This is a genomic window from Bacillus mojavensis, assembly GCF_012648005.1.
Taxonomy (GTDB): Bacteria; Bacillota; Bacilli; order Bacillales; family Bacillaceae; genus Bacillus; species Bacillus mojavensis.
Genome location: NZ_CP051464.1, coordinates 1,113,796 through 1,171,466 on the forward strand (window position 1 = coordinate 1,113,796; position 57,671 = coordinate 1,171,466).

Consider the following 57,671-nt stretch of genomic DNA (forward strand, 5'->3'; position numbering starts at 1 on the left):
GAGCTGGTGTCAAACACAGGCTTTGCACGAGAAATGATTGCTTCCATCGGCCGTCTTTTCAAGAAAGCTTCATCTGTTTCCAACTCCCCGAGAGGAACAATCTCTTCACGGTACAATCCTTCGGTATGAGCACTCCAGCTGCGGTGATAGCTGAGAAGCGCGTATTCGTCCTGCATGCTTCTTGGGATGGCATAGCGTGCTGCTGTATATTCGGCCGCCATACCCATATCGGGATCACCAACAGTGTCCGGTGAAAAGCGGGCTCTTTCTGAAAAAGGAGATCGGCTGCTGCTTTCTGAGCCGCCTGCGATATAAATGTTTCCGGCATCCGCCTTGATAAGATTGCATGCGGAACGCACTGCTTCAAGCCCTGAGCCGCATTGTCTGTCAATTGTCATACCGGGAACAGATAAAGGAAGTCCGGCTTGAAGTGCTGACAGCCGGGCGAGGTTGCCGCCTCTGCCAGTGGCGTTTCCCAAAATCACTTCATCGATTTGATCCTCTAACTTTCGGCCGAGACAGCTGATGAGAGGAGCGGCCAAATCCTCCGGCAGAAACTGCTTCAGCAGTCCGTTTTCTTTTCCGAAAATCGTTCGTTTTGCATCTGCAATCACCGCGTTCAATCCACCATACCCCGCAGCCATTTTTTTACGCTGGAACGGGCAATTTTGCCGCTGTTAGTTTCCGGAATACAGTCTGTAAACACCCATTTTTTCGGGATTTTGTAGGATGCCAGTTTGTGTCTGCACCAGGCTTTCAGTTTTTTGGCGTCTGTATTCCCGCAAATGACGGCCGCGGCGATTTCTCCCCAATACTCGTCCGGAATGCCCGCCACAGCTGCTTTTTCAACCTCTGGGCAGGAGAGAAGCACACGCTCAACTTCTTCAGGGAATATATTTAATCCGCCATATACGATCATTCCGTTTTCTCGTCCTGCAATGTACAGAAATCCCTCTTCATCAACATAGCCCATGTCATCTACTGTCATCCATTCCGATTGATCTGGTGTGCGGCTGTTTACATAGCCTGAGAACTTCATCGGGCTTTTGACGAATATTTTCCCGATTTCCCCTGGCTGACAGAGGTCCCCGGCGGCGCTGCGAATCTCTATGCGGACATTATGAAAAGGGCGGCCCGCTGAATGAGGTTTTCGTTTGCTGTCTTCCGGTGATAGATATGCCACAAAACTAAGCTCAGATGTGCCGTAAAAATCGTACAGCTTCAAATGAGGCCATTTGGCTGCGAGCTTCTCCTTGGATGCTGCCGGCCAGTCCGCTCCCGATGAAATGATTGTAACGGAGCTGTCAGGAAAAGCGTGAATATTGGCGAGGGCATCTGTCATTGTCGGTACGGTATAGAGTACGCTGATGGATTTCTGTGTGAACCACTCCTTCGTTTGAGCGGGAATGAATTTTTTAAGCAAACAAACGGTTCCCCCGAGGTACAGAGTGCTGACAGCACCGTATAAAAAGTGAGAAGACATTAACGTTCCCGGAATCAGAACTTTGTCATTTGAGGAGACCGAAAAATCTGTTTCTGTACACTGAAAGCTTTCAACCCAAGAGCGATGAGAGCGCGTAAATGCTTTCGGCTTGCCTGTTGAGCCGGACGTAAAGCCCATATAAAAGGGAAGCTCAGGGTCAACGGCTGGAGCCGGATCAGCGGATGCCTCAGCGATATGCGCCATACAGTCTTCCAGCCAAACAACGGGTGTCAGACTATCTGTCAGTTTGTTTTTAAAAAGAGATGAAGCCACTACAAAATCAGCACCGCTTACTGCCAGCCGCTCCCCGCATTCAGCCGCACTCCAGCGTGTATCAATGGGAACCGCCGTACACCCGGCCGCGGCAGCTCCGGCAAACAGCTGTAAAAATGCAAGGCTGTTTGGGAGCAGGATGGCTACACGTTTTGGAACGTTTGGCTGTGTCCGCAGCCAATTGGCAGTTTGGGTGACGAGCCGATTCCAATCCCGATATGTAATATGTTCAGATTCAGTCTGGATTGCAATCCGGCTTGGATTTTTATCGGCAAAGGATCTATATGTATGTGTAATGGTCACAGAATGTCAGCCTCCTTTTGTATACATCGTATCAGAAAGAGACAAGGCTTGGGTGATTTTAATGGCAAGCAGCGCAGATGCTGCCGCTTTTAATAAATCGCCGGGCACAAATGAAAGACTTATAAAACCCGCCTGTAACAGATCCATATGCATGATAAAAGCCTGTACAGGAATCCCAAGCAGGTAAATAAAGGCGATGCCGAATACAATATGAATGAAAAAGAGACGGAACACCGTTACCTTACGCAGTCTGTGAACGGTTAGGCTGATCAGCCATGAGGCGAACGGATAAGCCATCAGAAAACCCGCGCTCGGTCCGAAAAAAACGCCAAACCCGCCACGGCCGCCGGGCAATAACGGTGCTCCAAAGGCAACGAGCAGCAAAAAGACAAGCTGGCTTAAAAAAGCGGCTTTAGGTCTGAGGATGCTGCCGGCCAGCATGACACCGAGCGTCTGCATGGTAATGGGTACAGGTGTAAAGGATAAGAAAAGAGGGGGAATAAAACCAAGCACTGCCATCAGCGCAGTAAAGATTGCAATGTGCATCATGTCTATTAATTTCATATGAAACCCTCCACTAACGAATAAAATATGGTTCTACAATAAATGCAGACAGCTTCTATGTCAACTTAATATTAATAGAGGTTTACATAAGAAGCGTAAATAAACCGGCCCTGCGTTCGGCCGGTTTTTGATGATTATTCTTCTGTAAGTATGACAAGCGAATCAACAGAGGCAGCCACATGAGAAACGGCGCGGCTGACTTCCTGGAGCCCTCCGAGAAAGGCTTGCAGATCGACGTCAATTTTTCCGGTTTGTTCTTTGCTTACTTTCATGCTGTGAACGATTTCATCGAATAAACGGTTAATTTGCGTCATTTTTTCTTTGCTTTCGCTGACAAGCCCGTTCACGTCTTTAATATGCTTCGACACGATGTTGATTTGTGTATTGGTGTTGTTCACAAGCTCGGACACTGTAGAAACGGTTTTTTTCGTATCTTCAGACAGCTTCCGCACTTCATTGGCCACAACAGCAAAGCCTTTGCCATGTTCGCCTGCACGGGCTGATTCAATAGATGCGTTTAGCGACAGAAGATTCGTTTGTTCGGCAATGCCTGTGACGATGCCAAAGATTTTTTCAATTTGCTGTGCGATTTCATCCAGCTTGACCATTTCTTTTTCGATTTGGACGAGGCTCGTATCGATTCGATTCATCTGTTTTTGCTGGATTTCAAGCTCTTTTTTCCCGCCGATCGACTTTTCTTCAACGGTGCTGGATGTGACTGTGCCGGCTTTGGATGCTTCGGAAATGCCTTCAGATTTGTCAACAAGCTCTTGAACAGATCTGCTCGTTTCTGAAAACAGATTTGCGATCGACCCGGAGGTTTCTTGGATTTTCTGATGCAGAAGATTTTTCTTTTCCTCTTGTTCATCGCGAGTTTGGTTGTACTCAGCTTGAAACGCTTCAAGAACAAGCTGCTGTTCCAAGTTTAAAATTTTAGTTGTCGCTTTGATTGCTTTCAGCAGTTCATGGTGATCTGAAATTGATTTTTCATAAATATCAATCATTGATAGAAGCAATTCCTGAAACGCCCCCATGTACCATTTTGGCAGAAGGCCGATTCGTAAATGGATAGAAGCAATTTTATTTCGTTTTTCAATGAATTCATCATCAATGACACCGGCAAACATTTCCTGAATATGCCGTTTTAACGTTTGTTTTAAGCGGTCAACTGAGCTGTGGTCGTTAATGATATCCATTAATGAGCTTTCATGGTCGAGGTTTTTATAGAAAGCGTCAACGATGTAAACAATGTTTTCTTGGATTAAGGGCTGAAGCTCCTGCAACACGTGCAGCTCTGGGTCTCCCAGTCTGACCATTTTGAGCTGTTTTTTCACATCTGAGAACTTGCTTGTGAGCTGAATGCGATTTTTTTGCTGGGCGTTTGAATCTGAAAAATATGCTGTTTCTTTTTTTCTATCTTTTTTAAATAACAATACAGTGATCCCCCTTGGGAAATAATTTTATCTTTTGGTTTTTTAAGCCTTTTTCTTTTTTATCGGTCAAGGGGAGCACGAATGAAGACGCCAGATAGAAATTATTTATAAAAAAACCGTTCAGTTCACTGAACGGTTTAATCAAGGTCAATTTGTTTTAATGGTTTGATGGCCGGCCCTTCAACTACCTCGCCGTTTGGTTTAAAGCGTGATCCGTGGCACGGACAATCCCATGTGTGCTCTCCATCGTTCCATTCCACTTCACAGCCTAAATGGGTGCAGGTTGTATCAACAAGATGCAGGCACCCTGTTTCATCTCTGAATGCCCCCGCGCGTCTCCCGTTAATGGTGACGGCTTTTCCTTCACCTGGCGCGATCTCTTCAAACCCGACGTCGGGTTTTTCAAGCTTTCCTTTAATGAAATGCTTGGCCACATCTGCATTATAGGAAATCACCTTTTGCAAGCCGGGATTCAGATGAAAACGCGACGGTGTAAAAATGCTCTCATATGGATTGTCTTTTTTCTCCACAAGGTCTGACAAAAGCTGAGCTGCGACAGCTGATGATGTCATGCCCCATTTTTTGAAGCCGGTCGCAACGAGAATATTGTCTTCGTTTTCAGACATAGGCCCGATGAATGGGATTTTGTCGATAGTCACGAGATCCTGTGTGGACCAGTAATAGGGAATGCTTTCAATTCCAATTGTGCTTTCTGCCAATTGTCTCAGCGTTTCGTAATGGGTCGACATGTCTTTTCCTTGGCCTGTTTTATGGCTTACTCCGCTGAATAGAATCAGCTTTTCTCCGTTGGCAATGGTGTAGCGAAGCGCAACTGACGGCTGGTCTATACTTACATACATGCCCTCAGGATAGTCGATCTTCGGCTTGACGGCGAGGACATAGGATCTGTCAGAATACATTCTTGCTGCATATAATCCGCCCCCGTCATAAAAAGGGAAATGGGAGCAGCATACGATAAATCGGCTTTTAATGGCGTGCCGGCTTTTTGTAACAACTTCAGGCATTTCCCCTTTTTTAATATCAAGCGCAACAGTCTCTTCAAAAATCCGTCCGCCTTTTTGCACGATCTGATCAAGAAGCGCCGTTAAAAAGTGAAGCGGGTGAAATTGGGCTTGATTCTTCATTACAAGCGCCAGCTTAGAGCCGACGGGAAGGGGAAGATCTTTTACGAGGTCTCTCTCAATCCCTAGTTTTGTATATGCCTCATGCTCAGTGCGGATTTTTTGTACAGCATCTTCACTTGTTGTGTAAAGATAAGCATCTTGTTTGGTCCATTCGCAATCGATCTGATGTTCATCAATAATCCCTTTTATGTAATCAATAGCATTTTGGTTCGCTTCATAATAAAGCCTTGCGTGGTTCAACCCGAAGTTGCGGATAAATTCATCATAGATCATATCGTGCTGAGCTGTCACTTTTGCCGTTGTGTGGGCCGTTGTGCCATTGAGAACTTGATTCGCTTCAATCAGTACGACTCGGAAGCCTCTTTTGGACAGCTCATAGGCCGTCGTGATTCCTGTAATGCCTCCTCCAATAATGGTGACATCACATTCCGTATCCTCTTGCAGCGCCGGAAAAGAAGGCAAGTCCGCCGATGTTCTCCAATATGTTTCAGGAGCTTCTTTTGAAAAATGTTGATTAGCCAAGCCATTGTACCTCCAATATCATTTATTCTTAATTTTTCCACTTTCTATCTTTTCATACATAGGAAGCAGGCTTTATTCATAACATAATAGGGTTGAAAAGGAGTGATTGCATTGGCGAATGAGAAAAAGAAAACATTGCCGCCGCAGCATCAGGACCAGCAGCCGGGATTTGAATATCTGATGGATCCTCGTCCGGTATTTGATAAGCCGAAGAAGGCAAAAAAACTAGCGGGCAAAACAGCCATTATTACAGGTGGAGACAGCGGGATCGGACGCGCTGTATCGGTGTTATTCGCAAAAGAAGGGGCGAATGTGGTCATTGTGTATTTTAATGAACATCAGGACGCCGAAGAAACAAAGGAGTATGTAGAGAAAGAAGGGGTGAAGTGCCTGCTAATTGCAGGAGATGTCGGAGATGAAGCCTTTTGTAACGAGGTGGTAAGACAGGCCAGCCAGGCTTTTTCATCCATTGATATTTTGGTCAATAATGCCGCTGAGCAGCATGTGCAGCCGAGCATTGAAAAAATCACTAGCCACCAGCTGATCAGAACCTTCCAGACAAACATTTTCTCTATGTTTTATTTAACGAAGGCTGTGTTGCCTCACTTGAAAAAAGGAAGCAGTATTATCAATACAGCATCGATCACCGCGTACAAAGGCAATAAAACACTGATCGATTACTCAGCGACAAAAGGAGCCATTGTCACTTTTACAAGATCCCTTTCCCAATCGCTTGTCCAGCAGGGCATTCGAGTCAATGCGGTTGCGCCGGGGCCAATCTGGACACCGCTCATTCCGGCCAGCTTTGCCGCAAAAGATGTGGAAGTGTTTGGTTCGGATGTGCCGATGGAACGGCCAGGCCAGCCGGTGGAAGTGGCGCCGAGCTATTTATACCTTGCCAGCGATGATTCTACTTACGTCACTGGGCAGACAATTCATGTCAACGGGGGAACGATTGTAAATGGATAATTAAAAAAGCCAATCCTTAAGGATTGGCTTATTCGCTCTGTTTGAGCGCTGCATATTCTTTAGAGAGCGTAAGAAACGCATCTTTATCTTTTTCGTCCAAGGCTTTGTTGATTTGGTCAGTCAGCATGGTCAACCGACGCTTAAACAAGGATTCATCGAGCACCATTTGAATGTAAATATCCATCATTGTTACATCAAATTCTTTTGTTTTTTGCGTGTTGCGGGACTTCATGAGCTCAGTGTACGACTTTTTCTCTTTCATAAAGAATCCCCCCAATGCCTTTTTTATAGTATATGGATAACGGTCGAAAAAATCAATAAATTTTTATAATTTTTAGACAACTAATACTTGGCAATCTATCGACATATCCTGCGAAGTACTGTGTTATGAGATCATATAGTAAAGTAAAATCGGTTTATTACTAGTAAAATAGAACTAAAAAATATAAATAAAAGATGATTTTAGTTCATTTGTTAAAAAATCCTGTCGTTTTATAAACACAGATGATAGATTATTAGTATAAAATTTGCAGAAAAAGGATGGAGGCCATAACATGAGTCAGAAAACTGACGCACCATTAGAATCGTATGAAGTAAACAGCGCAACAATTGCCGTGCTGCCAGAAGAAATCGACGGCAAAATCTGTTCAAAAATCATTGAAAAAGACTGTATGTTTTACGTCAGCATGAAGCCGCTGCAAATTGTCGACCGAAGCTGCCGATTTTTCGGATCAAGCTACGCGGGAAGAAAAGCGGGAACTTATGAAGTGACAAAAATTTCTCACAAACCGCCAATCATGGTGGACCCTTCGAACCAAATCTTTTTATTCCCTACACTTTCTTCGACTAGACCCCAATGCGGCTGGATTTCCCATGTGCATGTAAAAGAATTCAAACCGACTGAATTCGACGATACGGAAGTGACGTTTTCAAACGGAAAAACGTTGGAGCTGCCGGTCTCATGCAATTCGTTCGAGAATCAGGTATACCGGACAGCCTGGCTCAGAACCAAATTTCAGGACAGAATCGAACACCGTGTCCCGAAACGGCAGGAATTTATGCTGTATCCGAAGGAAGAGCGGACGAAGATGATTTATGATTTTATTTTGCGTGAGCTTGGGGAGCGGTATTAGAAAATAGAAAGGAGCTGACCAAACAGGGCAGCTCCTTCTAAAACGCTAGGCCGTCGGAATTCCGCCGGTGATGCCGTATATTTGAGATGTCACATAGCTTGAATTCTCTGAAGCTAAGAATACATAAACATCTGCCAGCTCCACCGGCTGGCCGGCGCGGTTTAATGGTGACGGCGGTGTTCCTTTGCCGAATTTCGGAATGTTTTCAGTCGGCTGTCCGCCTGAAATTTGCAGCGGAGTCCAGATTGGTCCTGGCGCAACAGAGTTCACTCTGATGCCTTTGGGTGCAAGCTGTTTTCCGAGCGCAACGGTAAAGCCGATAATGGCGTTTTTCGTCGCCGCATAATCTAACAGCATCGGACTTGGATTGTAGCCTTCAACTGAAGTTGTGGTAATAATAGACGCGCCCTCCGGCAAATACGGAAGCGCCGCTTTAACCACCCAATATAGGGAGAAGACGTTCACTTCAAACGTTTTATAGATTTGTTCGGTAGGAAGGTCTTCAATGTTTTGCACTGCTTGCTGTTTACCGGCAACGAGCGCTAACACATCCAGCCCGCCGAGTTCGTTATGCGCTTGTTTGACTAAATCCTGACAAAACGATTCGTCACTCAGATCACCTGGAATCAGGACTGCCTTGCGTCCTTCTGCTTCAATCAGTTCTTTTACTTCTTCTGCATCAGGCTGTTCCGCGGGCAAATAGTTGATTGCCACATCGGCGCCTTCCCGGGCATAAGCGATGGCGGCAGCGCGGCCAATACCGGAATCACCGCCGGTGACAAGAGCTTTTCGGCCATTTAGTTTGCCAGCTCCTTTGTAGCTTTTTTCTCCGCAGTCCGGCACCGGCTTCATTTTTTGCTGCAAGCCGGGCGGTTCTTGGTATTGTTCAGGAAATTCATCGTGAAAAAATGCTGTTAAAGGATTGTTTCGTTTTGTATCAGACATCATCAACGCTCCTTTTTGTGTGTGGTGTACATTCGTATGTGTACCCTTGAGCAAAGTGAGGAAAACATGTTTTGGCAGTTTGCATCTCTGCAAGACAAAGATAGCCGAAAAAAATGCCGCTCCTTCCATATTTATCTTGTAAAATAGGATGAATTGAATTATGATAAAATCGCTATAAAACAACTAAATATTGGGTATGGGGGGAGTATATTGTCATGAAAAAAGCCGCGGCGCTTTTGCTGTCACTCGGTCTCGTTTTCGGTTTTTCATACGGAGCTGACCATGTGGCGGAAGCCAAAACGAAGGTCAAGACGTATAAGAACTGCAAGGAATTAAACAAAGTGTACAAAGGCGGGGTAGCCCGTACGTCCAAAGTGAAAAATAAAGGCGGAAAAACGAAGTACAAGCCTTACGTATCAAAGGCGCTTTATGACGCCAATAAAAAGAGCGACCGTGATAAAGATTTTATCGCCTGCGAACGCTAAAGAAAAAAAGCAATCTGTTGTCCAGATTGCTTTTTTCTTGTTTAAGCGGCTTGATCAGCAGCAGCGTTTTTTGTTTTTCTTGTCATGAGACTGACCGCCATCATGACCGTAACATTCAGCAGCAAAGCGACAATGCCGACGTTTAAGTCTTTCGCCGCTTGTGGCAGCGCCGGAAATAACGTGCCGATTGTTGTTTCCGTAACCGTAATATAAGAAACGGCTCCGACACCGGTTATAATGCCGGCGAATGCTCCTTGTTTGGTCACGATATGATGCTTGAACAGGCTGAACAGCAGGGCCGGAAATAGCTGTGTGACAAGGCTGTAGCCCATCAGGAGAAGCGTAACGATTGTGTTCCCGCCTTTGAATGTAAAGTACACAGCAATCAGCGCAATCACAGGCACTAAACATTTAGCCAATAATGACACTTGCTGTTCCGTCGTGCGGGGAGCAAACACTTGATAAACATTTTTGGCAAACAAAGTGGAGGCCGACATTAAAATCATAGACCCCGGCACAAGCGCCGTCAGCAGTCCGGCTGCTCCGATGATTCCGACAAACCAAGGATCGAAGGTTTGAAGAGACAGTCTCAAAAGTGATAAATCCGCGTCTGCGCCTTTCAGACCGGGAACTTGCAGGATAGCCGCAAAGCCGACAAAAAGGACGAATAGAAGGACCAGCTGATATAAGGGCATAATAATGGCGTTTTTCCGAAAGACTTTTGGGTTTTCTGCTGAATAGGAAGCGGAAAACGTATGGGGCCACATGTAAAAGCCCAGCGCCGTCAGCAGCACGGTTGAACTGAACCATGCAGCACTTTGCCCTGTTTCGGGCAGGGTAATAAAACCGGGATTTGCGTTTTCAATCTGCTGAAACATGTCTTGAAATCCGCCGTAGTAATGAATCGGCAAATATACGCCTAAGAATAAAACGACAGCCAAAATCATGATGTCTTTGACAACGGATATCCAGGCGGACCCGTGGATGCCGGATACCATAACGTAAACTGTGATTGAAATGACGCCGATCCAAATGGCAGCAGTGGGAGAAATTTTTCCGTAAGATGTTTCCGATACAATCAATCCAAGCCCTTTCAGTTGCAGCACAAGATAAGGAATAAGAGCGGCGATGCCGACCAGTGAGACGAGCACGCCAAGCAGCGGGCTGTTGTACTTTTTGATGAAAAAATCGGACTGCGACATCAGCTTATGCTGTTTCGCATAGGACCATATCGCAGGCAGGAGCCAATAAGAAAGGATGTAAGCCAGACAGCCATAGGCGATGATGTAAAAGGCCGGTCCGCCTTTCCCGTAGGCCCAGCCGCTTCCGCCGAGAAACGTAAATGTGGTATAAATTTCGCCTGCCATCAATAAGAACACGAACAAGGTTCCGAAGCCGCGGCCTCCGACCGTCCACTGCTCAAGATTCATGTCTTTCCCTTTTTGGGCGCGTACGCCGAGAAACATGCTGAATAGCAAGACGCCGAAAATGATGATGAGAGCTGCGTTCATTCTGCTTCCTCCCTTTTATTTTCTTTGTCAAGGACATACACGATCGCCATCAGGACAGAGGTCAGCAAAGCCCACATGACGACATAGGCGAGAATGAATGGCATGCCAAACAGATAGGGTGTTACTTTGTTTGCAAAAGGGATGCCAAGCAAAAGTCCGATGAAGGGCAGAGCAGCAAGAATGTGAATCAGTTTCATAGAGTCCTCCTTTGAATAAAAGTTGGGCGGTGCGTGTCATGTGCAGGCTGCAAATCATGTCGTTAATTTGGCGGCACATGTCACTTTTTGGGGAGTAAAAGGCTGTGGTACGAATTATAAATAAATTTATTTTGTTTGTATAGTGTGAATTGTCAGAAATTTATTGGTGAGGCGCCCGGAGAGTGGACGGGCGCAAGGAGGAGAGATCAGAATGATCCGAAAGACTCATGGCGCGTCCGGCGCAAATAAATAGAATGTTAACAAACTGCTTACTTGCTCACGGATTCGCGGGTTAAAATAGCGGTGTTTTTCTTCGTAGCCATCAATGACAAATAAATAAAGTGTAAAGGCTTCATCACGCTCAGCCTCGTGGATGGCAATTTTATTTTTCCTCAGCTCTTTTCTGACCTCAATCAGATCCTTTTGTGCTATTTTTAATGATTCGTTGATAAGTTGTATATAAGGGTGTTTTAATTTTAATGTGCTTTTTTCAATTCCGTTGAGATCACGGTTTAAAATGGTAATGACCATAGGCAAAAAAAGAGCCCGCTCTATCAATTCGTATCCTTCTGGCTGCAAATGAGGCATGGTAACTCCTTCTTTCTTAAGGGAACGTTTGTTCTAATCGTATTCTATATCGGCTGGTGAAATATTTCAAGACAGAAAAAATCGCCAAAACTTTTTAGTTTTTCGCCGAGAATGTGTAGAATAAGGATAGACAAACCCGGTGAGGAGTATAAACGTTGGAGCAATTTTTATCCTATTTGACAGAGGATCGTTTAACTGAATTATTTCAAAGCTATAGGGCTTTCGGTCCGCTTATTGCTGTGCTGCTGCCTTTAGTTGAAGCATTTCTCCCGTTTTTGCCGCTTATCGTTTTTGTGGTGGCGAATACCAATTCGTTTGGATTGTGGGAAGGCTTCATCCTGTCATGGGCCGGATCAACAGCGGGGTCCATTCTCGTGTTTTTCATTGTCCGTCATTATGGACAAAGAAGAGCTCTTGGATTCATCCGCAGGCATCCGTCTGTCAGAAAGCTTATGTTATGGGTGGAAAGACACGGTTTTGGCCCGATGTTTCTTCTGCTTTGTTTTCCATTTACACCGTCTGCCGCGGTGAATGTTGTCGCCGGTTTGTCAAGGATCGGGACGCGGCCGTTTGTTTTGGCGGCAGCCTCGGGAAAGCTCGTCATGATTTTTATGATCAGCTTCATCGGATATGATCTTCACGCGCTGATCACGCAGCCGATTCGCACAGTTATTGCCGTTGTGGTGATTGCTGTCTTATGGTATGTCGGCAAAAGGGTGGAACGGCATCTGCATGTGAGAGCCAGCCAGCGTGAGCATGATGGAGGGAGACAGTAACATGAAAAAACGGTTTTGGTTTCTTGCCGGTGTTGTTTCCGTCGTTCTCGCCATTCAAGTCAAAAATGCCGTCTTTATTGATTACAAAGTAGAAGGCATAAGCATGAACCCGACTTTTCAGGAAGGGAACGAACTGTTGGTCAATAAATTTTCACATCGATTCAAAACCATTCATCGTTTTGATATTGTTTTGTTTAAAGGCCCTGATCAAAAAGTACTGATAAAGCGAGTCATTGGGCTGCCCGGTGAATCGATCAAATATAAGGACGATCAGCTGTATGTGAACGGAAAACAGGTGGCTGAACCATTTTTGAAACCATTGAAATCTGTATCTGCCGGAAGCCATGTAACGGGAGATTTTTCTCTGAAAGAGACGACAGGGAAAAAGACGTTATCGAAGAGGCAATATTTTGTGATCGGAGATAACCGTATATATAGCTTTGACAGCCGGCATTTCGGTCCGATCAGGGAAAAAGACATTGTCGGAGTCATTTCGGATTAGGAAGCTGTACACTGAGAAAAAGGCGCCATTTGCTAGGCGTCTTTTTTGTGCTGATTGGAAAAATGTGTTGCAAGATCATTTGTCAGCCGATATAATCATTTTTGTTACGTATGTAACGAAAATAAAAAATATGTTCTTTCTCGTCACTGTTTATAAGGGTTTTTATTAAGTTGCAAGTGAAACAAAAGGAGTGGAGCTTATGATGGATTACGAAACAGTCATTATCGGAGGCGGACCGGTTGGATTGATGCTGGCTTCTGAGCTGGCATTGGCAGGGGTAAAAACATGCGTGCTTGAGCGGCTTGAACAGCCAATGCCGTATTCGAAGGCGTTGACGCTGCATCCACGTACGCTTGAACTTTTTGAAATGAGAGGGGTGCTTGAGCGTTTTGCGTCTCGTGGGAAAAAGACATCTTCTGGACATTTTTCAATGCTCGATACCCGTCTTGATTTTTCCAGCCTAGATACGAGTTGTCCTTATACGCTATTGCTTCCTCAGACCGAGACTGAACAGCTGCTTGAGGAACGTGCGCGAAGCCTGGGGGCAGAGGTGTTACGAGGGGCAGAGGCGCTAACGGTAACGCAAAACGAAGAGGGGGTGCAAACCATTTTCAAGGATCGGGAAGGCAGTGTGCGGACGTTGAGCAGCCTGTTTGCCGTTGGCGCTGACGGAGCAGGGAGCGTTGTTCGGAAACAGGCGGGAATTGCGTTTCCTGGAACAGACAGCACCGTCACCGCAGCTCTTGGTGATGTGAAGCTGCTTTCTCCGCCGCCATCAGGAGTCTTGTCGCTTTGTACGAAAGAGGGGGGAGTCATGATTGTTCCGCTTTCTCCTGACCGATACCGCGTTGTGTTGATCAGCCCTTACCGCACGCAGACGCCGAAAGATGCTCCTGTCACAGAAGAGGAGCTGAAAACAGATCTCATCCGGATGTGCGGAACTGATTTTGGCTTAAACGAGCCTACGTGGATGTCCCGATTCGGGAATGCCTCCCGTCAAGCGAAGCAGTATCGGAGCGGCAGACTCTTTCTTGCGGGCGATGCAGCACATATTCATTTTCCTGCTGGCGGCCAAGGGCTGAATGTCGGTCTTCAGGATGCCATGAACCTTGGATGGAAGCTTGCGGCGACTGTCGGCGGCTCTGCACCTTCATGGCTTTTGGACAGCTATCACGCTGAGCGGCATCGGGTGGCGGAAGGTCTTCTTCGGAACACAGAGGCGCAGACGAGGCTGATGGATTTCACGAAGGCCGGTCTTCATTTGCGAAGCATGGTGTCCGATATGCTTGCTTTTCCCGATGTGAATCGCTTTGTAGCGGGCCAAATTTCTGCAATCGATGTCGGGTATGAAGCTGACCAAAACATGCCGCCGCATCGGTTGAACGGCAAAAGACTTCCGGATGTGGAACTGCGGCTTCCTGATGGCAGTATGGAACGCCTCTATAACTGCCTGCATAACGGGGCATACGTTTTGCTGTCACTGAAACAAGGAGCTGATAATGACCATATCCCATTTAATGGCTTACACACAGTGTGTGCTTCTCTTGCAGAGCCGCGTGAAGAGTGGAGAGACGTGCATACTGTATTGGTTCGGCCTGATGGTCATGCCGCCTGGGCAGTCGATGCCGCCGGGCCAGATGCGGCAGAAGTGATTCAATCGGGTATCAGACGCTGGCTCCCGATTGCCAGCCGTGTGTAACACAAATCGATTGTTTCATCTGTAACAAAACGTTATGATATAAGAAACAATTGATTAATAAAGGATGGAAGAGCCGTATGGATACAGAACATACTAAGCGATCACTTTTTGAATTATATACGGAACTCATTCATCAGCAGGAGAAATGGGAGGGGCTCATAAAAGCCTTTTTGGCTGATGAAATGAAGAAGCTGGATCAGGAGCACGGACAAAAATCTCAATTGACGATGACAGAAATTCATGTTCTTTCCTGTGTGGGGGAGGGTGAGCCGATCAATGTCACTTCGATTGCCGCCAAAATGAATACGACGAAAGCGACGGTGTCACGCATCAGCACAAAATTGCTTGGCGCCGGCTTCCTCCACAGAACACAGCTCAGCGATAATAAGAAGGAGGTCTACTTCCGTTTGACGCCGGCAGGGAAGAAGCTGCACAGCTTGCATCAATACTATCATCAAAAGGTCGAGCAGCGTTTTCTTTCCTTTTTTGACCGTTATACAGAGGAAGAGATTCTGTTTGCGGAAAGGCTGTTGCGGGATTTGGTGACAAAATGGTATCCATCCTCAGAAGAAATGGAAGAGGGGCTTCACAACGTTTTTAAATAAAAGACACGCACTGAGGTGCGTGTTTTTCACGTTTCTTCTTTCTTTTTCAAGATTGTAAGGTAAATCAGATTTCCTCCGGCTAAAATGATAAGCGGCAGTCCAGGGGAGCTAGATGTCACCAAATTATAAATCAGCCAGATTCCTAAACATATTCCATAATATAAGTGCATTGCTTTTTCGGGGTTGTCGCGCAGCAAACTCCCTTTAAAAATCTTTTTCATCATAACGCCCCTATTAATTTTATGATTTCTCCTTTAGTTTACATGCATCTTCGGTTCATCTCAAAATTTCTTTTGTTGCTTCTTCAGAATATTTCGAGGAAATTTTAGAATTATTTTTGATGGGGAGCAACAGGCTAGTATCCTTGATTGATGGATGGATCATAAAACAATTCTGTAAATACCTTGCTACGTGGAACGTATCTCGGACAGGTACAGAATCATCATCACTTCTATCTCCCTTGCAAAAACACTGTTTTCTCCTGATAAAAAAGAGGACATTAAGTCCTCTTCTTCCTTACGATATGATTTAATTTACACGTTTTTCACTGTGTCTTTGAAGCTTTGCTTTCAAGTGAAATAGGGTTATCTGTTTTAGTTCGCCTAATCTTTACAGAAATACCTACTAGAATGACCGCCATGGTTGTAAATATTCCCATGGTTAATAAGATTGTATCCTGATTTAAACTCCATCCAATTAAGAAAGAGATGATTGCTCCTCCGAAACTGGCCGAAGCAATAAATAAACTTGTAACTTCGTCCACGTACTTCTGAATAATGATGGATGCTAGTGTTAAAGCAATGGGAAATATGCCCGCTATACTTAAACCAATCAAAAATGTACCACCCAATTGAAGTATGGGGTGACTTATATAAGGGAAGGCAATCAACAAAACAATTAAACAACTACAACTGAATAGGAGGTACTTAGAAAAATCAAGCCTTCTGCTTACTAAACCAATCAGTATTCTTCCTATGATGATTCCTACCCAGAAAAAGGAGACACTGATAAGACTAATTTGTTCATTGCCTTGGTTTATCATGATGGAAGGTAAAAAGTTGGCGAAATTTGTTTCAATCCCGGCATATAGGAAAGCAAAAAATACAAAAAAGCCCAATTGCTTTGATTTCTTTCTATCTCCTATAAAGTATTGAAACGCTCCTACATCTGGCAAGGCCACTTGCTGGTTAGCATGCTTGGCGTCCTTTCGGTTCTTGGATAAGAAAATGAGCCACCCTGCTAATAGGACGAACAAAAAGGTCAATATGCAGTAATACGGTAAATACCAGTTATTGATATCGATGAAGGAATTAATGAATAATGGGAAAGATAAAGCGCCTAATCCAAAGAGGACTTCCAGCTTACTCATTTTTTCTGCATTACTTTCGAAATTAGCAATAACAAAGGAACCAACTGTCGTTTCTAATGTACCTGCTCCATATCCTAAGAGAAAAGCCATTACAACAATATAATACCAATCCTTAGTGAGAAAAAAGATACTTAACGCTACAAGCATTATTGTCAAAGCTAAAGTAAGTGTCCTAAAGTGACTGTATTTCTTAATCATTAACGGTGCGATTAATACTCCGCTTAGGAATCCGCTAAACTGAAAGAAAATGATGACCGAAATATCATCTGTTGTCTTGTTAAAAGACTCTAAAAGAAATGGTGTCAAACTTCCTGTTGATATATGGATAATACCCACTGTGAAAAAGAAAGCATATCCAAATAAATATGTCCCTCTTACCATTCATTACACCCCTATATGAAAAAGCAGGAACATACATTCCTGCTTTTTCAGTAACTTATCTCTTCGAAATACTAGTTGACTGCTAAAACAGACATTGTTTGAGAGTTGCTATCTTTCTCAAAGAACATTTCTAATACTTCCTGTGATCTAAAACCATCGTTAAAAGAAGGGATCTCAACCCAATCTTTCTGAGTTGAAGCAATCCAGTTGATCAACTCGCTTCTAAAAGAATCAGCCCAACCATAAAATTCGTTTGGCGGATCGTTTAATAGACTTTGCGGTACTGGGCAGTCTACCACGTTCAAGCCATCTATAAGCTTGTAAATGTGAGGATTACCAGTGTGGTATTTAAACTCTTTTTTGTGTCCAACTACCTCAATACTAAAACCGCAGTCTTCAGGTACAGAACATTTTGATGTGATGATATTTACAAATACCTTGTTCTTCAGTTGTCCATAAATTTCTGCATAGTCATCTACAAGTACCTGTTTATCCTCTTTTGTTTTTACATTTGTGTTCATCTTTGCCATTACTGATTCTGTGATGAAATCACTCTCAAACAAATACCATACCATGTCGATAAGGTGAATACCCAGATCCCCCAATGATCCACTAGTCTTCTTACTATTAGCGTCATCTCTCCAAGTAAATTTCTTACGTCTAAGGGCACTATTTTTCTTGAAGTGTACTTTTATGGACAGTATGTTACCTAGTTCATTATTGATAATTAAGCTTTTTAAGATATTTACGTAAGACAAATATCTATAATTAAATCCCATACTAGCTCTTACGCCTAACCTTTGAGCAGTATCTTTCATTATGCTTGCTTCCTCAAGAGAAATAGCCATAGGCTTTTCGCACAATACATGCTTATGTTTTTCTAATGCTTGCAAAGCATGTTCTTTATGGCAAAAGTTAGGTGATGCTACAATTAAACCTTCAGAGACATCTATAAGTTCATCTACATTTTCATATGTCTTCCCACCGAAAGTTTTCACAAAGCTTTCCGCATTTTGTTGATTTATGTCATACACTCCTACTAACTCTGCATTTTTTATTGTAGATAAAGCAGTTGCGTGCGCTTTTGCAATACCGCCTGCACCTATGATACCAATCTTCTTCATATTTATTTCCTCCTCATTATCCAATTAATTTTTTTAAGGTATGAGTAATTCCTTTTGAGTACTCACTATCAGTTATCAATTGGTGCAGGTTTTTTGCTTCTTGTGTTGCATTTTTTAGTAGATATCCATTTCCTACTGCCTGTAACATCCGAACATCATTTCCACTATCTCCAAATGCGATAGCTTTTTCAGTATTTAGGTTGTATTTCTCTAACATAAACTTTACAATTTCATTCTTTCCTGTTCCCATGGGTATAAAATCGACATCATAGCTGTCTTCTGGATCACCCGCTAAGGGATTACACCGATTTATATTTACTGAAACTCCGTATTCCTTGCAGATTTTTTCAATTGCTAATAGGTTTTTCTTGTCGTTTATTTCATCTTGTTCCTGATAATAGAAATTATGCTTATACCGTGACGTTCCTAATTGAGTTTGAGGATTCAAAAGAATGTTATGATTTTCATGTAACTGTTTTACAAGTATCTCAATCTTTTCTTTACTAAACTCTTCATTTATACGACTGTTCCACTCATTATCTTGCTGTCCGAAGTTATGCTCTGAAAAGTACGTAATTTCAGTTCCAAGATCACTAGCTATAAAATGTGGGAAATATCTAAATTTTCCTCTTCCCATTTTATCGAGAATAGATTCTATACTACTCCCAGTAACCCATCCGATTAGTAGTTCCCCATCTTTACTTTTTTGTTCTAGATAGTCTTCGAGTTCATATATGTCTTGTTGTTTTTGTTCATCGATTGTATGCGGAAAATACGTTTCATCAAAATCACAAAAAACAATATACTTAGGATGTTCAACCTTGGATAACGTTTTATACTCTGACTTCTTGCTTAATAACATGAAACAGTCCCTCCATTACTCTGTCTTGTTCTTCTAAAGTAAATGACGGATATAATGGCAAATGCAGTACCTGACTATGAGCCTTTTCCGTATGAACCAATTGGAGTTTTGTATACTTGTCCTGTACTAGTGGAGTTTTTTGCATATGAGACAGTATTGGATAATATACATCTGTTTGAACACCAAACTCTTCATTTAATTTAGTCATGATATCTGTCCTGTCTTCTGTTCTTACCTTAATAGGAAACAGATGCCACACATGATCTTCACTTAATTCTGGTAATTCAATGAGGCCTTTATTCTGTAATTCTGCTAATTGAGTAATGTATCTATCCGCCAAAAACAGTCTTTTGAAATTGTTTAATGAAAGATACTTCATTCTCTCTAAACCAATTGCTGCCTGTAAATTGTCCATTTTTGAATTTAATCCAAAATTGATGACTTTCTTATTTTTTACATTTACTTCAAAACCATGATAACTAAATTGAATGCATGTTTTAGCGAGTTCTTCATTATCAGTTGCTATTGCCCCAGCCTTACCGCATACACCAAAATTCTTATATGGATTAAAACTTAATGTAGTGATGTCTGCATACTTTCCTAAGTCTGTCAGTCCAATTCCTTGGCAAGCATCCTCAATTACTTTCAATTGATAACGATTTGCTATTTGACGGATATGCTTCATTTCTGAATGTTTTCCGTACAAATGCACAGGTAGAATAAACTTTGTAGAAGGAGTTATTGCTTCCTCAATTTTGTTAGGATCGATGCAGAATGTTTGTGGGTTACTATCTACATAGATAGGAACGCCTCCCAAGGCTAACACAGCATTTTCAGTAGCTGAAAAGCTGTTAGCTGGCATGATCACTTCGTCCCCTCGGTTTAACCCTAAAGCCAATAATCCTATCATAATAGCATCCGTTCCACTGCTGGTTGCAATTACATACCTTTTATGTAAATATGTAGATAAAACTTTTTCGAATTGCTCTAAATAGGAACCACTCGTAAATTTTCCAGTTGGCAAAACTTTAGATAATGTATTTAAGATATCATCCACTTCATCATTGGTTATTAATCTGTCTACAGGCATAAAAGGGACTTTATTGATTTCGCGATTTTTTTGGTAGTTGAAAAGGTCATTTTCAATATCTGTATTTTCTTTTAATACTTGTCTTAATCGCTCGTTTACAATACTGTCTTCAATAACAAGTTCTTTTCCTTGTACGTCACCTTTTAAGTGTTTTAGCAGTAACATGTTTTCTTTACTTTTACCTGAAACTCTAACCTGTTTTTGCATGAACAGTACCTCCAATGATTTATAATCTGGAAAATTTGATACAAATTTATCCTAATTTCTGAAACCGATAACATGTCAATAACTTTTTTGAGGAAGGGAAAATATGCCTACAATTGATGAAATAGCAAGATTATGCAATGTGTCTAAAACCACAGTCTCAAGAGTGTTGAATAATCACCCTTATGTGTCGAAAGAAAAAAGAGATACGATCTTAAAGGCTATTAACGAACTTGACTACACTCCCAATTATTTGGCTCGTAATTTTAGGAGAAATAAGACACAAACGATAGCTTTATCGGTTCCAAGTATCGACCATCCATTTTTCGCTCGATTAATAAAAGGGGTTTCTCATGAAGCACTGTTTAAGAATTACAAGGTCATTGTATTTCAAACCTTTTATGACAAACAGACAGAGCTGGAGCTATTAGAGTTATTGAAACACAAAGAAGTGGATGGTATTATTCTTGGAACTCTAGAAAATGAATGGGATAAGATATCTCCTTTCTTAAAGTATGGTCCTATCTTATTATGTAATGAATATCATCACTCAGCGGACATCACGATCATTGGGTATGATGAATTTGAAGCGACATACATGGGGGTAGTACATTTAATTGAAAGAGGACATGAAAAAATTGGATTTTGTTTTGATACTCCATACAGCGAAGCTCAATGTCAGAGGAAAGAGGGTTACTTGAAAGCTTTACGAGATTACAATTTACATCATAGAAATGAATGGATATTCGGTGAATTGTTTAATATCGAGGATGGCTTTCGCGTTTTTCATAAGATAAAGGATCTAAAGGACAGACCCTCAGCAATATTTACAGGAAATGATCAAGTCGCCGCAGGGATTATTAAACAGGCGATAAAAAATGGCTTTAACGTTCCAGAAGACTTAGCTGTAATTGGTTTTGACAACCAATCGATTTGCCAAGTAGTGACTCCGACCATCACAACAATTGATATTCCTATAATAGAATTAGGGCAACAGGCTGTGTTGAAAATGATCGAGTATATTTCGGGTAACACTTCTTTAAACAGAAGAATTATTAAACTGCCAACAAAACTTATTATAAGAGAATCAACTTAACTATAGATTTTCACTTCCTTATCATTTTATAACTGTGTATAGAAAAAAGAGGTTATCATGTATAACCTCTTTTTCTATCAGGAAATTTCACTTTCCTGGCCCATTTTGAAGTCTCCATACTCTGCAGAATAGAGTGACTCCCCCTTTTATGCCTAAGTCTTCCTTTTTTTCAACTAGGCATTGCTGCCGCTTATCGAACTCTCTTTGCCTTTTTTTTCACCATGAAGATGGTGAAGCAGACGATAAAACGGCGGCAAGAGTGCAATGACAAGGATGACGCGTATGACCTGAACCGCAACGACAAAGGTGGAATCGGCATGCAATGTAACAGACGTCGTCGCCATTTCCGCGATGCCGCCGGGGGCAAATGCCAAAACAGAGGTGATCAGCGAAATTCCTGTCAGTTTGGAAACAATCACCGCGCTTAAAAGCATAGCGGCAATTAAGCCGACTGATGAAATGAAACCGACGATCATGATACGTGTAACGCCGGCAAACATGCTTTTGTACATCTTAGAACCGATTGTAGCCCCTAGAAATATCTGCGAAAAATGGTTTGCCTGTGACGGCCACCATGCAAGCATGTCATGACCTGTTATTGAGGCGCCGCCTATGTGCACGGCCGCTACACCGAGCATACTGCCGAGCAGCCACGGAGCGGGAAATTTTAAATATTTTGCCGCTTTGCAAGCTCCCCAGGCAACGAAAATGAGAACGCCGGTCCACAGTACGGGAGCGAGCCCGATTTCTGTCGTGGCAGCGGATACCGTATGGGCTGTTGCATTTGCGGGACCATCTTGTTTAGCGTAAATCAGGATAACCAAAAACGGAATAGACAGGACCACGAGCAGCACCCGCATCATTTGAACGAGACTGACAATAGCGGTATTGGCACCGACCTCCTGGGCAATACTCGGCATGGCGGACAGTCCGCCGGGAGCCGTGCCGACAAAGCTGGTCATCATATCCGTTTTGCTGAAACGCCAAAGCACATAGCCTGACAGCATGGCAAGGAGTATCGATAAAATCAGCATGATGCCGACCGAAAACCAATGATCTTTGAGGACAGACAGAACGGATAGGTTCAGCTTTTGGCCCAATTCAATGCCGAGGATCATCTGCCCGAGAGCGAGCCACCGGCGGTTAATTCCTTTTTGATCTGGCGCCATCATCAGCCAAGCCGGCCGTAGCATAGCGAGACAGCAGGCGACAATCAGCGTTCCGATCATCCATCCGATCGATATTCCGGTTAACGAAAGAATAAACCCCCCGGCTGCACTGATTGCGATAAACCATACATCTGTGAGGAGATTTTTGTCTTTCTTCAATATAAAACCCTTCTTCCTATTAACTTACAGCTCCAATTGTTCATGTAGTGAATGTATCATTACTATAGTATATTTTTGTTGATAATGAAATTATGAATTTTTTTCTGTCAGCCATTCACTTTTCTTATGACCTTATATTCAATCCTCTCCATGATATGAGACTGCAAGAAACCAGCGGCGAGAAGACAAGCGGAAAGACTGTAGAACATGATTTCCCCGCCAAACGAAGTCAGGATCAGTCCGCCGGCCAGCGGTCCGATTGACCGTGAAATATCCCAATGCAAGCCGTATATCGCATAGAAACGGCCGAGCATATGCGGCGGCGCCAGCCGGGAAATAAAGGTCTGGATATGAGTGAGTCCGATGCTTTCTCCAACCGTCATCACGGCAGCAGTCAGCATAAGCAGCGTCAAAGATGTTGAGAATGCAAAGCCGGCGGCCGCAAGTGAGTAGCTGATATAGGTGATGAGAAGAATCGTTTTCATCGAAAACTTTTCTGTCCATTTTACTAGAGGAACTTGAAGAACAAAGCTTAATAACGCTTTTGCCGCTGAATAGATTGCCAGCATGGACAGGTAATCAGGAAACATACTTTTGCTGAACAGCCTGTATGTCGTTTCTGTTTGCGCGTATAACATGCTGATTGGGAGAGAAAGCAGCAAAAGGATCAAAACAGGCCGATATCTTGTGAAACGCACGGATAATGCTGCGGGATGATCGGCTTTTAGCGGCTTTGTTTCTGGTAATTTAAAGGCGGCGATAAGAAAATAAACGAACAGGGCCGCGGCATCTAATGCAAATATCCAAACGGGATCATGAGCGTACAGCAGCAGCCCAAGCAGCGGACCTGCCGTCAACCCTGCTGAGTAGATGGCATTGATGACGGCAAAAACTTCCGAACGTCTGCTTTCCGGCGTGCTTTCGGCGATCTGTGCGCGTGATGCAGGAATGTACAGGGATCTGCCGATGCCGTTGAGGATATAAAGGAATGCGAAAAAATATGCATCATGAGCAAAAACAAAACCCGCCATTGCAGCTGTTTGCAGAAGCAGGGCAGTAAGGATCGCTGTTCGCCGTCCGAGCTGATCTGTCACACGTCCCGCTATGAGTGTCAGGCAAATATCAGCGAAGGGCTGAAGACTGATGATAAGCATGGGAAGCATCACGCTTCCGTTTAATTGCTCATGCAGATACAGCACCATAAACGGCCCCATCATGGCACCTGTCAGGCTTGTCAGCATTTCGCCGAAAAACCGGAGCCAAACGGGTGCTGTGTAGCGGGATTTCATTGATTGGAAGAGGAGAAACATGTGATTTCCGCCTTTCGATGTTTGATATAGTAGTAGTGTATAAAAGGGGCGGCGGGCCAAAAAGAGAAGAAAATTAGTGAAAAAAATTCCCCTTTTTTGTCAGGAGGTGCAGGGATTGAAGCTGATTGACCATTATGTGGCGCTCGCAAAAGCTGAGAGCGGCGAACCGGGACAGATGAAGGAAATGCCGCTCAGTGAGATTGCGGCTTGTTTATATTGTACAGAGAGAAATGCGAAGCTGATTTTACATAAGATGGAGAGCAAAAAATGGATCATTCGCGAGAGCGGATCGGGGCGCGGCCATAAATCAAAAATCGCTTTTCTTCGTCAGCCGGAAGATTTGCTGCTTCAAACTGCCAAGGAATATACAACAGCCGGAAAGCTTAAAAAAGCAAAAGAACTGCTTGAATATTATCAGCCGGTGTTTCCTGGAATTCAAAATGTGTATGACATGTGGTTTTCTGAGGTGTTCGGTTTTGTAACAGAAACCGGACAGGATGGTGAACAGGATGTGCTGCGCTTGTTTATAGCCCCAGCAGCGGTAAGCAGTTTTGATCCGTGCAGGATTTTTCTGCGGTCAGAGGGCCATTTTGTCAAGCAGATTTATGATACACTGCTCCGATTTGATCGGGAAAAGAGAGAGCCGCAGCCGCATTTAATCCACGGATGGAATAAAGCGGGGAAAAAACGGTGGAGATTTTTTCTTCGGAAAGGCGTTTCTTTTCATAATGGTAAGCCATTGACGTCAAGGGATGTTGTATTTACGTTTCAGCGTTTTATGGATCATGATGAAAATCCATATAAATGGCTGCTGAAAGGTGTTGAACGGATTTCAGAGAAGGGGCCTTTTTGTGTGGACATTGAGCTCGATCAGCCGAATGAGCTTTTGCCATATATTCTTTGTGATGAACGGCTGTCTATCCTGCCGGCAGAAATGAACGGCGAGGTGAATGGGACGGGACCTTTTTGCCTTGTTCAGCATGACGAACACATGCTCATTCTTCAAGCCAACGAGCGTTACTTTATGGGCCGGGCATTCTTAGATCGTATTGAGTTTGTGTTTTCTGAGCAAGCAGATGATATGTACGGTTTTACCCTTCGAGAAAAACAGAAACCTCCTGAGCGGCAAACTGTTTTTGAAGAACGGCATGTTCAATACTTGTCACTAAACCTCAGAAAGAAAGGGCCGCTTCAGCATCCAAGCTTGAGAAAAGCCCTTCGGCTGCTGATTTCATCTGAACAGCTCGTTCGTGAGGCGGGAGGACACAGAAGCATTCCGGTATCATCTTTTTTCCACCGGGCGCCTTTTGATTGGGGAGATGCTTCACCTGCGGAATTAATGAAAAAAAGCGGATATGCGGGAGAGACGTTGTCACTATTCACTTTTTCTGAAACGGATCATCGCGAGGACGCAGCATGGATTCAAGAGGTTTGTGAACGGAATGGCATTAGGCTTGACCTGGAATTTTGTACTGCTGCCGATTTGCGCCGACCGGAAATCGTACAAATGGCTGACATCATTCATGACAGCGCCACGTTTTATGAAGAAGATGAGTTTGGTTTTTTACATTTGCTGCTTTCGGAGAACAGCTTTTTGCATCACCATCTTTCAGGTGAACAGAAACAGACATTTTCAGAAATGATAAAACGGTTTTTCTCATTACCCGACCGGTCTTCCAGAATGAATATAGTAAAACAAATTGACCGTCAGCTTATAGGGAGCTTCAGCGCGATACCGCTGTATCAAAATGTGCTTGAGGTAGCATCGAGTGAGACGGTTGAGGATCTGATGCTGGATGAAGAGGGGTGGATTGATTTTTACTCTGTATGGCTGTCAAAGGAGTGAAGAGGGCTCTCATTTGACCCCTCTCATGCTTCTGTTACGCAGCCATGCTGCGGCAGAGCTCAGCGCAGGCAAAGCAAGACTTCGCACACGCTTGGCAATGATCATGATCATGCTTTTCGCATTCAGTGCCGCAGGCTTCACAAATATCGGCGCAAAGTGTGCAAATTTCTTTCATAAAGGGGCTGTCCGTTTGCATGGCTTTCACTGCCAGCGCGCAAATATCCGCACATTCCCTGTCAAGCCGGATGCAGCCGCTCAGTTCGTGGTGTGCACTTTCTGCCAAACATTTTGTGAAACAATGGTTGCAAGCTTCCATACATGTGATACAAGCTTCAATGGTTTGCTGCATGCTTGATTCCTCCTCATATGTTCGTGTATGATTTTATGTTTCCCGGCTGAGGTTAAGGAAAACAGTGGAGTGTGCTTTGCTTTAGGGGGAGGTGTAAATATAATCTGATCGTGTATATCAAAATCGGGTGCTAGCGATCCATCAAATAGTATAAAAACCAGACAGCATGGTTTTGTTCATCTCGTGCGGCGCGCGTAAAGATACCCTTTGCCTTTACATTTGAGGTTTCCTCAGCTGCGCGTAAGTAAAAGTCAACGGTTTTTTGTTCATCTTTAAAAGCGGCATCAAGTCCTCTTGTAAAAGTGTCCGGGCATTTTTCTGTTTGTTTCGGCATGATATGTTTGCCTGTAATGGCTCCGTATAATGAGGAGAAATCACGGAGATGGCGGATCTCATCGCGCCTGATTTCTTCAATTTGTTTTCTGACATCAGCAGGGTGGGCAAGTTCAGCAAGCCTGCGGTAGCATTGAACCGCGCTGAATTCTCCGTTGATGGCTTTCTGGAGATTTTGAATCAAAACAGGGTCTTCCCGGTATTGCGCTGGATAAGGAAAATAGCTGTAATACAAGGGGTTCAACTCCATTCTTAAGGAATTGGGCTTCTGTAGAAGTATATGTGAGGCCAGAAAACATGTGCGGAGAAATTCAGCTTCTTATAAATGAAAAGGCCGTTTTTACCAATAGATCAGATTGGTCATTTTCGTTAATGTTCGATAAAATATAAACAGATAAAAAGAGAGGGGTCTTCTAATTTGGGAGCAGAGTTTTTAGTAGGCAGGTCCGGGAGTGGAAAAACGAAGCTGATCATCGACAGCATTCAAGATGAACTGCGCCGGGCTCCATTCGGGAAACCGATCATTTTTCTAGTCCCGGATCAAATGACGTTTTTAATGGAATACGAGCTTGCTAAAACGCCTGATACGGGCGGCATGATTCGTGCTCAAGTCTTCAGCTTTTCACGACTGGCCTGGCGCGTCCTCCAGCATACGGGAGGAATGAGCAGGCCGTTTCTTACGAGCACGGGCGTACAGATGCTCCTGCGGAAGCTCATTGAAGAGCACAAACAGGAGTTTAAAGTCTATCAAAAAGCAAGTGACAAAAGCGGTTTTACCGCACAGGTAGAACGGATGCTGACTGAGTTTAAGAGATACTGTCTGGAACCGGAAGATATTCGCCGGATGGCGGATAGCGGAACAGCTTCCGAGTATCGAGGGGAACGTGTTTTATCTGAGAAGCTTCATGATTTATCGATCCTGTACCAGCAGATGGAAAAAAGCCTTGAAGGTCAGTATCTTCATTCTGAGGATTATTTGACACTATTGGCAGAGCATATCCCGCAGGCGGAAGATTTGAAAGGGGCACATGTCTATGTAGACGGCTTTTATCAGTTTACACCGCAGGAATTCAGGGTGTTAGAGCAGCTTATGCTTCAGGCAGAGCATATCACGTTTTCACTCACAGCGGACAAGCCGTCACATGAGGGGGAGCCGCAGGAACTTGATTTGTTCAGAATGACGGGAAAAACGTATTATCGCCTGCACCAGACGGCAAAGGAACTGAATCTGGACATCACCTATAAAGAGCTTGATGGATTAAAACGGCACAAGCGCGTACCGGAATTAGCCCATTTGGAAGCACAGTATGAAGCGCGTCCGGTTATTCCGTTTGCTGAGAAACAAGAGGCTTTTACCGTGATGCAGGCCGCAAACAGACGGGCAGAGCTGGAAGGTATTGCCCGGGAAATCCATAGTCTTGTCAGAGAGAAGGGCTACCGTTACAAGGATGTGGCGATTTTAGCGCGTCAGCCGGAAGACTACAAGGATATGGTCAAGGAAGTATTTGCAGATTACGAGATTCCTTATTTTATTGACGGGAAAACGTCTATGATGAACCACCCGTTAGTGGAGTTTATTCGGTCAAGCCTTGACGTATTAAAGGGGAATTGGCGTTATGAAGCGGTGTTCCGCTGCGTGAAAACCGAACTGTTATTCCCGCTTAACGAGCCGAAGGCCAAGGTAAGAGAGCAGGTTGATCAGCTGGAGAATTACTGTATCGCTTACGGCATCAAAGGCGATCGCTGGACAAAGGGCGACCGTTTCCACTACAGACGTTTTGTGTCGCTAGATGATGAATTTGCGCAGACCGATCAAGAAATTGAAATGGAAAACATGCTGAATGACACGCGCGATTGGATTGTTCCGCCGCTGTTCCAGCTGCAGAAACGAATGAAAAAAGCAAAAACGGTTCAAGAGAAGGCGGAGGCGCTTTACCGTTATTTAGAAGAGACGGATGTGCCGCTGAAGCTGGATCAGGAAAGACAGCGGGCTGAGGAAGACGGCAGAATCATTGAAGCACAGCAGCATCAGCAGGCATGGGACGCTGTCATTCAGCTGCTTGAGGAGTTTGTGGAAATGATGGGCGAAGATGAAATTTCTCTTGATTTGTTTCAGCAGATGATGGAAACCGGTGCAGAGTCACTGACATTCTCTCTCATTCCTCCGGCGCTTGATCAGGTGTTTGTCGGCAATATGGATTTGTCCAGAATATACGGTACCTCATGTACCTTTGTGGTTGGGGCAAACGACGGCGTCCTGCCGGCTCGCCCTGATGAAAATGGCGTGCTGTCGGATGATGATCGTGAGTGGCTGAAGACGATAGGTATTGAGCTTTCCTCCGGCGGGCGGGAGCGTCTGCTTGATGAGCATTTCCTGATCTATATGGCGCTTTCTAGCCCATCTGACCGCCTTTATGTGACGTATCCGATTGCTGATGCGGAAGGAAAAACGCTTTTGCCGTCGATTGTCATCAAGCGGCTGGAAGAACTGTTTCCGCAGCATCGCGAGCGTCTATTGACAAATGAACCGGAGCAGGTCAGCGATGAGGAACAGCTAATGTACCTTGTCAATAAAAGCGTGGCGCAATCATACACCGCTAGCCAGCTCAGATTATGGACGAGGGAATATGAGATCAGCGACGTCTGGTGGAGCGCGTACAATGCGCTGATGAATGAACCTGACAGGCTGGAGTCGAAAAAGCTTTTCTCAAGCCTGTTTTTCCGCAATGAAGTCAAGCAGCTTGAACGTTCTGTATCGAGACAGCTCTATGGTGAACGTATTCAAGGGAGCGTGTCGAGGATGGAAACCTTTAACGCTTGTCCCTTCTCCCATTTTGCGTCCCACGGGCTGCATCTGAAGGAACGTCAATTTTTCAAGCTTGAAGCACCGGATATCGGGCAGCTCTTTCATTCCAGTTTAAAACTGATTTCAGACCGGCTTCGTGAGCAAAAATTAGATTGGCGCGACCTAACGAAGGAGCAGTGCGAGCTGTTTTCTTATGACGCGGTCGAGCGGCTGGCGCCGAAGCTGCAAAAAGAAATTCTGCTCAGTTCAAACCGGCATTATTACGTGAAGGAAAAACTGCAGAAAATTGTGACACGCGTGTCCGGCATTTTAAGCGAGCATGCGAAAGCGAGCGGATTCGTGCCGATCGGCCTTGAATTGGGCTTTGGCGGAAAGGGCCCGCTCCCGCCGCTTACCTTTAAGCTGAAAAACGGCTGTACGATGGAGCTCGTCGGGCGGATTGACCGCGTGGATAAAGCGGAAAGCTCTAAAGGCCTGCTCCTCCGGATTGTCGATTATAAATCCAGTGATAAAGGCCTTGACTTGGCGGAAGTGTATTACGGACTTGCGCTGCAAATGCTGACGTATCTGGATTTATCGATTACACATTCATTAGACTGGCTAGGAATGAAAGCCACGCCGGCCGGGGTGCTGTATTTCCATATTCATGACCCGATGATACAATCGAATCTTCCGCTTGGACTTGATGAGATTGAACAGGAAATTTTTAAGAAATTTAAGATGAAGGGCCTCCTCCTCGGTGATCAGGAGGCGATTCGCCTCATGGATACAACCCTTCAAGAAGGAAGATCAAATATCATCAATGCGGGCTTGAAGAAAGACGGCTCTCTCAGATCGGATTCAGCAGCAGTCGGTGAAAAAGAATTTGAGCTGTTGACGAAGCATGTGCGCCGTACCTTCCAAGAAGCAGGCGAGCAAATCACTGACGGGCGCGTATCCATTGAGCCGTATAAAATGAAGAACAAGACACCTTGCACATACTGTGCGTTTAAATCAGTATGCCAATTTGATGAATCATTAGAAGAAAACGAGTATCGTCAGTTAAAGGCCGAAAAGGACAAGACGGTACTTGATTGGATAAAGAAGGAGGCTGATGGCAATGAACATTCCTAAACCGGCAGACAGCACATGGACAGATGACCAGTGGAATGCCATCGTCTCAACCGGCCAGGATATCCTTGTGGCAGCGGCGGCAGGATCCGGTAAAACCGCTGTTCTTGTGGAAAGAATGATCCGAAAAATCACGGCGGAAGAACATCCGATCGATGTAGACCGGCTTCTTGTTGTCACCTTTACAAACGCCTCAGCTGCAGAGATGAAACACCGGATTGCGGATGCACTGGAAAAAGAGCTGGTAAAACGCCCAGGTTCGCTGCATATCCGTCGCCAGCTGTCTCTATTAAACCGGGCCAGCATTTCAACGCTTCATTCGTTTTGCCTGCAGGTGCTGAAAAAATATTACTACCTGATTGATCTTGATCCGGGCTTTCGGATTGCTGATCAGACAGAAGGCGAACTTCTCGGGGACGAGGTGCTTGATGAGCTGTTCGAGGATGAATATGCAAAGGGCGATAAGGCGTTTTTTGAACTTGTCGACCGATACACAACTGACCGGCATGACTTAGATCTGCAATATCTCGTGAAACAGGTGTATGAGTATTCCCGTTCCCACCCGGATCCGGAAACATGGCTGAAAAGCTTTGTTCATTTGTATGATGTAACAGAAAAGAGCGCGATCGAGGAACTGCCGTTTTATCCATATGTCAAAGAAGATATTGCGATGGTGCTGGACGGAGCAAAGGAAAAGCTTCAGCGTGCTCTTGAGCTGACAAAAGCGCCGGGCGGACCTGCGCCGCGCGCTGAAAATTTTCTCGATGATCTCGCGCAGATTGATGACCTGATTCAGCATCAGGATGACTTCAATGAACTTTATAAGCGCGTGCCCGCTGTCTCCTTTAAGCGTGCAAAAGCGGTGAAAGGGGACGAGTTTGACCCCGTCTTGCTTGATGAAGCGACAGACTTGAGAAATGGCGCCAAAAAACTCCTTGAAAAACTCAAAACCGATTACTTCACCAGAAGCCCGGAGCAGCATTTAAAGAGTTTGGCTGACATGAAGCCTGTTATTGAAACACTCGTACAGCTTGTCATCAGCTACGGGAAACGGTTTGAAGCCGCAAAGCAGGAGAAATCGCTCATTGATTTTTCTGATTTGGAGCATTATTGCCTGTCCATCTTGACCGCTGTGAACGAAAAGGGTGAACGTGAACCAAGTGAGGCGGCAAGATTTTATCAGGAGCAGTTTCATGAGGTGCTCGTCGATGAATATCAGGATACCAACCTGGTGCAGGAATCCATTCTTCAGCTCGTCACAAGCGGGCCGGAAGAGACAGGAAACCTGTTTATGGTAGGAGATGTCAAGCAGTCGATTTATCGATTCAGGCTAGCGGAGCCGCTCCTTTTTCTGTCTAAGTACAAACGGTTTACAGAGAGCGGAGAAGGGTCGGGCCGGAAAATCGACTTGAACAAAAACTTTCGAAGCAGGGCTGATATTTTAGACAGCACAAACTTTTTGTTCAAACAGCTGATGGGCGGCAAAATCGGCGAGGTCGATTATGATGAACAGGCTGAACTGAAACTCGGCGCGGCGTATCCGGAAAACAATGAAACGGAAACCGAACTGCTGCTGATTGACAAGTCCGAGGAGACGGACGCAGGAGAGGAAGCGGAAGAGCTGGAAACGGTACAGTTCGAGGCAAAAGCGATCGCCAAGGAAATACGCAAGCTGATCTCATCGCCATTTAAGGTATATGACGGGAAAACGAAGACACACCGCAATATTCAATACCGCGATATCGTGATTTTGCTGCGATCCATGCCGTGGGCGCCGCAAATCATGGAAGAGCTGAGAGCTCAGGGCATACCGGTTTACGCCAATTTAACATCAGGCTACTTTGATGCGGTGGAAGTGTCTGTCGTGCTTTCTGTCCTGAAGGTGATTGATAACCCGTATCAGGATATTCCGCTTGCTTCCGTTCTGCGTTCACCGATTGTCGGTGCTGACGAGAACGAACTGTCTTTGATCCGGCTTGAAAACAAAAAGGCGCCATACTATGAAGCAATGAAAGACTATCTGGCAGCCGGCGACCGAAACGATGAGCTTTATCAAAAGCTGCAAACGTTTTACGGGCATTTGCAAAAATGGCGCGCATTTTCGAAAAACCATTCGGTGTCCGAGCTGATCTGGGAAGTGTACCGCGACACAAAGTATATGGATTATGTTGGCGGAATGCCGGGCGGAAAACAGCGGCAGGCTAACTTGCGCGTCCTTTATGACCGGGCACGCCAATATGAATCGACGGCATTTCGCGGCCTGTTTCGTTTCTTGAGGTTTATCGAACGCATGCAGGAACGCGGCGATGACCTGGGAACGGCGAGAGCGTTAAGCGAGCAGGAGGATGTTGTCCGCTTAATGACCATTCACAGCAGCAAAGGGCTCGAATTTCCAGTCGTCTTCACAGCGGGACTTGGCCGGAATTTCAACATGATGGATCTCAACAAATCCTATCTGCTGGACAAGGAGCTTGGGTTTGGCACGAAATTTATCCATCCTGAATGGCGCATCAGCTATCCGACGCTTCCGCTCATCGCGATGAAGAAAAAAATGCGCAGGGAGCTGCTGTCTGAGGAATTGCGTGTGCTCTATGTTGCTTTAACGCGGGCGAAGGAGAAGCTGTTTCTTGTAGGCTCATGCAAGGATCATCAGAAACAGCTGGCAAAATGGCAGGCATCGGCATCCCAAGCTGACTGGCTCCTGCCGGAATTTGACCGCTATCAGGCGAAAACGTATTTGGATTTCATCGGACCTGCTCTTGTCAGACACAGAGACTTGGAGCCTTTGGCTGAGGGCGGTGCGGCAGCGGCTTCTGATATATCAGGCCATCCGGCCCGCTTTGCTATTCAAATGATCCATTCATATGATCTGCTTGATGATGAGCTGGAAGAGAGACTGGAAGAAAAAAGCGAACGTCTTGAAGCGATCCGCCGCGGGGAACCGGTTCCCGGCCCGTTTGCATATGAGGAAAAAGCTCGCGAGCGGCTGGCCTGGAAGTATTCGCATCACGAGGTGACACAAATTCGCACGAAGCAGTCTGTGTCTGAGATTAAGAGAAGAAGAGAGTACGAGGACGAATACAGCGGACGGGCACCCGTTACACCGGCTGATGGAAGCATTCTGTACAGACGCCCGGCTTTCATGATGAAAAAAGGCCTGACAGCAGCAGAGAAAGGAACAGCTATGCATACGGTCATGCAGCATATTCCGCTGACACATGTGCCGACGACAGAAGAAGCGGAACGGACAGTTCGACATCTTTATGAAAAAGAGCTGCTCACCGAAGAACAGCAATCCGCTATCGATATTGAGGAAATTGTTCAATTTTTCCATACCGAAATTGGCGAAAAACTGATCGGCGCTAAATGGAAGGACCGTGAAGTTCCATTCAGTTTGGCGCTTCCGGCAAAAGAGATTTATCCTGATGCGAAAGAGGCGGATGAGCCGCTATTGGTGCAGGGGATCATCGATTGTCTCTACGAAACAGAGGACGGCTTATATTTGCTGGACTATAAAACAGACCGGATTGAGGGGAAATTCCAGCACGGCTTTGAAGGAGCAGCCCCGATCCTGAAAAAGAGATATGAAACGCAAATTCAGCTGTACACAAGGGCCGTTGAACAAATTGCTCAAACGAAGGTAAAAGGATGTGCGCTTTATTTCTTTGACGGAGGGCACATTCTGACTTTATAACGAGATCCATAAGCTCCGGGAATTCAGACGGAGCGGATCTCGTTTTCTATACAAAAGAGAGGTGAACACAATTGCGGATTTTACATACGGCTGACTGGCATCTTGGAAAAACCCTTGAAGGAAGAAGCAGGCTGAGTGAACAGGCGGATGTATTGGACGAACTGAATACAATCGTAAAGGAAGAGCAGATCGACGCTATTGTGATGGCGGGTGACGCGTTTGATACCGTGAACCCGCCGGCTTTAGCCGAGCAGTTGTTTTATGAAAGCCTGTCCGCTCTCAGTGACAGAGGAAAGCGCCCGATCGTTGTCATTGCCGGAAACCATGATAATCCTGACAGGTTGTCCGCTGCTTCACCGCTGACACATGAGAACGGCATTTATTTAATCGGCTATCCGACAACTGAACCGCTTCATATAGAAGTGCCCTCAGCAGGGGAGCTTTTGGCTGTCGGAGCGCTGGCATACCCGTCTGAGGCAAGGTTAAATGAAGTTCTTTCCGATACATTTGACGAGAAACTTCTCCGTGATCACTATGATGTGAAAATCAGGCAGGCATTTGAGCAGATCACAAGCCGCTTCCGAAAAGACGCCGTAAAGATTGCCGCCAGCCATATTTATGTTGCGGGCGGCAACCAAACGGACTCGGAGCGGCCAATTGAAGTTGGCGGCGCTTATACGGTAGCCGCTGAAAGTCTGCCGGCGGAGGCCGCTTACGTGGCGCTCGGCCATTTGCATCGCCCGCAAACAATCAAACGGGCGAGGACGCTCGCGCGGTATTCTGGATCTCCGCTGGCCTATAGCTTTTCTGAGGCAGGCTACGCCAAATCGGTGACCATTGTAGACGCAAAGCCGGGCGAAGAAGCCTCTTGGCATGAGGTTTTATTATCAAGCGGCAAGTCTCTTGTAAAATGGAAAGCGGAAAATGGACTAAGCGAGGTATACAGCTGGCTCGATGAAGGCAGGGATCAGAATGCCTGGATTGATCTTGAAATCAGTGTAACGGACCAGCTGTCACTTGAAGACATTCACAGGCTCAGAAAAGCCCATCCGGGTTTTGTCCATATCAGGCCGGTCTTTGAAGAACAAAACATTGAGCGCGAACGGATCGAGGTTAAGCATGTGTCCATCGAAGACCGTTTTAAGAAATTTTATGAAAAACAGACAGGCGGCGCAGTGCCGGATGCTGAAATGGTAAAGCTGTTTTTAGAGCTTGCATCAGGCGCAGAAGATGAGGAGGAAGCAAGATGAAGCCGATCGCCTTAACGATAAAAGGGCTCCACAGCTTTAGGGAGGAGCAGACGATAGATTTTGACAGCCTTTCCGGTGCAGGTGTCTTCGGCATTTTCGGGCCGACAGGAAGCGGTAAATCCTCGATCCTTGACGCGATGACCCTTGCTTTATACGGAAAGGTAGAGCGGGCGGCGAACAATACGCACGGGATCTTAAACCATGCGGAAGATGCGCTGACTGTTTCCTTTACCTTTGCGCTTCAGACGAATCATCAAACCTCTTACAAAGTCGAGCGTGTGTTTAAGAGAACGGATGAAATGAAGGTGAAAACAGCGCTTTGCCGTTTTATCGAGATCAAGGATGAACAAACCGTGCTTGCTGATAAGGCCAATGAAGTGAATAAAAGAGTCGAGGAGCTCTTGGGGCTGACCATCGATGACTTTACAAGAGCGGTTGTGCTGCCGCAAGGGAAGTTTGCTGAATTTCTGTCTTTAAAAGGGGCGGAACGCAGGCATATGCTTCAGCGTTTATTCAATTTGGAGCAGTATGGAGACCGCCTTGTGAAAAAGCTGAGACGGCAGGCGCAGGAAGCCAATGCGAGAAAGAACGAAATGCTTGCAGAGCAATCGGGTCTCGGCGAGGCGAGTTCAGAAGCGGTTGAACAAGCTGAACAAGCGCTTGAACAAGCGGAAGCCAAACTGGAATCAGTGCGGAAGAATCGTGATCTAGTAAAAGACCGGTTTGCTGAGCATCAAGAGATTTGGAATGGCCAAAAGGAAAAAAACGTTTATGAAGCAGAGAAAAAGCGGCTTGAAGAGGAGAAGCCGCATGTCGACAGCATGCAAAAACGCTTGGCGGAAGCGGAAACAGCAGCCGCTCTAAAGCCGTATGCGGACCGGTACTTGGAAGCGGTACAGCATGAGGAGAAGGCTGCGAGGGAAGAAGTGCTTGCCCAAAAGGATTTAACAGAGCGCACCGCTTTCTTTCAGCAAAAGAATGAAGAATATGAAGCGTGGCGCCGGCATAAAAGCGAGAAAGAGCCAGAGCGTTTAGCTGAGCAGGAACAGCTCTTCCGCTTGCAGGAGATCGAAATTAAATGGAGAGAGGCCCAGCAGGAGGCAGAGCGCAAACAGGCTGAACTTCAGCAGAAGGCCGAAAATCTTCAATCTGTCATGAAGGAATTAGAAACTGTAACTGACCGTCTTACAAGGGGACAAAACAGACAGACGGAATTAAAGCAGCAGCTCAAAACCTTGCAGGTAACCACTGATGAGCGGAAAAGATGCCAGCAGGCCGCTGAAATGGCTTTGCGGATCAGACAGACTGAGGAGCAGCTGGCAAAAGAGAAAAAGCGAATTGACGCATTGAACCTTGTATTACAGAAGATGAACGAGGAAAAGAATACACTCGTACAAAAGGCTGAAGCGGAAGAAAATAAAATCATACAAGCATATGAGGCTGTTCAAGCCGTGTATCATATGGTCTGTGAGACGGAACGATCACTCACGCGAACTGCTGATCAGGCAAAACAGAGACAACACACACTTCACACTCAGCGTGAGAAAGCAAGAATGGCGGCACTTACCAAGGAGTTATCGGAAAAACTGATGGACGGAAAACCTTGCCCGGTCTGCGGTTCAACTGAACATGATCCGTCAGCCTCAGCACATGGGACATATGAGCCGGATCACAATGTTGAAGCAGAAATCAAACAGACAGAAGATTTGCTGTCAGCAGCGGCGGCGCTCAGTCAGGAGATTCTTTCTGCCAAAATCACACTTGAAGAGCAGTCCGCCCGCTTTCTTGAGCAGTGTCCGTTTTTGAAATCGATTCAAGCGCCGACCCTTGAGGCAGCTGCTTCCTATGAGAATCAGCCGGTGCAGGAAGCATTTCATGCAGCGAAAATAGAATGGAAGCAAATCAAACAGGACATCCTGTCAGTCAAAACACGAATGACCCAAATGATCGGCACATATCAGGAATCATTAAAAAAAGCCGAGCAGCTAAACGAAAGAATGAGTTATGAAAAACGAGAGGCTGACCGTATTGGCAGCATAATAGCAGAGCTTCAGTCCTCGATGGACAGCCAGCAGAAGATGTTTCATGAATCATTTGAAGGCCAATCTCTGGATGAAGCGGAAAAATGGCAGCAAGACATTGAAGAAAAGGACCGGGCTGCGGAAGAATGCGAGAAACGAATTGAACGAAGCATCGCTTTTCTTTCTGAGCATGAGTCACAGAAGGAACAGCTGCGGGAGTCGAGCCATCAGCTTGAAAGGGAAAAACTGGAGCTTCACTATGCCGCAGAACGGGCGAAGAGTGCCATAGCAGATTATAAGAAGGAACTCGGGGACTATATAAAAGAGGATTCCATCCAAACGAAGCTCCGCTCAATTCAGCAGGACCTGAAGTATTTAAAAGAAAAAGAGCAATCTCTATATGAAGAGCTGCAAAGCGCTCAAATGATGCTCAATCAGGCAAAAAGCCGTGCTTCAGCAAGCGAGCATACGCTTAAGGAAGCGGAAGATAGGTTGAAAAAAGCGGAAGCGGATTGGCTTGAACAAGCGGAAAGCACCCGCTTTATCCGGGCTGACGAGGTAGAATACAGCCTCATCCCAGCCGATGAGCTTGAAAAGATCAAAGGCAGTATTGACCAGTTTTTGGATAAATGTAAGCAAAATGCCGCAAACTTAAAACGTGTATCTGATAAGCTCGCCGGCAGATCCTTATCCGAGAGTGAATGGAACGAAACCGTCACGTCATTAAAAGAAGCCGAGGAGGCATTTGGGACTGCTTTGGAAGAAAAAGGGGCAGCGGCTAAAGCACTGGCTGTGATCCGCGACCAGCACAAACGTTTCAATGAAATTGAGGCTGAGCTGAAGAAATGGCAGACCCATATCGACAGGCTGGACAAGCTTCAAGCAGTGTTTAAAGGCAACACGTTCGTCGAATTTTTAGCTGAGGAACAGCTTGAAAGTGTTGCAAGGGATGCGTCAGCACGGCTCGGCGTGCTGACAAGGCAGCGTTACGCCATTGAAGTGGATTCAGAAGGCGGATTTGTGATGCGGGATGATGCCAATGGAGGCGTCAAGCGCCCGGTATCAAGCTTGTCGGGAGGGGAGACCTTCCTTACCTCGCTATCTCTTGCTCTCGCACTTTCTGCGCAGATCCAGCTCCGCGGTGAATACCCGCTGCAGTTCTTTTTCTTGGATGAAGGGTTTGGAACGCTTGACCAAGATCTGCTAGATACGGTTGTCACTGCCTTGGAAAAACTGCAGTCAGACAATCTGTCTGTCGGCGTGATCAGCCATGTGCAGGAACTGCGGGCACGGCTTCCGAAAAAGCTGATCGTACATCCGGCTGAACCTAGCGGACGCGGCACAAGGGTATCACTCGAGATGATGTAAGGGGGACGCGGATGTGGCAAAACAGACTGTCGGGATATGTGAGCTATGCGGCCGGAGCGATGTCCAGCTGACAGAGCACCATCTCATACCGAAGGAAGAAGGCGGTACGTTCCTGCCGACTGCGATGCTTTGCATCCCTTGCCATAAACAGATCCATGCCTTGTATACAAATCAGGAACTGGCAGTTCGACTGTCCGGTATAGAAGAGCTCAGAAGCGATCCAAAGCTTGCCCGGTTTGTCAAATGGATCAGAAAACAACCGCCTGAAAAGCTGATTAAAACAAAGAAGTCTAATGAACGGAAAAAGAAAAAATAAAAAGCAGCCCTCTCCTTGCAGAGCGGCTGCTTTTTATCCGTTTCCAACCATATCCTGATCGCTGACATCGGGGTCTATATAATTTGTCGCGTTGACTGCGTTGTTTAAAAGAAGGAAATCTCCCGTGTTTCCTGCTCCCGAACCGAGCGCAGATTTTGAAGAGCTTTTCGGAGAAAGGTAAAAAGAATCACCAAAGTTCACGACTCCGCCCGATATGGAATTGATAGCTATAGGCCCGACAATTGCTGGCATAGACGACACCCTTTATAGAAGTCTCTGTTTATTATATGCCCGTGCCGGACGATTGTGAGTTTGGGGGAATAATCTGGCGGATATGTTTAATCCGCGCGTCACCGCGTACGACCGAAGCTGAGCCTGCATGAAAAACGGAAGAGGATGAGACCCCCTGAATTTTGATGTTGCGGACATGAATGACAGGCACCTCATGGCAAAAAGCGGTTTGCACGCCCGTTTCCGGAAGAAGCTTCACAGCGTGCTGCTCAAAAATAGGATAATCCTTTCTCTTAAATGAGCCTTCATTTTCATAAAACGTTGAAAGCGAGCGCTGAACAGCGAGCACTTTTATTTTCATATCGATTTCGTTTGTATCGCCTGCTTGAAATACGCTTGCTATACCGAGAGAGTTAAATTTAATCTGTCTGATGTGGGATAGACGCTTAAGCATGATTCGACGGCAGCGGAGCAAACGGACCGATAATAAGAGATTCAGGCGGCGTATCGAAAATGGAAGATAAATAGATGGATTCTGCGTCTCCAATGTGGAAAACAGAGGAACTGGATACACCATTCATTCGGATATCTCCGACTTCAAGGCTGCGGTTGACGACGGTAAAGATCATGCTTGCTCATCTCCTTTCATCTCGGAGGGGATATGTTCGAGAAAATGTTCCACAGCACGGATCACATCACGCTTCACATGCTCAGCGATATGTTCCGCATATTGTTTGGGCGGTGTGTTTTCTTCTTTCTTAATATGGGACATATAATAGTGAATCCGGCTGTCTATTTGTTTTCTGATGTCCTCAATGACATGATGCCGATTTGTATCGTCAAGCCTGCTGTCATATTGGTTTTCTAGCTGCTCCAAAACAGCCGGGATTTCCTCGGTTAAGTACATGTCGACGTTCTGCCGGATTTGCTGCATGAGCTGGGCGCTCTCTTCCTGCTGCATCATTCCGATTTCCGGTGTAGTCTGGCTCACTTCAAAGTTTTGAACGCTGTTTGGGTCTGTCGGATTTAAACCGATATTCAGCGTGCCGTCGAGCCGTTCGATTTTTAGCTGATCAAATTTATATTCCACACGCTCAATAGTTGTGGCCGGCCGCTGTTTCATGGTATTCATTTCAGTTTGCATCTCTTTCAGCTGCCGTTCGAGCTGCTGAATATGCAGCGCCTGCTGCTGAACGAAGGAATTCAAGTTTTGCAAGTAAGAGGAAACAGATTGATCATACATGTCTTTCACCTCTTTCATATGATTAACGGCCAGGAGGCTGGAGCGGAACCAATGAACCTGTATCGGGCTCCTGTAATTCGACTGGCTGCCCCTGAGCGGAAACCTCGGGAGCCGCTTCTACATAGCTGCCTGTATTGTACAGGTTAGAAAGCGATTTAATAGACCCGGCGCTTCCGATTTGCAGAATGGAGGAGTTGCTGATGGATTCCAGCCGGAGATAGTTAATTTGAATGGTTTGATTGATATAAAAATTCATGAAGCATCACTCCTTTACGCATTGCCTGCGATCGGCTGATCAACCACATCATTGTCGTACACATTCGTTGCGTTTTTATAATTCATCACCTTAAGGCCGTCACCGGTATTAAAGCTGCCTGCCCCGGCAAACGTTCTGACCTCAGCTTGAGGAGAAATGGTAATGCAGTCTCCGATGTGAACGACTCCGCTCGTACCGACCGCATTAATTTTAAACGCTCCGACAATTGCCGGCATACGAGCACATCCTTTGTTGTTAAATTGAAAAAAGGCAGGTGAAATAAGGACAAGATTTATTTCTGCTGGGCTATTCACGATAGCTTATGACATACGCACATTTGTGTGAGAGAAAATTAAATGGGGACATGTCGGAGAGATTGATAAAAAAATCTGTTTATTTTTTTCAGGTGAAGGCTTAAACATTTCAGAAGCTGGTTATTGTATAGGGCCAAGCGGAAATGCGGCGATGCTGCCGCTGTCCGCCTGCGTGATTGTATATTGTTTTGCGATGGTGTATGGGCAATAGAGGTACAGGAAATGTCTTTCGGAGTAATTCGTGCTGCTGGAGTGTTATCTGCCGTGATGTTTCATGCTGATCCAGAAAGGATCTGCTGAATTGTTCAAAATCTGTTTTCAGGCGGCAAATTCTCGCCCAGAGGCATGTCTCAGGATGTTGCTCAGCAATATGCGGCGGGTGATGCGGGAAGCCTTTGAATACATATCATATGATCACACACGGGCGTTTTGCCCCCAAGAGGTGATTTCTTCTTTAATTCGAATATTGAGCAGACTGTCGAGCTCTTGGCTGCATTGAATCGTTTCTTTTGAATTCATACCGTATTTTTGTGCTGTTTTAATTAGCATAACTCTCAGTTCTTCAATTTTTCTGTTCATGAAACAATCTCCAATTCTAGATTTTTATTGTGGTGCATACAGGATATAGATAGTATAACCTATTTTGGCTGAAAAGGTTGCCTTTCGTCAATTTGACTAAAAAAGCGACAATTTTTGCTGCGGTCTTTTTGACTTGCTTTGGTTGAGAAAGGACTATAGTCTTGCCAGGTGTACTTGTAAAAAGTCCTGCCGCTCTTCGATTTCGCGCAGGATATTTGCTTGTTCCTTTTCTAATTGTAAGGGGCTTTTTTTTATGTGAGGATCATCGCCTGCTCTTTGACAAATGTCAAAATGCCAGTCTCTGATAAACGGAGACAGACGGTCGATCGTAAATTCCCGGCTCAGCACATTTTTCATGAGTGTGTGATATTGTGCCCGGAAAGCTGGAATGGAGAGAAGTCTTGACGCAAGTGTACGGCCGTTTGTCAATAGAGGGTCCTCTTCAGTAAATCCGTATGCGGCAAGCGCTTTTGTTTCCATGGGAGTGATGTGAAAGCGGCCGGACTCGTTCAAACAAAAGCCGTAATAAAAGGCTTGGCGGGTGCAGACGCTGCCGATCAGCCACAGAAAGAACAGCTTTACATCAAGAAACATTTTAATTCGTTCGGCAAATTCTTCATCCTCCGCTGTGCAGATCAAGGTGAGAAATTCACGTAAGTATGCGGTCCGTTGTCTGTTTTCAATGGAAGCTTCGTGTTTGAAAACAGACAACGGAACCCTCGGATCGGTATTCTTCACTTCATATATGGCTCCTTTCGGAAACCGGAGATTCATATCGAGCGCATCAATTTTTAAATAAATGCCTTCTCTTTGACCATTGATGATCAGGAAGATGTAGGAAGCATCCTGGGAAGCGACGCCAAGTTGATGAAAAAAACAATAAGCAAGCCTGCGCCGCATCAGTGAAGGATCATCTTGTTCTGCATTCAGATAAAACTTTTTTTCGCTGAGCGGCGACTGTTCACAGTTTATTTCATAGGACGCCTTTTGCAGGGTGTCACGCTGTGTGAGAAGAATGGGAGAAACGGTTCTGTCTGTCAACATCAGTCCCTTGGCAGTCCCCGTTCTGTTAAGCTGCTGCCGACGAAAAAATAAATGTATGCTTTCCATATTCTTTCCTCCTCTTCAGACGCCATTTGTATGATATGTACAGCGAGCCAGTCCCGAAACGGGAATGAAAACACGCATTTGATAAAAAGGAATTTCAGCATTCGACAGAGAATAACTGAAGTAGAACTCTGATTTAAAAGATGATGGAGGAATAACATGAAATTTGCGACAGGGGAACTTTACAACCGAATGTTTGTCGGCCTGATCATTGAAGATGATAAAATTATGGATTTGCAAAGGGCTGAAAAAAAACTGTTTGAACTTGAGACGATTCCGGGATCGCTGATTGAATGTATCGCAGAAGGGGATAAATTTGTTGCGCATGCAAGGCAGCTGGCAGAGTGGGCGAAGAAACCGAATGATGAGCTTGGATCATTTATTTACTCATTATCTGACGTGAAGCTCCATGCACCTATTCCTAAGCCGTCAAAAAATATCATGTGCATCGGCAAAAACTATAGGGATCACGCAATTGAAATGGGCAGTGAGGCTGACATTCCGGAGCATCCGATGGTATTTACCAAATCGCCTGTAACAATCACAGGCCATGGTGATACGGTGAACAGCCATGAAGAAATCACATCTCAGCTTGATTATGAAGGAGAGCTTGCTGTCGTCATCGGAAAAAGCGGCACCCGCATATCAAAAGCAGACGCATATGACCATATTTTCGGATATACGATTGTGAATGACATCACGGCGCGGGATCTGCAAAAAAGGCATAAGCAGTTTTTTATCGGAAAAAGTTTGGATACGACATGTCCGATGGGACCTGTGCTTGTACATAAATCGTTAATTCCCGATCCGAAGCGCCTTAAGGTTGAAACGAGGGTCAACGGCGAGCTGCGCCAATCCGGCTCGGCAAGCGATATGATTTTCTCTGTCGCGGAATTAATTGAAACCCTTTCAATGGGGATGACGCTTGAAGCGGGAGACATCATTGCGACCGGCACGCCGTCTGGTGTAGGAAAAGGCTTTACACCGCCGAAATTTCTGCGGCGAGGCGATCAAATCGACATCACGATTGAACCCATCGGAACGCTGTCAAATCAAATCGGCTAATTATAAGGAGGGCGGCACAGGAACCGCCCGCTTTTTCTGTGGATCATCTTTGTGGCAAAGGACAAGTTCATGGTACTATAAGTGGGGTAATTTATCTGATAGGGGGAACCTGTATGACACATCTACATATTACGACATGGGTGGTGGCGCTGATACTGCTTTTCGTCAGCTACTCGCTCTATTCGTCAGGAAGTGCGAAGGGCGCAAAAATCACTCATATGATTTTGCGGCTATTCTATATCCTTATTATTTTGACAGGAGCTGAGCTGTTTGTCCGTTTCGCCAACTGGAACGGAGAATACGCCGGGAAAATGATTCTTGGCATTATCACCATCGGCCTGATGGAAATGCTCCTCATCCGCAAGAAAAAAGAAAAATCAACTGGAGGCCTATGGATCGGCTTTATCATTGTCCTTGTGCTAACAGTGCTGCTCGGTCTTCATCTGCCGATTGGATTCCGATTATTTTAATAGAAAAAGCTTGAACCCGGTTCTAAGAGAGTCGGGTTTTTTTGTATGGTTCCCCCTGATATTCCAAATCATTTAAAATAACCTTAAAATTCCCTGTAAGCGGTATCTCGGCCTATGAAATTATGATACATTTCAAAAAGATTCATTATTTTACAGGAGGGATAACATGAAACGAAGAAAATTCAACTCTTTTTTGGCGACAGTGCTAATTTTCGCACTGATCTTCAGCCTTTTTTCTCCAGGCACCAAAGCAGCAGCTGCCGGAACCATTGATGTAGCCGGTGTGCTGGAAAAAGGCAAGGAACAAACAGGAACCATGAAGGAGCCGGAACAGGCGAAATGGTATCAAGTGAATCCGGGAAAGGCAGATATTCAGAAAGACTCTCATATGGCATTGACTGTTAAGAGTGATGCTGTTCTGAATGTATCTGTCTACCCAAGCAAGGAAAAAGCGCTTAAGGATGAGACGTTTGACATGTACCGTTCCTACACAGCTGAGGATGGTAAAAATGAAATTGTTTTTCCATACGCGTGGAGCGGTCCTTACTATGTGAAAGTTGAATACCTCGGAGAAGAAGAACCAGAGGACGGCGGAACGGCCGAAGCAGCTGAGGAAGCCAAATATACGATTGGATATACAGGCACCAAAAAACAGCCGTCAGATTTAGAGCAGGAAGAAGCTTGTCCGGTGGAAATGAGTGTCGATCAGAAAAAATCGGGAAAAAGCATCCTGGACAAGCTGAGAGCGATTCGTGATGAGCAGCTGAGCCAAACAGCAGAAGGCAAAGAACTGACAAGCCTTTACTACAAAGCGGCGCCGTTTATCGTGGCAAAGCTAGCACTCAATAAAACAGCGAGAAATGAAATCTATCAGGACCTTGTGACATTAAAGCCGCTGTTTGAGGATGTGTCAGAAAACGGAGCTTCTTCTTCATATAAGATGACTGAAAAGGATCAAAAAGCGATTAATCGGCTTTACGATACAGCTTTACAATCAGTCCCGTCTTTCCTTAAAGAGGAGATAAAGAAACAGGCGGAACGATTAAATATCAAGCAGCTGCAAGGCAAAACAGCAGGAGCAATTTTAACAGAAAACAAGATTGCGGCAAAAAGCGAAGTTCAGACAACAAAGGTCATTTTCAAGGTGAAGAACAATAAAAGCCTCTCATCCGTACATAACGAAATGAAGGGCTTTACTGCCAGCGCGCAATCGAAAAAAGACATTTCTAATGTGAAAAAGGCAAAGAAACTGTTTGACAACCTGTACTCTTTTGAACTGCCGAAGGATCAAAAGCAAAGCGGGACATATACGGCAAGCGCAAAACGCGTGAAAAGCGCTGCTGCGACATTATCCAAGATGTCTAACGTAGAGTTTGCGGAACCGGTTCAGGAATACAAAAGCCTGTCTAACGACGTTCAGTACTCTTACCAGTGGCCGCTTAGAAACAGTGGTGAAAACGGCGGCATCAAAAATGCAGATGTCAAATACGAGCCTGCCAGCACATTGTTGTCCAAGCGCAAGCTGAACGATACATTGATTGCGGTTGTGGACACAGGTGTAGACAGTACGCTTGCTGATTTAAAAGGAAAAGTAAGAACCGATCTCGGGCATAATTTTGTCGGACGGAATAACAATGCAATGGATGATCAGGGGCATGGGACACATGTCGCCGGCATTATTGCCGCCCAAAGTGATAACGGCTATTCCATGACTGGCCTGAACGCCAAAGCGAAAATTATACCGGTAAAAGTGCTTGATTCCACAGGCTACGGAGATACTGAACAAATTGCCCTCGGCATCAAATACGCAGCTGACAAAGGAGCAAAGGTCATTAACTTAAGCTTAGGCGGAGGCTACAGCCGCGTGCTTGAATTTGCTTTGAAATACGCGGCTGACAAAAACGTCCTGGTTGCGGCAGCCAGCGGAAACGATGGAGCCATTTCCTTATCTTACCCAGCTTCCTCTAAATATGCCATGTCAGTTGGAGCGACGAACCGTATGGATATGACAGCAGACTTCTCTAACTACGGGAAAGGTCTCGACATCAGTGCGCCGGGTTCTGATATCCCCAGCTTGGTGCCGAACGGAAATGTGACGTACATGAGCGGAACGTCCATGGCGACACCTTATGCAGCGGCTGCGGCAGGACTGCTGTTTGCACAAAATCCTAAGCTTAAAAGAACAGAAGTGGAGGATATTCTGAAAAAGACAGCGGATGATATTTCCTTTGAAAGCGCCGACGGCGGAGAAGAGGAAATGTATGACGATAATGGCGATCCAATTGAAATTCCCCGCATCCCAGGAGTTGACTGGCATTCCGGATACGGCCGGCTGAATGTGATGCAGGCTGTCAGTGCTGTTGATTTACAGGTAAAGGTCAATAAGCTGGAAAGCACGCAAACAGCCGTCAGAGGAAAAGCGAAGGAAGGCACGCTGATCGAGGTGATGAGCGGCAAGAAAAAACTCGGGAGTGCCAAAGCGGGAAAAGACGGTGCATTCAAAGTCAGCATCCCGACTCAGAAACAAGATAAAGTCCTGCATGTGAAAGCCTCTAAAGGCGATGCAAAAACATCCTTACAAGTGGTTGTCGTGAAAGGAAAACCATCCGGCACACCAAAAGTAAAGGCTGTCAAAACGAAAGACACAGCAGTAAAAGGCACGGCGAACAGCAAAGCGGTGATCAAAGTGAAAGACAAATCGAAAAAAGTGATCGCTTCTGGTAAAGCTGACGCCAAAGGGGCCTTTACGGTAAAAATCAAAAAACAAAAAGCCGGGACGGTGCTGTACGTCACGGCAGCTGATACGGATAAAAAAGAAAGCAAGGCTGTAAAGTTTGTTGTAGAAAAATAAAGAAAAAGCGGTGCCGAAGCACCGCTTTTTTATTTGCGTCCCCGCTGGACTGCTGAATACATAATGGAGCGCTTTCCATCGGAAGCCGTCCATTCGAACCGGTCGCCAGCCGCTCCTTTGCTGTAATGGTGCTGCAGCGCGCATTGGGCGGTGTCGTTTGAGAAGTGATAAAAGGAAACGCCCTGTTCCTCTGAGATATCTGAAAAGACCTCTTTATTATAAGAAAACACGCAATCGAATACCGATAAACCAAAGCTGTGCAAATGCTGCAAAAAAGCGAGAAAGGTTTCATCATCCAGCGAATCCAGAAGCGCCATGAGCGGACGTTTTACCGATTTTTCATAGCGTATGCATTCTCCGCCGGAAAGGGAGATGTCCTCTCCGCAGCATGTCAGAACCAATTTGTTCTGGAAGCCGGCCTGCGCCCACTTCCCTTCACGCTGAATCCAGATCGGTCTGTTTTGAAGACTTTCCGCCAGCAGTACATCACCTTCCTCGTTTTCAATTAAGCATATGCCGTCTTCGATCAGTATGGTGCCGTATTCCCATTTCTGTTCATCTTTATATAGAAATTGTTTTCGTTTCATAAATGAAGTGCTCTCCTTTTTTCTTCGTTCCTCTCTTTTCTTTCCAATACAAGCCTGTCCCATACAACTCTTTTGTGGACAAATCAACTATCTGTCTATAGATGCATAAACTTACTAAGGTGCTGAAAGAAACGAATTTGATACCGATAGAAACGGGATTGGAGCTGATATCACATGTGTGGAATTACGGGTTGGGTCGACTTTAAAAAGCAGCTCGTCCAAGAAAAACAAACGATGAACAGAATGACAGACACTCTTTCCAAACGGGGGCCTGATGATTCTAACGTTTGGGGAGAGCACCATGTTTTATTCGGACATAAAAGGCTTGCGGTTGTCGATATTGAAGGCGGACGCCAGCCGATGGCATGCACCTATAAAGGGGATACGTACACAATTATTTACAATGGTGAGCTGTATAACACGGAAGATCTGCGCAAAGAGCTGCGGGCGCGGGGTCATCAGTTCGAGCGGACGTCTGATACCGAGGTGTTGCTGCACAGCTACATTGAATGGCAGGAGGATTGTGTAGATCGCTTGAACGGCATTTTCGCCTTCGCCGTGTGGGATGAAAAGCGTGATTTGCTGTTTGCGGCGAGGGACCGTCTTGGCGTGAAGCCGTTTTTTTATACGGAGCAAGGCTCTTCTTTTCTCTTCGGATCGGAACTCAAAGCCCTCCTCGCACACCCCGAGGTGAAAGCGCGGGTGGACAGAACGGGTCTCTCGGAAATTTTCGGGCTTGGACCGTCCAGAACTCCGGGTACAGGCGTGTTTAAAGGCATAAAAGAAGTCCGGCCGGCCCACGCGCTGACGTTTTCTAAAGACGGTCTGAACATATGGCGTTATTGGAATGTTAAAAGCGAGAAACATACGGACAGCTTTGAAGACAGTGTGGCCAATGTGAGATCATTGTTTCAGGATGCGGTGACGCGGCAGCTTGTGTCGGATGTTCCGGTTTGTACGTTCCTATCCGGAGGACTTGATTCGAGTGCCATTACCGCCATTGCCGCAGGTCATTTTGAAAAGGAAGGAAAAGCCCCTCTTCATACTTATTCGATTGATTACGAAGAAAACGATAAATTTTTTCAGGCGAGCGCCTTTCAGCCGAATGACGACGGGCCGTGGATTGAAAAAATGACAGAGGCCTTCGGCACGACGCACCATAAATGTGTCATCAGCCAAAAAGATCTCGTCGATCATTTGGAGGAAGCCGTTCTGGTCAAAGACCTGCCGGGAATGGCTGATGTCGACTCGTCTCTATTGTGGTTTTGCCGTGAAATCAAAAAGGATTTTGTCGTCAGCCTGTCAGGAGAATGCGCGGATGAGATTTTCGGCGGTTACCCCTGGTTCCATACAGCAGACGTTGAGTCCGGTTTTCCGTGGATGAGATCGACAGAAGAGCGGATGAAGCTGCTCTCCGATTCGTGGCAGAAAAAATTGAATTTGAAAGAATACGTATATGCAAAATACGAAGAAACCTTGGCCGAAACGCCGTTATTAGACGGTGAAACAGGTGAGAATAAAGCGAGAAGGCAGCTGTTCTATTTGAATATGCTATGGTTTATGACCAATCTTTTGGATCGTAAGGATCGCATGAGCATGGGGGCGAGCCTTGAGGTGCGGGTGCCGTTTGCTGATCATCGGCTCGTTGAATACGTCTGGAATATCCCATGGGAAATGAAAATGCATGACAACCGGGAAAAAGGCATTTTGCGAAAAGCACTTGAAGGCATTTTGCCTGATGACATCTTATATCGTAAAAAAAGCCCGTATCCGAAAACCCACCATCCTGAATATACAAAAGGAGTCAGCGAGTGGCTGAAAGCGATCAGGAGCCAAAAGGACTCCGTGCTCCATACCCTGCTGGACAGAAAACAATTGGATCAGCTTTTAGAGACGGAAGGCTCCTCCTTTCAGGTCCCATGGTACGGACAGCTGATGAAAGGACCGCAGCTGATCGCCCACCTTGCCCAAATTCATACATGGTTTGAGGCGTATCGAATTGATATTGAAGAAGCATAAAAGAGAGGCCGATTCTGCAAAAAGGAATCGGCCTTTCTTCATATACATTTGCGAAAAAACATAATAGACTTGAAGAAGTGAATACATAGGAGTGAATAGGAATGAAAGAAATAAAAGAAGCTTATCAGCAATGCGGACAGATTGTCAGCGAATACGCGCCAGCCTGTTTTAAGGCATTCTCTTTTCTCCCGCTGAAGCAAAGACAAGCTGTTTGGGCAGTGTTGGCATTTTGTCATACGACAGCCAGTGCGGACGAGGAGGCGTTACCTGTATTCGAAGCTGAGGCTGAACATGTTTTTCAAAGAACAAGTAACGGGAAACACGATTTGTGGAAGGCGTTTGATCATGCGTATCAGACATTTAGATTAGACAGCGAGCCTTTTCGGGAATTCCTTGCCGCAAAGAAAGAAGAACCGAAGACGCATGAAACCCTTGATGAACTGCTCATGGGCGCATATCAGACGGGCGGAAACGCGGGATTAATGCTGCTGCCGATGCTGACGCGCCGAAATCAAGATCAGCTCAAACAAGCAGCCGTCTCTCTCGGCTTGGCCATACAGCTGATTCAAATTTTAAACGATCTTGGCACGGATCAGCACCAAAAAAACTGCATTCCCCGCCAGGTGATGCAGCAATTCGGCTATACAGAGGCCGATCTTCAAAAAGGCACCGTCAATAAAGCGTTCACGATGACGTGGGAGTACATCGCTTTTGAAGCGGAGGCTTACCTTGAAGAGTGCCTGGATGCCCTGCCGCTTTTCCCTCAGTATTCTCAAAAAGCGGTAAAAGCTGCAGCCCAGCTGTACCGAGCCATTCTGGAAAAAGTCCGAGCGGAGCAGTACAACGTTTTTGAACAAAAGCACGCCTTAACAGACAGCGAAGTAAAACTGATTCTGTCCAAACTGTAAAAAAACACCCGGCTTGTTCTGCCCGGGTGTTACGCCATACCTTTTTGAATCCAGATCCGTGAGCGCCATCTTCTGTACATGAGAATTCCCCGGACCCATTCATCCGCGATAAAAGAAATCCATACGCCGGCAAGCCCGAAGCCGAGATGAATGCCCAATAGATAAGCAAGCGGAAGGCCGATGCCCCACATGGATATCATCGCCATGTAGACTGGGAATTTCGCATCCCCCGCGGCGCGCAGGGAGTTAATGATAATCACATTAAACGAGCGGCCCGGTTCAAGGATGATGGTCATCGCAATCAAAAGGCTTGCAGTGGCAATAATATCAGGGCTTTGCGTAAAGATGCCGATAAGGTCTTTTGAAAAGATGGTCATCAAAACAGATGTGGCCGCAGCGATTCCGATCGCCCAATACAAGCTTTTCATGCAGCGCTCATATGCGGCGTCAAACTGTTTGCCGCCGATATAGCGGCCGATTAAAATTTGTGTGCCTTGGCTGATCGCAGTCCCGAAGAGCAGAATAAACATCGTAATATTTTGCGTATACACTTTGGTTGTTAAAGCCTGCGCACCCATGATGGCAATAAAATAAGTGACAATCATTTGCGAAAGGTTATAAGAAAGCTGTTCGCCTGCTGAAGGAATGCCGATTTTCAGCAGCTTGCGCAAATGGTCTTTATGCATATGAAATACTTTTTTCAACGACATCTTCAGCTGAATGCGTTTGTTTACAATGACAATCATCGCGATTAATCCGATGACACGTGCGATAGATGTGGACATGGCAACACCGGCAACGCCGAGAACAGGGAAGCCGAACAGACCGAAAATGACAACAAAGTTTCCGGCAATGTTTAAAATGTTCATGCCGATTGTGACAAACATTGTATCCTTTGTGTGGCCGTAGCTTTTTAAGATCGCGCTGAATGTCATGATTAAAGCCTGAATAAAGGACAGACCTCCGACAACTTGTAAAAAGACTTTAGCGTCAGGCATCAGCTCATTTGATAATCCCATCATTTGAAGCAGAGGAACTGCCGCAAAAAAGATGAGAGCGCTGATGGCAAGGCTGATGAAGAAGTTGGCTGCGATTGACACATAAGCGACTTCCATAGCTTCTTTCTTTTGCCGGGATCCTAAAAATTGCGAGATGACAACAGTTGTACCTGTTGCGATAAAGCTGAACATCACGATAATTAAATTCAAAATCTGGTTGCTGACGCCGACTGCCGCCACACTGTTATCTGAGTATTGGCTGAGCATCAGTGTATCAGCATTACCCATAAACATATATAATGAGACCTCAATAAAGATCGGCCAAGTAAGCGAAAATAATGAGAACGATTTGTCAGCGGGTTTTTTCAAAGCAGTTGATTTGAAGACAGCTTGTTTCATAGTGTCTAACCCCTTTCGTAAATAAAATCAACGTTTTAAAGTGTACCTCCATTTCCTTATAATAAAAAGGGAGAGAAACGATACTTCTTGCAAAAATCCGACTTAAAAAGGAGGATGATCAAATTGCCTCGCATCCTGTTTACAGTCCCGCCTTTTCCGGTGTTTATTGCAGCCGGAGAAGGTGTTTTTAAAAAAGGAGAAACCCATGTCAAACGTGTTTTCTCTGTATTTGATCTGATATACGTCAAGCAGGGGACGTTATATATCACTGAAAATGAAAAATCGTTCTCCGTTGAAGGGGGCGAATATATCTTGCTTTCTCCCGGTCTTGAACACTATGGGACAAAGGGCAGTGATGAAGCGACCTCCTATTATTGGCTTCACTTTGATGAACATAGATACGAATTTACCGCAAAAGGGGGCAGCAATTGGGCAGAGCTTCAGCAGGAAAAGGGGAGCTTCGAGGAACCGGCCCGCTACGGACTTGCATTGCCGAGAAAAGGCAAGGTGCAGCGCCCGCAATTTATGGCGCAGCAATTTGAAAGACTTATTGATTATTCTGCAGGAAACTCCGATTTGCCGCTCAGAAAACAAATTTTGTTTGAGGAGTTGATGCTGCACCTGCAAAAAGAGGCGTTCCAAATTCCATCTGCAAAAGAGCGGGTGGCATGGGAGGCGGCCCGATACTTACAGGAGCACTATAAGGAGAAAACGACAATCAAGGATCTGTCGCTCGCCCTGCACTATAATCAGGATTATGTGACCCGCTGCATGCAGCAAGTGCTTGGAGTCACGCCGGGCCAATACACAAATCGGGTGAGAATGACTGAAGCCAAGCGCCTTTTATCCTCGACAAATGATAAAATGGGCGTCATCGCGGAAACGATTGGAATGGAGGACCCGACATACTTTTCAAAGCTCTTTAAGCAAATTGAAGGCATTTCACCAATTGAATACCGGAAGATTGTCAGCCGGAAAGTCCAATAAGCAGACGAGGGATGAAGATGAAAACGACAATTTACGATGTGGCGAGGAAGGCGGGTGTCTCGATCACGACCGTATCGCGCGTCATTAACCATACGGGCCGTATCAGCGACAAAACAAGGCAAAGGGTCATGAATGTAATGAAGGAAATGGAGTACACACCCAATGTCCACGCCGCTGCTTTAACGGGAAAGCGAACCAATATTATCGGCCTTGTGACGCCTGATATTTCAAATCCGTTTTACGGCGAGCTCGCGAAAAGCATAGAGGAAAGAGCGGATGAGCTTGGTTTTCAGATAATCATTTGCAGTACCGATTACGATCCGAAAAAAGAAACGAAATATTTTTCTGTCTTAAAGCAAAAAAACGTAGACGGCATCATTTTTGCGACAGGAATTGAGAATCATGACAGCATGGCTGCTTTAGAGGAAATCATTAACGAACATATCCCGCTCGCCATGATTTCTCAGGATAAGCCTCTTCTTCCGATGGATATCGTCGTAATGGATGATGTGCTCGGCGGGTATGAGGCTGCCAAGCATCTTCTATCACTGGGCCACACAAAGATCGCCTGCATTGTGGGTGATGGGTCAACGACAGGTGAAAAAGACAGAATCAAAGGATTCCGGCAGGCGATGGAGGAAGCGAATGTGCCGGTCGATGAGTCGCTGATCATTCCGACACGCTTCTCTTTGGAGAGCGGAAAAGAAGAGGCTGGAAAATTGCTGGACAGGGATACGCCTACGGCTATTTTCGCTTTTAACGATGTATTGGCCTGTGCCGCCATTCAGGCGGCGAGAATAAGAGGCATGAAAGTCCCGGATGACCTGTCAATCATCGGTTTTGATAACACCATACTCGCTGAAATGGTCGATCCGCCCCTGACTACAATAGCCCAGCCGATTAAAGAAATGGGGCAGCGCGTCATTGAACTGCTGGCGGAAGAAATCGAAGGAAAACGAAAGACAAAACAAAAAATAGTGTTATCACCTGAGCTAGTGATCAGACATTCTACATCACCGTTCAAGAAAAGAATCCGATAATACAGGGGGTTCTTTTCTTTTTGACAGAGAAGACGAAAAAGATATTGCATGGGAACAAAGGACATTGTAAAATGAAATCACCTTTTGAGAAAGCGCTTGCGCAATAAATATCAGCCAAATAGTGGGTAAACCGCTATTTTTTTAAAGCATTTTGGTGAAGCGCTTTCATTAGGCGGTAAAAAAGGAGTATGAGGAGATGAGGACATGGGGAATCGAGTAAGATGCGCGGTATTAGGGTTAGGGAGACTGGGACACTATCATGCAAGAAACCTTATGACCAGTGTTCCGGGAGCTGAGCTTGTCAGTGTCGGTGATCCGATGAAAGGGAAAGCCGAGCAGGTCGCTAAAGAATTCGGGCTTGAAAAATGGTCGGAGGATCCGCATGAGATTTTAGCAGATCCCGAGATTGATGCAGTGGTCATCGTAACGCCGACAAGCACACATGGGGAAATGATCATCAAAGCGGCGGAAAACGGCAAGCAGATTTTCGTTGAAAAACCGCTGACATTAAGCCTTGAGGAATCAAAGGCGGTTTCTGAAAAAATAAAAGAAACAGGTGTCATCTGCCAAGTCGGTTTTATGAGGCGTTTTGATCCTGCATATGCGGATGCGAAACGGCGGTTAGATGCGGGTGAGATCGGCAAACCCATTTATTATAAAGGCTTTACACGCGACCAGGGAGCGCCTCCCGCTGAGTTTATCAAACATAGCGGAGGGATCTTTATCGACTGTTCCATCCATGACTACGATATTGCCCGTTATTTGCTCGGAGCGGAGATTACTTCTGTTTCCGGACACGGCCGGATTTTAAACAACCCATTTATGGAACAATACGGCGATGTTGATCAGGCGCTGACGTATTTAGAATTTGATTCCGGCGCTGCTGGGGACGTTGAGGCAAGCAGAACTTCTCCATACGGACATGACATCCGTGCAGAAATTATCGGGACAGAAGGCAGCATTTTCATAGGGACATTGAGAAATCAACATGTGACCATCCTGACCGCTAAAGGGAGCAGCTATGAGATTATCCCAGACTTTCAAACTCGTTTTCATGAAGCCTACTGCTTGGAACTTCAGCATTTTGCCGAGTGTGTCCGGAGTGGTAAAGCGCCGATTGTGACAGATATCGATGCGACGATCAATTTAGAAGTCGGCATCGCCGCAACCCATTCGTATCGAAGCGGCAGGCCTGTACAGTTGGATGAGAAGAGTGCTTTCACTAGTTTGTCAACCTTATCATGATACCTATAGTTTCCGTATTCCTGCAAATTCATATCAAAAAAGCAAGGACAATTTAGCCCTTGCTTTCTGTCTTTTCATATAGATAATAGACATAATCGGTTGGTACACCTGTATGGCCAAGCTGCCTCAGCATTGCGGTCACGTTCCCTCTGTGATACGTGCCATGGTTGACGACATGCAGGATGACGTCTGCATAAGTTGTCTCTAGTGTTCCATGTGTCGGATGCTGAAATGAGACTTGCTGTTCAAAGTCCGTCTGGCGGCTGAAGAAATCATGATACTGTGCCTGCAGTTCAGCTACATGCTCTTTAATCGCTGCCATATTACGATGTGCAGCCTCGAATTTGCCGACACTGTCTATCACCTCTTTGTAGGTTGCTCCTGAAAGAGTTTTCAGCCATATGTAGTCAGCCCTGCACATATGAAGCAGCACGTCGCTGACAGAAGGGAATACGCTCTTTACTTCTTGATAAGCCGTTTCCTCCGGCAGGTTTTCGATACGGTTCAATATTCGCTTGTTCGCCCAGCAATGGTAGTCATAAAACTGTCTTGCATCAGTCACAAACATCGCCCCCTTTTCTAAATAATAGAATTCGATGTTTAGGCTGTGTTTTCCTTCAGTTAACGAAAGATCGAGAACAAGAAATAGACGGCGGCAGCCCACATTACCACCGCAGAACATTTGTTTACGATTAGCATAAGCCTGCCGCTTGTATCCATTGTCTGAAACAGCCTGCCCGCTATCGCAAGACTGATAAACCAAATCCAAGACACAGCGATGCAGGCGGACATAAAGAGCCATTTCTCAAGCCCTGAATATTGGAGCGAGCTCGTGCCGATGATGCCGATCGTGTCCAGAATAGCGTGTGGGTTTAAAAGAGAAACGGCGGCCGCAAACGCAGCTTGTTTTTTAGCTGTGAACGTATGTTTCTCATTTTGGTTTGCTTTCGGACGGCTGTTCCAAGTCACCCAGCCCATATAGAGAAGAAACAAAAATCCGCCGGTCATCATGACGGTTTCAAACATAGGCAGCTGCTGCACGATGACAGATACGCCTGCGACAGCCAAAACAATTAACAGAGTATCGCAGACAGAAGCGCTAATGATGGCGGGGAATGCCCGCCAAATATGCCTTTGCCACGCTCCCTGCTGAAAAATAAACACATTCTGCGTCCCCAGCGGCAAAATTAAGCCGAAGGCCAGCACGATTCCGTGAATCATTGCATTCATGCTGAAAAAACTCCCTTCACATCTGTTTTTCTCATGATAATAGAGAAGATTTTACATGTCTCCGGCCATTTGGTTGGTTTTGAACCCAGCCAAATGTATAATGATGAAAAAAGGGGGCGTAACGTTGTCACATTGGCAGCCGAGCCGTGAATCGGACATTCCGCTTCATCGGCAAATCGAGCAATATATAAAAGAAAAAATTCTCCATGGCGAGTGGGCTGTAGGGACGAAAATTCCGTCGCAAAGAACGCTGGCGGATATGTTTCAGGTTAACCGGAGCACAGTGACAGCGGCGATTGATGAACTCGCGTCTCAAGGTCTGTTAGAGGGGAGAAGAGGCGGCGGCACGAAGGTAGTAAACAGCACATGGAGCGTGCTTGCGTCAGCTCCGCCGCTTGATTGGAGCACCTATGTCCGCTCAGGGATTCATCATCCCAATTCTTCTATCATTCAGGATATTAATAAAAACGAGGTGCGAGCGGATATCATTCGGCTGGGAACGGGAGAGCTTTCACCAGAGCTGCTGCCGGCTGAAACGATGCGCAGGATGTTTCAGCAAATCAATCCGCCTGCCCTGTCTTTAGGATACGAACAGCCGAAAGGAAATATAAACCTGCGGGAGGCGGTGGCTGAGCATTTAAAAACAAAGCATATCAATGTGTCACCTTCCGCCATTTTAATTGTATCCGGCGCGCTGCAGGCGCTCCAGCTCATTTCGATTGGGCTTTTAAAGCGGGACTCAGTCATTTTGACAGAAAAACCATCCTATCTTCACTCTTTACATGTGTTTCAATCCGCAGGGATGCGGCTTCGCGGCGTGCCTATGGATGAAGAAGGAATGCAGCCGGGACTGATTTCAGCTTACCGGAAGCAATACGGGGGCCAGCTGCTTTACACGATCCCGTCGTTTCATAATCCGACTGGCATCGTCATGTCAGAGAGGAGAAGGGAAGAGGTTGTCAATTTGTCAAAAAAAGAGCAGCTGCCGGTCATTGAGGATAATGCATACGGTGATTTGTGGTTGGAAGAACAGCCGCCGCTGCCGTTAAAGTCGATGGATCAGGAAGGCAATGTCCTGTATCTCGGCACGTTTTCGAAAACAGTAAGCCCCGGTCTTCGAATCGGCTGGCTGGTCGGCCCGGAACCAGTTAT

General features: G+C 45.6%; 53 protein-coding genes and 2 pseudogenes (2 of these 55 only partly in view). 23 read left to right on the plus strand and 32 right to left on the minus strand.

Annotated features, from left to right (window positions below; all coding sequences use genetic code 11):
- The 6 genes and pseudogenes from HC660_RS05725 to HC660_RS05745 form a co-directional block, all read right to left on the minus strand.
- A protein-coding gene (locus HC660_RS05725; RefSeq protein ID WP_168747348.1) for an acetyl-CoA C-acyltransferase crosses the window boundary here: on the minus strand, positions 1-623 show its 5' portion. Its footprint begins 472 nt before the window's first position; the window shows 623 of its 1,095 coding nt (coding positions 1-623); the start codon lies at positions 621-623; its stop codon lies beyond the left edge, outside the window.
- Positions 620-2,059 (minus strand): acyl-CoA synthetase, encoded by a 1,440-nt coding sequence (locus HC660_RS05730; RefSeq protein ID WP_168747349.1) that lies wholly within the window; start codon positions 2,057-2,059, stop codon positions 620-622. Before HC660_RS05730 ends, HC660_RS05725 begins: the two co-directional genes overlap by 4 nt.
- A gap of 6 nt (positions 2,060-2,065) precedes the next feature.
- On the minus strand, positions 2,066-2,623 hold the full coding sequence (locus HC660_RS05735; protein ID WP_168747350.1) for a biotin transporter BioY: 558 nt from the start codon (positions 2,621-2,623) through the stop codon (positions 2,066-2,068).
- A gap of 134 nt (positions 2,624-2,757) precedes the next feature.
- On the minus strand, positions 2,758-3,273 hold the full coding sequence (locus tag HC660_RS21355) for a methyl-accepting chemotaxis protein (protein ID WP_425321665.1): 516 nt from the start codon (positions 3,271-3,273) through the stop codon (positions 2,758-2,760).
- A 288-nt stretch (positions 3,274-3,561) separates the two neighbouring features.
- Positions 3,562-3,939 (minus strand): annotated as a pseudogene (locus HC660_RS21360) (protoglobin domain-containing protein); the annotation flags it as partial.
- A 254-nt stretch (positions 3,940-4,193) separates the two neighbouring features.
- Positions 4,194-5,723 (minus strand): FAD-dependent oxidoreductase, encoded by a 1,530-nt coding sequence (locus HC660_RS05745; RefSeq protein ID WP_168747352.1) that lies wholly within the window; start codon positions 5,721-5,723, stop codon positions 4,194-4,196.
- A gap of 111 nt (positions 5,724-5,834) precedes the next feature.
- On the opposite strand from HC660_RS05745, the gene HC660_RS05750 reads away from it, so the two are divergent.
- Positions 5,835-6,692: an SDR family oxidoreductase gene (locus tag HC660_RS05750; RefSeq protein ID WP_010333636.1), complete on the plus strand. Its 858-nt coding sequence runs from the start codon at positions 5,835-5,837 to the stop codon at positions 6,690-6,692.
- Between the two features lie 28 nt (positions 6,693-6,720).
- Here HC660_RS05750 and HC660_RS05755 read toward each other — a convergent pair whose 3' ends face one another.
- On the minus strand, positions 6,721-6,954 hold the full coding sequence (locus tag HC660_RS05755; RefSeq protein ID WP_010333637.1) for an IDEAL domain-containing protein: 234 nt from the start codon (positions 6,952-6,954) through the stop codon (positions 6,721-6,723).
- Between the two features lie 292 nt (positions 6,955-7,246).
- Between HC660_RS05755 and comK the strand changes: the two genes are divergently transcribed.
- The gene (gene comK, locus HC660_RS05760) at positions 7,247-7,825 is read left to right on the plus strand and encodes a competence transcription factor ComK (protein WP_010333638.1); all 579 of its coding nucleotides are present in this window, start codon (positions 7,247-7,249) and stop codon (positions 7,823-7,825) included.
- Between the two features lie 45 nt (positions 7,826-7,870).
- Here the strand turns inward: comK and HC660_RS05765 are convergent, their stop codons facing one another.
- A complete protein-coding gene (locus HC660_RS05765) occupies positions 7,871-8,770 on the minus strand; it encodes an SDR family oxidoreductase (RefSeq protein ID WP_168747353.1) in 900 nt (299 codons plus the stop codon).
- A gap of 215 nt (positions 8,771-8,985) precedes the next feature.
- Between HC660_RS05765 and HC660_RS05770 the strand changes: the two genes are divergently transcribed.
- Complete coding sequence (locus tag HC660_RS05770; RefSeq protein WP_010333640.1) at positions 8,986-9,255, plus strand: excalibur calcium-binding domain-containing protein; 270 nt, start codon at positions 8,986-8,988, stop codon at positions 9,253-9,255.
- A 41-nt stretch (positions 9,256-9,296) separates the two neighbouring features.
- On the opposite strand, the gene HC660_RS05775 is transcribed toward HC660_RS05770, so the two are convergent.
- The 3 genes from HC660_RS05775 to HC660_RS05785 form a co-directional block, all read right to left on the minus strand.
- Positions 9,297-10,766 (minus strand): sodium:solute symporter family protein, encoded by a 1,470-nt coding sequence (locus HC660_RS05775; protein ID WP_168747354.1) that lies wholly within the window; start codon positions 10,764-10,766, stop codon positions 9,297-9,299.
- Positions 10,763-10,963: a DUF3311 domain-containing protein gene (locus HC660_RS05780; RefSeq protein ID WP_010333642.1), complete on the minus strand. Its 201-nt coding sequence runs from the start codon at positions 10,961-10,963 to the stop codon at positions 10,763-10,765. The genes HC660_RS05775 and HC660_RS05780 overlap by 4 nt, the downstream gene beginning before the upstream one ends.
- 225 nt (positions 10,964-11,188) lie before the next feature.
- Complete coding sequence (locus HC660_RS05785) at positions 11,189-11,551, minus strand: YhjD family protein (protein WP_168747355.1); 363 nt, start codon at positions 11,549-11,551, stop codon at positions 11,189-11,191.
- Positions 11,552-11,706: 155 nt separating this feature from the next.
- On the opposite strand from HC660_RS05785, the gene HC660_RS05790 reads away from it, so the two are divergent.
- From HC660_RS05790 to HC660_RS05805, 4 genes are all read left to right on the plus strand, one after another.
- On the plus strand, positions 11,707-12,327 hold the full coding sequence (locus HC660_RS05790) for a TVP38/TMEM64 family protein (RefSeq protein WP_010333644.1): 621 nt from the start codon (positions 11,707-11,709) through the stop codon (positions 12,325-12,327).
- Between the two features lies 1 nt (position 12,328).
- Positions 12,329-12,829: a signal peptidase I gene (gene lepB, locus HC660_RS05795; RefSeq protein ID WP_010333645.1), complete on the plus strand. Its 501-nt coding sequence runs from the start codon at positions 12,329-12,331 to the stop codon at positions 12,827-12,829.
- 199 nt (positions 12,830-13,028) lie between these two features.
- A complete protein-coding gene (locus HC660_RS05800; RefSeq protein ID WP_168747356.1) occupies positions 13,029-14,528 on the plus strand; it encodes a monooxygenase in 1,500 nt (499 codons plus the stop codon).
- Positions 14,529-14,605: 77 nt separating this feature from the next.
- Positions 14,606-15,133 (plus strand): MarR family transcriptional regulator, encoded by a 528-nt coding sequence (locus tag HC660_RS05805; protein ID WP_010333647.1) that lies wholly within the window; start codon positions 14,606-14,608, stop codon positions 15,131-15,133.
- Between the two features lie 26 nt (positions 15,134-15,159).
- On the opposite strand, the gene HC660_RS05810 is transcribed toward HC660_RS05805, so the two are convergent.
- From HC660_RS05810 to ntdA, 5 genes are all read right to left on the minus strand, one after another.
- The gene (locus HC660_RS05810) at positions 15,160-15,357 is read right to left on the minus strand and encodes a hypothetical protein (protein WP_032731040.1); all 198 of its coding nucleotides are present in this window, start codon (positions 15,355-15,357) and stop codon (positions 15,160-15,162) included.
- Between the two features lie 320 nt (positions 15,358-15,677).
- The gene (glcP, locus tag HC660_RS05815) at positions 15,678-16,883 is read right to left on the minus strand and encodes a glucose/mannose transporter GlcP (protein ID WP_168747357.1); all 1,206 of its coding nucleotides are present in this window, start codon (positions 16,881-16,883) and stop codon (positions 15,678-15,680) included.
- A gap of 71 nt (positions 16,884-16,954) precedes the next feature.
- Positions 16,955-18,007 carry a glucose-6-phosphate 3-dehydrogenase NdtC gene (ntdC, locus tag HC660_RS05820; protein WP_168747358.1) on the minus strand — a complete coding sequence of 351 codons (1,053 nt, stop codon included), beginning with the start codon at positions 18,005-18,007 and terminating at the stop codon, positions 16,955-16,957.
- 16 nt (positions 18,008-18,023) lie between these two features.
- Positions 18,024-18,869, minus strand: a complete 846-nt coding sequence (gene ntdB, locus HC660_RS05825) for a kanosamine-6-phosphate phosphatase (protein WP_168747359.1) — start codon at positions 18,867-18,869, stop codon at positions 18,024-18,026.
- A complete protein-coding gene (gene ntdA / locus HC660_RS05830; RefSeq protein WP_168747360.1) occupies positions 18,841-20,166 on the minus strand; it encodes a 3-dehydro-glucose-6-phosphate--glutamate transaminase in 1,326 nt (441 codons plus the stop codon). Before ntdA ends, ntdB begins: the two co-directional genes overlap by 29 nt.
- A 103-nt stretch (positions 20,167-20,269) precedes the next feature.
- Here ntdA and ntdR point away from each other — a divergent pair, with 103 nt between their 5' ends.
- Positions 20,270-21,259 (plus strand): NTD biosynthesis operon transcriptional regulator NtdR, encoded by a 990-nt coding sequence (gene ntdR / locus HC660_RS05835; RefSeq protein WP_168747361.1) that lies wholly within the window; start codon positions 20,270-20,272, stop codon positions 21,257-21,259.
- Positions 21,260-21,432: 173 nt separating this feature from the next.
- On the opposite strand, the gene HC660_RS05840 is transcribed toward ntdR, so the two are convergent.
- Both HC660_RS05840 and HC660_RS05845 read right to left on the minus strand, forming a co-directional pair.
- Positions 21,433-22,587 carry an AbrB family transcriptional regulator gene (locus tag HC660_RS05840; RefSeq protein ID WP_168747362.1) on the minus strand — a complete coding sequence of 385 codons (1,155 nt, stop codon included), beginning with the start codon at positions 22,585-22,587 and terminating at the stop codon, positions 21,433-21,435.
- Between the two features lie 107 nt (positions 22,588-22,694).
- Complete coding sequence (locus HC660_RS05845) at positions 22,695-23,897, minus strand: MDR family MFS transporter (protein WP_168747363.1); 1,203 nt, start codon at positions 23,895-23,897, stop codon at positions 22,695-22,697.
- Between the two features lie 115 nt (positions 23,898-24,012).
- On the opposite strand from HC660_RS05845, the gene HC660_RS05850 reads away from it, so the two are divergent.
- Positions 24,013-25,743, plus strand: a complete 1,731-nt coding sequence (locus HC660_RS05850) for an SgrR family transcriptional regulator (protein WP_168747364.1) — start codon at positions 24,013-24,015, stop codon at positions 25,741-25,743.
- Between the two features lie 34 nt (positions 25,744-25,777).
- Here HC660_RS05850 and HC660_RS05855 read toward each other — a convergent pair whose 3' ends face one another.
- Entirely contained in the window at positions 25,778-26,092 is a 315-nt protein-coding gene (locus HC660_RS05855; RefSeq protein ID WP_168747365.1) for a four-helix bundle copper-binding protein, read from the minus strand.
- 130 nt (positions 26,093-26,222) lie between these two features.
- The gene (locus HC660_RS05860; protein WP_024120837.1) at positions 26,223-26,660 is read right to left on the minus strand and encodes a ferritin family protein; all 438 of its coding nucleotides are present in this window, start codon (positions 26,658-26,660) and stop codon (positions 26,223-26,225) included.
- Positions 26,661-26,843: 183 nt separating this feature from the next.
- Here HC660_RS05860 and addB point away from each other — a divergent pair, with 183 nt between their 5' ends.
- The 5 genes from addB to HC660_RS05885 all read left to right on the plus strand — a co-directional run bounded on the left by addB (position 26,844) and on the right by HC660_RS05885 (position 38,990).
- On the plus strand, positions 26,844-30,344 hold the full coding sequence (gene addB / locus HC660_RS05865) for a helicase-exonuclease AddAB subunit AddB (protein ID WP_168747366.1): 3,501 nt from the start codon (positions 26,844-26,846) through the stop codon (positions 30,342-30,344).
- Complete coding sequence (addA, locus tag HC660_RS05870; RefSeq protein WP_168747367.1) at positions 30,331-34,035, plus strand: helicase-exonuclease AddAB subunit AddA; 3,705 nt, start codon at positions 30,331-30,333, stop codon at positions 34,033-34,035. Before addB ends, addA begins: the two co-directional genes overlap by 14 nt.
- Positions 34,036-34,106: 71 nt before the next feature.
- The gene (gene sbcD / locus HC660_RS05875) at positions 34,107-35,285 is read left to right on the plus strand and encodes an exonuclease subunit SbcD (RefSeq protein ID WP_168747368.1); all 1,179 of its coding nucleotides are present in this window, start codon (positions 34,107-34,109) and stop codon (positions 35,283-35,285) included.
- Positions 35,282-38,674: an exonuclease subunit SbcC gene (gene sbcC / locus HC660_RS05880; RefSeq protein ID WP_168747369.1), complete on the plus strand. Its 3,393-nt coding sequence runs from the start codon at positions 35,282-35,284 to the stop codon at positions 38,672-38,674. The genes sbcD and sbcC overlap by 4 nt, the downstream gene beginning before the upstream one ends.
- Positions 38,675-38,687: 13 nt before the next feature.
- Positions 38,688-38,990 (plus strand): HNH nuclease-like protein HlpB, encoded by a 303-nt coding sequence (locus HC660_RS05885; protein ID WP_168747370.1) that lies wholly within the window; start codon positions 38,688-38,690, stop codon positions 38,988-38,990.
- A 33-nt stretch (positions 38,991-39,023) separates the two neighbouring features.
- Here the strand turns inward: HC660_RS05885 and HC660_RS05890 are convergent, their stop codons facing one another.
- From HC660_RS05890 to HC660_RS05925, 8 genes are all read right to left on the minus strand, one after another.
- Positions 39,024-39,242, minus strand: coding sequence for a spore germination protein (locus HC660_RS05890; protein WP_010333667.1), 219 nt, complete (start codon positions 39,240-39,242; stop codon positions 39,024-39,026).
- Between the two features lie 31 nt (positions 39,243-39,273).
- On the minus strand, positions 39,274-39,675 hold the full coding sequence (locus tag HC660_RS05895) for a spore germination protein GerPE (protein WP_026014685.1): 402 nt from the start codon (positions 39,673-39,675) through the stop codon (positions 39,274-39,276).
- Complete coding sequence (gerPD, locus tag HC660_RS05900) at positions 39,668-39,850, minus strand: spore germination protein GerPD (protein WP_010333669.1); 183 nt, start codon at positions 39,848-39,850, stop codon at positions 39,668-39,670. The genes HC660_RS05895 and gerPD overlap by 8 nt, the downstream gene beginning before the upstream one ends.
- Positions 39,847-40,464, minus strand: coding sequence for a spore germination protein GerPC (gene gerPC / locus HC660_RS05905; protein ID WP_168747371.1), 618 nt, complete (start codon positions 40,462-40,464; stop codon positions 39,847-39,849). The genes gerPD and gerPC overlap by 4 nt, the downstream gene beginning before the upstream one ends.
- Before the next feature lie 22 nt (positions 40,465-40,486).
- Positions 40,487-40,720, minus strand: a complete 234-nt coding sequence (locus tag HC660_RS05910) for a spore germination protein GerPB (RefSeq protein ID WP_003224438.1) — start codon at positions 40,718-40,720, stop codon at positions 40,487-40,489.
- Positions 40,721-40,734: 14 nt separating this feature from the next.
- A complete protein-coding gene (locus HC660_RS05915) occupies positions 40,735-40,956 on the minus strand; it encodes a spore germination protein (RefSeq protein WP_168747372.1) in 222 nt (73 codons plus the stop codon).
- A gap of 492 nt (positions 40,957-41,448) precedes the next feature.
- Positions 41,449-41,613, minus strand: a complete 165-nt coding sequence (locus HC660_RS05920) for an aspartyl-phosphate phosphatase Spo0E family protein (RefSeq protein WP_010333673.1) — start codon at positions 41,611-41,613, stop codon at positions 41,449-41,451.
- A 153-nt stretch (positions 41,614-41,766) separates the two neighbouring features.
- Positions 41,767-42,723: a CotH kinase family protein gene (locus HC660_RS05925; protein WP_168747373.1), complete on the minus strand. Its 957-nt coding sequence runs from the start codon at positions 42,721-42,723 to the stop codon at positions 41,767-41,769.
- 156 nt (positions 42,724-42,879) lie between these two features.
- Between HC660_RS05925 and HC660_RS05930 the strand changes: the two genes are divergently transcribed.
- From HC660_RS05930 to HC660_RS05940, 3 genes are all read left to right on the plus strand, one after another.
- Complete coding sequence (locus HC660_RS05930; RefSeq protein WP_168747374.1) at positions 42,880-43,785, plus strand: fumarylacetoacetate hydrolase family protein; 906 nt, start codon at positions 42,880-42,882, stop codon at positions 43,783-43,785.
- 113 nt (positions 43,786-43,898) lie between these two features.
- A complete protein-coding gene (locus HC660_RS05935) occupies positions 43,899-44,255 on the plus strand; it encodes a YisL family protein (protein WP_010333676.1) in 357 nt (118 codons plus the stop codon).
- A gap of 166 nt (positions 44,256-44,421) precedes the next feature.
- Positions 44,422-47,106: a peptidase S8 gene (locus HC660_RS05940; RefSeq protein ID WP_168747375.1), complete on the plus strand. Its 2,685-nt coding sequence runs from the start codon at positions 44,422-44,424 to the stop codon at positions 47,104-47,106.
- A gap of 29 nt (positions 47,107-47,135) precedes the next feature.
- Here HC660_RS05940 and HC660_RS05945 read toward each other — a convergent pair whose 3' ends face one another.
- Positions 47,136-47,693, minus strand: coding sequence for a DUF2777 domain-containing protein (locus HC660_RS05945; RefSeq protein ID WP_168747376.1), 558 nt, complete (start codon positions 47,691-47,693; stop codon positions 47,136-47,138).
- A 174-nt stretch (positions 47,694-47,867) separates the two neighbouring features.
- On the opposite strand from HC660_RS05945, the gene asnB reads away from it, so the two are divergent.
- Together asnB and HC660_RS05955 are read left to right on the plus strand one after the other, a co-directional pair.
- Positions 47,868-49,712, plus strand: a complete 1,845-nt coding sequence (gene asnB, locus HC660_RS05950) for an asparagine synthase (glutamine-hydrolyzing) (RefSeq protein ID WP_168747377.1) — start codon at positions 47,868-47,870, stop codon at positions 49,710-49,712.
- Between the two features lie 81 nt (positions 49,713-49,793).
- Positions 49,794-50,620, plus strand: a pseudogene (locus HC660_RS05955) (phytoene/squalene synthase family protein).
- Positions 50,621-50,649: 29 nt separating this feature from the next.
- On the opposite strand, the gene HC660_RS05960 reads toward HC660_RS05955, so the two are convergent.
- Positions 50,650-52,017 (minus strand): MATE family efflux transporter, encoded by a 1,368-nt coding sequence (locus HC660_RS05960; RefSeq protein ID WP_168747379.1) that lies wholly within the window; start codon positions 52,015-52,017, stop codon positions 50,650-50,652.
- 123 nt (positions 52,018-52,140) lie between these two features.
- On the opposite strand from HC660_RS05960, the gene HC660_RS05965 reads away from it, so the two are divergent.
- From HC660_RS05965 to iolX, 3 genes are all read left to right on the plus strand, one after another.
- Positions 52,141-53,004, plus strand: a complete 864-nt coding sequence (locus tag HC660_RS05965) for an AraC family transcriptional regulator (protein WP_168749411.1) — start codon at positions 52,141-52,143, stop codon at positions 53,002-53,004.
- Between the two features lie 17 nt (positions 53,005-53,021).
- Positions 53,022-54,044: a transcriptional regulator DegA gene (locus HC660_RS05970; protein WP_168747380.1), complete on the plus strand. Its 1,023-nt coding sequence runs from the start codon at positions 53,022-53,024 to the stop codon at positions 54,042-54,044.
- Between the two features lie 204 nt (positions 54,045-54,248).
- Positions 54,249-55,289 (plus strand): scyllo-inositol 2-dehydrogenase, encoded by a 1,041-nt coding sequence (iolX, locus tag HC660_RS05975; RefSeq protein WP_168747381.1) that lies wholly within the window; start codon positions 54,249-54,251, stop codon positions 55,287-55,289.
- Between the two features lie 52 nt (positions 55,290-55,341).
- Here iolX and HC660_RS05980 read toward each other — a convergent pair whose 3' ends face one another.
- On the minus strand, positions 55,342-55,851 hold the full coding sequence (locus HC660_RS05980; protein WP_168747382.1) for a DinB family protein: 510 nt from the start codon (positions 55,849-55,851) through the stop codon (positions 55,342-55,344).
- Between the two features lie 59 nt (positions 55,852-55,910).
- Complete coding sequence (locus HC660_RS05985) at positions 55,911-56,519, minus strand: LysE family transporter (RefSeq protein WP_168747383.1); 609 nt, start codon at positions 56,517-56,519, stop codon at positions 55,911-55,913.
- A 103-nt stretch (positions 56,520-56,622) separates the two neighbouring features.
- On the opposite strand from HC660_RS05985, the gene pdxR reads away from it, so the two are divergent.
- Positions 56,623-57,671 carry the 5' portion of a MocR-like pyridoxine biosynthesis transcription factor PdxR gene (gene pdxR, locus HC660_RS05990; protein ID WP_168749413.1) on the plus strand. Its footprint extends 424 nt past the window's final position, so only the first 1,049 of its 1,473 coding nucleotides appear in the window; its start codon is at positions 56,623-56,625; its stop codon lies off the right edge, out of view.

Bases quoted from the DNA above. Each gene is read 5' to 3' on its own strand.
- HC660_RS05735 (WP_168747350.1), bottom strand. From the start codon at position 2,623: ATGAAATTAATAGACATGATGCACATTGCAATCTTTACTGCGCTGATG.
- HC660_RS21355 (WP_425321665.1), bottom strand. From the start codon at position 3,273: ATGAATCGAATCGATACGAGCCTCGTCCAAATCGAAAAAGAAATGGTC.
- HC660_RS05755 (WP_010333637.1), bottom strand. From the start codon at position 6,954: ATGAAAGAGAAAAAGTCGTACACTGAGCTCATGAAGTCCCGCAACACG.
- comK (WP_010333638.1), top strand. From the start codon at position 7,247: ATGAGTCAGAAAACTGACGCACCATTAGAATCGTATGAAGTAAACAGC.
- HC660_RS05765 (WP_168747353.1), bottom strand. From the start codon at position 8,770: ATGTCTGATACAAAACGAAACAATCCTTTAACAGCATTTTTTCACGAT.
- HC660_RS05770 (WP_010333640.1), top strand. From the start codon at position 8,986: ATGAAAAAAGCCGCGGCGCTTTTGCTGTCACTCGGTCTCGTTTTCGGT.
- HC660_RS05775 (WP_168747354.1), bottom strand. From the start codon at position 10,766: ATGAACGCAGCTCTCATCATCATTTTCGGCGTCTTGCTATTCAGCATG.
- HC660_RS05780 (WP_010333642.1), bottom strand. From the start codon at position 10,963: ATGAAACTGATTCACATTCTTGCTGCTCTGCCCTTCATCGGACTTTTG.
- HC660_RS05785 (WP_168747355.1), bottom strand. From the start codon at position 11,551: ATGCCTCATTTGCAGCCAGAAGGATACGAATTGATAGAGCGGGCTCTT.
- lepB (WP_010333645.1), top strand. From the start codon at position 12,329: ATGAAAAAACGGTTTTGGTTTCTTGCCGGTGTTGTTTCCGTCGTTCTC.
- HC660_RS05800 (WP_168747356.1), top strand. From the start codon at position 13,029: ATGATGGATTACGAAACAGTCATTATCGGAGGCGGACCGGTTGGATTG.
- HC660_RS05805 (WP_010333647.1), top strand. From the start codon at position 14,606: ATGGATACAGAACATACTAAGCGATCACTTTTTGAATTATATACGGAA.
- HC660_RS05810 (WP_032731040.1), bottom strand. From the start codon at position 15,357: ATGATGAAAAAGATTTTTAAAGGGAGTTTGCTGCGCGACAACCCCGAA.
- glcP (WP_168747357.1), bottom strand. From the start codon at position 16,883: ATGGTAAGAGGGACATATTTATTTGGATATGCTTTCTTTTTCACAGTG.
- ntdC (WP_168747358.1), bottom strand. From the start codon at position 18,007: ATGAAGAAGATTGGTATCATAGGTGCAGGCGGTATTGCAAAAGCGCAC.
- ntdB (WP_168747359.1), bottom strand. From the start codon at position 18,869: ATGTTATTAAGCAAGAAGTCAGAGTATAAAACGTTATCCAAGGTTGAA.
- ntdA (WP_168747360.1), bottom strand. From the start codon at position 20,166: ATGCAAAAACAGGTTAGAGTTTCAGGTAAAAGTAAAGAAAACATGTTA.
- ntdR (WP_168747361.1), top strand. From the start codon at position 20,270: ATGCCTACAATTGATGAAATAGCAAGATTATGCAATGTGTCTAAAACC.
- HC660_RS05845 (WP_168747363.1), bottom strand. From the start codon at position 23,897: ATGTTTCTCCTCTTCCAATCAATGAAATCCCGCTACACAGCACCCGTT.
- HC660_RS05855 (WP_168747365.1), bottom strand. From the start codon at position 26,092: ATGCAGCAAACCATTGAAGCTTGTATCACATGTATGGAAGCTTGCAAC.
- addA (WP_168747367.1), top strand. From the start codon at position 30,331: ATGAACATTCCTAAACCGGCAGACAGCACATGGACAGATGACCAGTGG.
- sbcC (WP_168747369.1), top strand. From the start codon at position 35,282: ATGAAGCCGATCGCCTTAACGATAAAAGGGCTCCACAGCTTTAGGGAG.
- HC660_RS05890 (WP_010333667.1), bottom strand. From the start codon at position 39,242: ATGCCAGCAATTGTCGGGCCTATAGCTATCAATTCCATATCGGGCGGA.
- HC660_RS05895 (WP_026014685.1), bottom strand. From the start codon at position 39,675: ATGCTTAAGCGTCTATCCCACATCAGACAGATTAAATTTAACTCTCTC.
- gerPD (WP_010333669.1), bottom strand. From the start codon at position 39,850: ATGATCTTTACCGTCGTCAACCGCAGCCTTGAAGTCGGAGATATCCGA.
- gerPC (WP_168747371.1), bottom strand. From the start codon at position 40,464: ATGTATGATCAATCTGTTTCCTCTTACTTGCAAAACTTGAATTCCTTC.
- HC660_RS05910 (WP_003224438.1), bottom strand. From the start codon at position 40,720: ATGAATTTTTATATCAATCAAACCATTCAAATTAACTATCTCCGGCTG.
- HC660_RS05915 (WP_168747372.1), bottom strand. From the start codon at position 40,956: ATGCCGGCAATTGTCGGAGCGTTTAAAATTAATGCGGTCGGTACGAGC.
- HC660_RS05920 (WP_010333673.1), bottom strand. From the start codon at position 41,613: ATGAACAGAAAAATTGAAGAACTGAGAGTTATGCTAATTAAAACAGCA.
- HC660_RS05925 (WP_168747373.1), bottom strand. From the start codon at position 42,723: ATGGAAAGCATACATTTATTTTTTCGTCGGCAGCAGCTTAACAGAACG.
- HC660_RS05930 (WP_168747374.1), top strand. From the start codon at position 42,880: ATGAAATTTGCGACAGGGGAACTTTACAACCGAATGTTTGTCGGCCTG.
- HC660_RS05935 (WP_010333676.1), top strand. From the start codon at position 43,899: ATGACACATCTACATATTACGACATGGGTGGTGGCGCTGATACTGCTT.
- HC660_RS05940 (WP_168747375.1), top strand. From the start codon at position 44,422: ATGAAACGAAGAAAATTCAACTCTTTTTTGGCGACAGTGCTAATTTTC.
- HC660_RS05945 (WP_168747376.1), bottom strand. From the start codon at position 47,693: ATGAAACGAAAACAATTTCTATATAAAGATGAACAGAAATGGGAATAC.
- asnB (WP_168747377.1), top strand. From the start codon at position 47,868: ATGTGTGGAATTACGGGTTGGGTCGACTTTAAAAAGCAGCTCGTCCAA.
- HC660_RS05960 (WP_168747379.1), bottom strand. From the start codon at position 52,017: ATGAAACAAGCTGTCTTCAAATCAACTGCTTTGAAAAAACCCGCTGAC.
- HC660_RS05970 (WP_168747380.1), top strand. From the start codon at position 53,022: ATGAAAACGACAATTTACGATGTGGCGAGGAAGGCGGGTGTCTCGATC.
- iolX (WP_168747381.1), top strand. From the start codon at position 54,249: ATGGGGAATCGAGTAAGATGCGCGGTATTAGGGTTAGGGAGACTGGGA.
- HC660_RS05985 (WP_168747383.1), bottom strand. From the start codon at position 56,519: ATGAATGCAATGATTCACGGAATCGTGCTGGCCTTCGGCTTAATTTTG.